The organism is Streptomyces sp. NPDC087845 (genome assembly GCF_044742755.1).
Taxonomy (GTDB): domain Bacteria; phylum Actinomycetota; class Actinomycetes; order Streptomycetales; family Streptomycetaceae; genus Streptomyces.
On the sequence record NZ_JBIUVC010000003.1, the window covers coordinates 321,530 to 379,200 of the forward strand.

The following is a 57,671-nucleotide window of genomic DNA, read 5'->3' on the forward strand; positions in this document are numbered from 1 at the left end:
GGCCCGGGATCAGACATGTGACGTGGCACCGGCCCGGGATCAGACATGTGACGTGGCACCGGCCCGGGATCAGACATGTGACGTGGCACCGGCCCGGGATCAGACATGTGACGTGGCACCGGCCCGGTCGGTACCGGTCCGGTCGCCTCGGGGCTCCGGCCGGCTAGCAGGCAGGAGGCCCGAGGACGGGCGCGGAGAGCCGGAAGCTCATGCGGCCGAAGCTCACCTGGTCCCCCTCACGGACCGGGACCGTGCCGATGACCCGTTGTCCGTTGACACAGGTGCCGTTGGTCGAGCCGAGGTCGCGCAGCAGCCAGCTGCCGCCCTGCGCGGTGAGTTCCGCGTGGAGCCGGGAGACGGTCAAGTGGTTGAGCCGCAGTCCATTGCCCGGATCGCGGCCGATCCGCAGGGGGTACGGGCTCGGGGCGGGGAGCAGGAGCTTCGGAAGCCGTTCGGTCTGCCAGACCCTGCGTACCCGGCCGGGAAAGCCGGACACGCCGCTCACCACCCGCAGTACCCGCCGTGACCAGCGGCCCTCGTGCTCCAGGTCGGCAGTGAGCGCCGCCAGTTCCTCCGAGCGCCGGGCGGTGAGGGCCAGCTCCATGCGCCGCATGAAGGTGTCGTGGGACAGCTTGCCCTGTGCCGCGCCGTCTCTGAGCACGCCGAGAACACGGTCGCGCTGGGCGTCGGACAGCCGCGCGGGGTACGTGTGGAACTCGAAGGGGGACGTCACACGGCCAATTGTCGGCCCGACCGCCCCGGAGTGTCCAGAAGAACCCCGTGTTCCGCCCGCCTGACCTGCGTGGAACGCGCGCTCGGTAATTCCGCGGCGCCGTCGGGCGGACGTTGCTACTGTCTGCCGCCGCGGGCTCTCCGGCGACCGCCGGAAGGCTTCCGCGCACTCCAGGGAGATTGTGTGACCTCTGCACCACCGGAATTGACCCTCCGTCCGCTCGCCGGCGCGCAGGAGCTCGGGCTCTTCCGCCGGCTCTCGTACGTCCTCGATCACGAGCTCGTGGAGGACCTGGAGAGCGGGCGCCGCCGACCCGAATGGATGTGGGTGGCGTTGCGCGGCGAGCGGGTGGTGGCGCGGATCGCGTGGTGGAGCCGGGACGGTGACGCGCCGCAGTTCCTCGACATCTTCGACCTCGACGACAGCCTGCCCGAGCCCGGACGCGGCGAGGCGGGCCTGGCGCTGCTGGAGGCGGCGACGTCGGCGGTCGTGCCGGCCGGCGCCCCGCGGCCCGAGTACGGACGCTTCGTGCCGGCGGACTGGCGCGAGGACCCGGCGGCCCGCGATGCCGTCGAGGCCCGGATCCGGGTCATGGAGCGCTCCGGCGCGCGGATGCTGGTCGAGCGGCTGCGCCTGGAGTGGCGCGCCGGTACGCCCGTCCCCGCCGACAGCGGCCGACTGCGGTTCCGCCCGGTCGAGGGGCGGGAGGACCTCCTCGCGCTGATGACACCGGTGATGGAGGGCACCCTCGACGCCCACGGCCGGTCCGACCTGGAGTCCGGTCTCAGCGCCCGGGAAGCGGCCGAGAAGCACTACGACGAGGAGCTGGCGGGATACACGACACCGCGGGAGTGGTGGCGTGTCGCCGAACTCCCGGACGGTCGGCCGGTCGGGTTCGTGATCCCTGCGCGCAACGACTACAACCCCGTCATCGCGTACATCGGCGTGCTGCCCGACCGGCGCGGCCACGGGTACATCGACGACATCCTCGCCGCAGGCACCAGGGTGCTGGCCGCGCAGGACGGTGTGGAACGGATCCGGGCCGCGACCGATCTCGGCAACGTCCCGATGGCGAAGTCCTTCGAACGCCTCGGGTATGTGAACTTCGAGCGCGCCTTCGACATGGTCTGGGACAGCGGCTCCTGACTCCCCGTCGTTGCCACGTCGAACCCATGTCGAAGACCTGCGGCGGCGATCACTCCCGCACCGGGTCGACGAGTCCCGGCCGCTCCGCCAGCCAGTCCAGGCGGAGCCGCTGCTCGGCGGGGATCGTCGCGTCCTCGCCGCGCGGTCCCACGTTGAGCAGCAGATTGCCGCCCGCGGCCGCCGTCTCGCGCACCAGTGCGTCCAGCGCGACCCGGCCCAGGAACGCCTCGGGCGGGGAGTTGCGGTTGTAGCCGAAGCTGTGGTCGATGCCGCGGGTGATCTCGTACGGGTCGGGGCCGCTGTACCGGGCGAATTCGGGGGTGCGGAAGTCGTAGTACGGCGGTTTGCGCGGGACGAAGCCCTCGCCCCGGGCGATGGTGCGGCGCTCCCACCGGTCGTACAGGGCCTTGGCTCCGGGCAGTTGCAGTGCGCGCCACATCGGGGCGTACGGGAACAGCCGGTCGTTCACGACGCCGTGCGGGACGGTGAAGCGGTAGTACTCGACGAGCCGCTGGACGTCGGTGCGCGAGGCGGGCCAGGCTATGTCGTTCCAGAGGATGTCGGGGCGGTGGCGGCGGATCAGTTCGCGCACCTGGGCGTTCGCGTACGCGGGGTAGCTGCCGCGCGGGACCGCGGAGACGGTGTCCGCGCCGGTTCCGATGGGGCGGTCGTCGAAGGTCCAGTCGAGTCCGCCGGAGTAGTAGACGCCGAAGCGCAGCCCCTCGGCCCGTACGGCTTCGGCGAATTCACCGACGACATCGCGTGTGGTGTGCCAGCCGGAGCGGTGCGGGTTTTGGACCTCGGAGGGCCAGAGGCAGAAGCCGTCGTGGTGCTTGGCGACGAGGACGGCGTAGCGGGCACCCGCGGCGCGGAAGCCGCGGGCCCAGGCAGCCGGGTCCCAGGTGTCCAGGGCGTCGTTGAAGTCGCCCCCGAAGGCGGTGTACGGGCGGGTGCCGTACACCGCGCGGTGGTGGGCGGAGACGGGGCTGTCGGGGAAGCGGAGCGCGTTCTCGTACCACTCGGCGTACGACGTCCAGCCGAGCGGTGCCCGGCGGCCCGCCAGGGGCAGTTCGTCCGCGGGCAGGTACGGCGGGGCCCACCCCGGTACGGAGGCGGGCGTCCAGTGCACAAAGATCCCCAGTCGGGCCCGGGACCACCATGAAGCAACCATGGCGCGAAGTATTGATCACGCGGGGGGACGCCCGTAAGGTCCGGACACCTCCGGGGCACCGTGCCCGGTCGCGAGGGCCTTCTGCGTACGGATCAGGTCCCTGTACCAGGCGTACGAGTCCTTGGGGGTCCGGCGCAGAGTCTCGTAGTCGATGTGGACCAGACCGAACCGCTTGCTGGCGCCCTCGATCCATTCGACGTTGTCGGTGAGCGACCAGGTGAAGTAGCCGCGGACGTCGACTCCCGCGTCGATGGCCGTGTGCAAGGCCCTCAGGTGCCCTTCGAGGTACGCGATCCGGCTGGTGTCCCGGGCGGGTTCGTCGACGGCGCAGCCGTTCTCCGTGATGTAGAGCGGCGGGAGCCGGTCGCCGTAGCGGCCGCGGAGCTGGACGAGGGTTTCGCGCAGGCCGTCGGGGACGACGGGCCAGCCGAAGTCGGTCCTCTCGTAACCCTCTATCTCGCGGATGCCGAAGGGGAGTTCGGCGGGCATCCCGAAGCCGGAGAAGGAGTCCAGGGCCTGGGGATCGGGAGCGCCCACCAGGGTGGGGTTGTAGTAGTTGACCCCGTACCAGTCGACCGGGGTGGAGATGATTCTGAGGTCGTCCTCGACCGGGCCGGGCATCAGCGCGGCGAAGTTCTCGTCGGGGTAGCGGCCGGCGAGGACCGGGTCGGCGAACAGCCAGTTGGTGACCGTGTCGTACAGCTCCGCTCCCAGGCGGTCCTCGTCGCGGTCCCCGGCAGTCCAGACGGGGGTGTGCGAGACGGCGATGCCGATGTTGTCCGCGCCCGCGCCGCGCAGGGCGCGGACGGCCAGGCCGTGGGCGAGAAGCTGGTGGTGGGCGGCGGGCAGGGCGTCGAAGAGGAGGGTGCGGCCCGGTGCGTGCTCACCGAGGGCGTAGCCGAGCATCGTGACTTCGGCCGGTTCGTTGATGGTGATCCACATCGGTACGCGGTCGGCGAGGCGCTCGGCGACGATGCCCGCGTACTCGGCGAAGCGGTAGGCGGTGTCGCGGTTGAGCCAGCCGCCCTCCTCGTCCAGCGGCAGCGGGGTGTCCCAGTGGTAGAGGGTGGGGGCCGGGGCGATGCTGTGGGAGCAGAGCTCGTCGACGAGCCGGTCGTAGAAGTCGAGCCCCTGCGGATTGACCGGTCCGCTGCCACCGGGCACCACGCGCGGCCAGCTGATGGAGAACCGGAAGGCGTCGGCGCCGAGGCCGGCCAGGAGGGCGACGTCCTCGCGGTAGTGCTCGTGGAAGCCGGTTCCGCGTGTGGTGTCGGTGCCGTCCTTGATCCGTCCGGGCTGTGCGGCGAAGGCGTCCCATCCGGAGGGGCCCTTGCCGTCGGTGTCGGACGCGCCTTCGGTCTGGAAGGCGGAGGCGGAGGCTCCCCAGAGGAACCCGGGCGGGAACGACGGCACGTTCGACGGCGGCACATTCGACGGCGGCACATTCATCTCGGCCTCCACAGCCGTAAGAGGGAGTGCGTATTGAGCAGAACCTGACGGGGCAATGATCAGAACCAGACCTTAATCGCCAGTAACGGGCTCGATCCAGTGTCGTGAGTCAGCCGTCGCGGCTACTGCCGACCATGGAGCACGGGGGCGAGGAGACGAGGAGCGTTGCATGCTGTTCGAGGTATGGGCACCGGATGCGGACTCGGTCGAACTGCGACTGGCGGGTGCGCCGCGCGCGATGGGGCGTGATCCCCTGCGGGACGGCTGGTGGACGGTCGACGCGGAGGCGTCGGACGGGGACCGCTACGGCTTCGTGCTGAACGGGGGCGGCGACGGCGGAGACGGGGACGGCGGGGCCGAGGGCGGCAGTGCCGGGGACGGAAGGGCCGCGGGCGGCGGGAGTGTGCTGCCCGATCCGCGCTCGCGCCGCCAGCCGGACGGGCCGGACGGCGAGAGCGCCGTCGTCGACCACTCGGCGTACGCCTGGCGCAACGACTGGGCGGGCCGGGAGCTCCCGGGAGCCGTCCTCTACGAGCTGCACATCGGTACGTACACCGGCGAGGGCACCTTCGACGCCGCGGCGGCCCGGCTCGGCCATCTCGCCGGACTCGGCATCACCCACGTGTCACTGATGCCGGTCTGCCCCTTCCCCGGTACCCACGGATGGGGGTACGAGGGGGTGTCGCTCTGGGCCGTGCACGAACCGTACGGCGGCCCGGAGGGGCTCAAGCGCTTTGTCGACATGGCGCACGGCCTCGGGCTCGCGGTCGTCCTGGACGTGGTCCACAACCATCTCGGCCCGTCCGGCAATCACCTCCCCGCCTTCGGCCCGTACTTCACCGAGACCCACCACACGCCGTGGGGTGCGGCGGTCAACCTCGACGCGCCGGGTTCGGACGAGGTGCGGGCGTATCTGCTGGGCAGCGCACTCGCCTGGCTGCGCGACTACCGGCTCGACGGGCTGCGGCTGGACGCCGTACACGCCCTGGCCGACGACCGGGCGCTGACCTTCCTGGAGGAGCTGTCCGCGGCGACCGACGCGCTCGCCGCCGAACTCGGCCGTCCGCTCTCGCTGATCGCCGAGTCCGACCGCTGCGACCCGCGGACGACGACACCGCGCGACTCGGGCGGCATCGGGCTGCACGCCCAGTGGAACGACGACTTCCACCACGCCCTGCACACCGCGCTGACCGGCGAGTCCCAGGGCTACTACGCCGACTTCGCCGTGGCCCCGCTGGCCGCCGTCGCCAAGACCGTGACGAGCGCGTTCTTCCACAACGGTACGTACTCCAGCTTCCGCGGCCGTACCCACGGCCGCCCCGTCGACATCGCCCGCACCCCGGCCCACCGTTTCGTCGGCTACGCCCAGACCCATGACCAGATCGGCAACCGTGCCCAGGGCGACCGGCTCTCCGCCACCCTCTCCCCCGGTCTGCTGGCCTGCGCCGCGGCCCTCGTACTGACCGGTCCGTTCACCCCGATGCTGTTCATGGGCGAGGAGTGGGGCGCGCGTACGCCCTGGCAGTTCTTCACCGACCACACCGACCCGGCGCTCGCCGAGGCAGTCCGCAACGGCAGGCGGCGGGAGTTCGCGGCGCACGGCTGGGCGGCGGACGACGTTCCCGACCCGCAGGACCCGGCCACCCGCGACCGTTCCTGCCTGGACTGGAGCGAACCCGCACAGGAACCGCACGCCCGTCTGCACGCCTGGTACCGCGAGCTGATCGCCCTGCGCCGCACCCTGCCCGACCTCTCCGACCCGGACCTGGCGTCGGTGCGCACCGCCCACGACGAACAGGCGCGCTGGCTGGCGTACCGGAGAGGGGAACTGCGGATCGCCGTCAACCTCGGCGGGAAACCGGCCGCGATCCCGCTGGGCGGCGGCCGCCGCCGGGGCGGCGCGGGCAGGGTCGTGGCCGCGTGGGAGCCGGTGGAGACGCCGAGCGGCAACGGACTGCTGCATCTCCCGCCCGAGTCGTGCGTGGTCCTGGCCGACGACTGATCCACGGCCCCCGCGTCCGGCTACTCGACGATCGCCAGTTCGCGCGCGGTGCTGTTGAGGTGCCGGCCGCCGTCCTCGGTCACGGTCACGATGTCCTCGATCCGGACCCCGAACCGGCCCGGCAGGTAGATGCCCGGCTCCACGGAGAAACACATTCCGGGCACCAGCGGCTGCTCCTCGCCCTCGATCATGTAGGGCGGTTCGTGAGTGGTGACACCGATGCCGTGGCCCGTGCGGTGGATGAAGCGCTCGCCGTAGCCGAACTCGGTGATGACGGCGCGGGCCGCCCGGTCGATCTCCTGGCAGGCGACGCCGGGCCGCACCGCGTTGCAGCCCGCCTCCTGCGCCTCACGCACGATGTCGTGGACCCGCTGCTCCTCGGCGGTGGGCTCGCCGACATGGACCGTGCGGGAGGTGTCGGAGCCGTAACCGTGCTTGAGGCCACCGAAGTCGAGGACGACCATGTCGCCCCGCTCGATGGTGCGGTCGCCCGCCTCATGGTGCGGATTGGCACCGTTCGGTCCGGAGCCGACGACGGTGAAGTCGACCTGGGAGTGCCCGAACTGCTTCAGCAGGTCGGCCAGATCGGCGGCGATGTCGGTCTCCTTGCGCCCGGCGAAACGGGCCTTGATGATCTCGCCGTACGTGGCGTCCGCGGCGGCCCCGGCTGCCGCGATCCGCTCCAGCTCATGGGCGTCCTTCACCGCGCGCAGCATCGGCAGCGCCTCGGTGAGGGAGACGTACGAGGTGCCCGGGAGCGTCCGCTGCAGCCCGAGCAGATGCATCGCCCAGGCGTTGTCGCTGATCCCGAACCGGCCCCGGCCGTCGAGCAGCGGGGCGGTGACGGCGTACGGGTCCTTGCCGTCGGTCCAGTCCCGCAGGGTGAGGGCCGGAGCGCCGACGGCCTTCTCGGCGTCCGGGGCCTCCAGGGTCGGGACGACGAGCACCGGGTCCTGTCCGGCGGTGAGGACGAGGACGGTGAGGCGTTCGGTGCTCACGGGCTGGTAGCCGGTGAGGTACACCAGATCTGGACCGGGGGCGACCAGCACTCCCGCGAGCCCGGCCTCGGCGGCGGTCTCGGCGGCGCGCGCCATCCGGGCCCGGTAGTCCTCGGCGGTGAACGGTACGGGCTGGTTCGGGCTGGACATGCGGGACCTCCTGGCTACGCGACACGGCATACAGCATCCTGCCCGCGTGCTCCGGTCCGCGCGAGCGGGAATCGCGAGCGGGAATCGCGAGCGGGAATCAGGCTTCGCGGTGCGGCCGCACGACGAGGTCGGCCCGGGAGCGGCCCCGCTCGACCAGGCGTGCGTTGGGCTCGTCGGACTCGGCCACCCAGCGCTCGGCGTACGCCCGCGGCTTTCCGAACCGCACGTGCCGGTCGACGAGCCGGCGCACCCGCAGGGCCGGTTCGGCTTCCAGGAACCACGCCTCGTCCAGCAGCCCGCGCACGGACGCCCAGGCCGCTTCGTCGTGCAGGAGGTAGTTGCCCTCGGTGACGACCAGCGGAACGTCCGGGGGCACGGGGACGGCCCCGGCGACCGGCTCCTCCAGGGCGCGCTCGAAGACGGGGGCGTACACGGTGGTTCCCGGTTCCGGGTGGCGCAGGCGCCGCAGCAGGGCCACGTACCCGGCGGCGTCGAAGGTGTCGGGGGCACCCTTGCGCCCGGCGCGGCCGAGGCGTTCCAACTCCGCCTGGGCGAGGTGGAAGCCGTCCATGGGCACGAGGACGGCGAGACCGTCGAGAGCGTCCACGAGCTGTGCGGCCAGGGTGGACTTTCCGGCTCCGGGCGGTCCCGCGATGCCGAGGATGCGGCGATGGCCGGGCACGGCGAGGCGCAGGGCGCGGGCTGTCGGCCCGCTGAGGTCCGCGGGATCGCCGAGGTTACTGAGGTCGCTAGGGTCGCTGAGGTTACTGAGGTTGTTGAGGCTACTGAGGTCGCCAAGGTCGCCGAGGTTGCTGAGGTCCATGCGGGGCATTGTTCCGGTGCGTTTCACCGGGGGGGCCGACGGACGGGACGGCTTCGCGACGGCGGCGCCCCCGCCCCGGTAGCGCGGCCGGCCCGCCCCGGTCGCCGGGGCCGGGCCGGCGGCCCCGCACATCGGCGACGTCCACACGTATCCGCCCGATCGCGGAGCCATGCCGTTCAGACCTCCTTCAGCAGCGTGTCGGTGGTGGTGACGACCGCGCACTTTCCGGCCGCCCAGCGCAGCGCCATCTCGTGGTCCTCACGCGAGAAATCGGCGACGGCGACGGCGACGACGAAGGCCTGGATGTCCTGCATCCAGGCATCGCACGCGGTCATCAGCACCCCGATGTGCGCGTATACGCCGACGACGGATCTGCGAGGCCGGCTCGCGGAAGTCGAAGCCGCCATGGGTGTCCGGGACGATGTAGGCGACCGCCTCGGTGAACGCGCAGAGGGAGCGGATCTCCGAGGCGCGGTGCGCGGGAAGGGCGAATACGGGCAGCGCGCCGATCCGGAACAGCGCGGAGATCACCCCGAAGAACTCGGCGGCATTGGGCAGTTGGACGACGACCCGGTCGCCGGCCCGCCAGCCCGGCCGCCAGCCGGTCCGCCCACAGAGCAAGGGCTGCCTGCCGCAGGCCGCCACACGCGACCCACTGGCGGAGACCGGGCTGCTCGGAGTCAACTCCGGTGCCGCGCTTGGGCGTGGTCGCGGGGCTCACCCGCTTCGGCGTGGAATCGCCGCACACCGTGCTGCTCTACGCACGCGTCGGAGGCATGGCCGCCTTGCCTGGTCGTTCTGCTGCTCGCCGCGTCGGGGCGGGCCGCCGGCGCTCCGCTGCGACCGGTTCCCGCCGGCTCCGGTCTCCGTGCCGGGAAACGCCCAGGGCGAGGGGTCGGGGCAGCCGCAGCGGTCCGCGGCAGTTCGCGGCGGTCCGCGCCCGTGCGTACAGCGGGGCCGGCAAACGTCAGCGTGTGCCCTTGCCCTCCAGATACGCCAGCACCGCGAGCACCCGCCGGTGCACGGCGCCGTCGTCCGGTTCGAGGCCGAGCTTGGCGAAGATCGAGCCGATGTGCTTGCTCACGGCCCGTTCCGTCACCACCAGTTCGGCGGCGATGGTGCCGTTCGCCTTGCCCTGTGCCATCAGCTCCAGGACTTCGCGCTCGCGCGGAGTGAGGCTCTGCAGGGGTTCGGCCGACGACCTGCGGGTCAGCAGCTGGGTCACGACCTCGGGGTCGAGTGCCGTGCCGCCGCCCGCCACCCGGTCGAGCGCCTGGAGGAACTGGTCGACCCGTCCCACCCGGTCCTTCAGCAGGTAGCCGATGCCCTGGGCACCCTGGGCGAGCAGCTCGGCGGCGTACGTCTCCTCGACGTACTGCGAGAGGACCAGGATCGGCAGGTCGGGCATCTCCGCGCGGGCGGCGAGGGCGGCGCGCAGCCCCTCGTCGCGGAAGGTGGGCGGCAGCCGTACGTCGAGCACGGCAGCGTCCGGACGGTGCTCCAGAAGGGCGGGCAGCACCTCGGGGCCGGTCGCCGCGTCGGCCACCACCTCGTGGCCCGAGCTGGTGAGCAGCAGGATCAGCCCCTCCCGCAAAAGCGCGTTGTCCTCGGCGATCACGATCCGCACGGCAGCTCCACTTCGATTTCCGTCGGCCCCCCGATGGGGCTGTTGATGCGGGTGGTGCCGTCGAGGGCGGCGATCCGTCGCCTGATTCCGACCAGCCCGCTGCCGGCGCGTTCGTCCGCGCCGCCGTGACCATCGTCGCCGATGGTCACTCGCAGGGTGCCGGGGGGCCGCTCGATCCGTACCGTCGCGGCTGTCGCGCCGCTGTGTTTGCTGATGTTGGTGAGGGCCTCGGCGATCACGAAATAGGCGGCGGCCTCGATCGCGGCCGGCAGCCGCCGCCCGTCCTCCACCCCGTCGAGCCCGGCGGTGACGGGCACACTGACATCGGCGGCCAACGCCCGTACCGCTCCCGCCAGTCCGCGGTCCGTCAGGACGGGCGGATGAATGCCGCGCACCACGTGCCGCAGCTCCGCGAGGGCCTCCTCCGCGCCGTCCTGTGCCTCGTCGAGGCGGATGTGCGCGGCGGCCGGGTCGCGGTCGAGGAGCTGCTTGGCGAGGCCGATGCGCATCGACAGTGCGACGATCCTGGCCTGGGCACCGTCGTGCAGATCCCGTTCGATCCGCCGCAGTTCGGCACCGTGTGCCTCGACCGCCCCGGCCCGGCTCTCGGTCAGCTGGGCGACCCGCTCGGCGAGTGCGGTGGACGGCGAGGAGGTGAGCAGGGAACGGGTCCAGCTCGCCGACAGATCGGCGAGTACGGGATGCCAGCGCAGCACCAGTCCTTGCCGCACGGACGGAGGCGTCCCGTACTCGTCGGTGGCACGCCGGTCCAGCAGGTGCACGACGGACAGGAAGACCCCGTCGACGAGGAGCCCGACCGGCCACAGCACCATCGTCAGGTAGCCGATGACGTTGCCCATGAGCGCCTGGATGGGCAGCCAGAGCGCGTCGCGCCAGACCGTCGGGTCGGTGAGGACCCGCCGCACCCGCTCGGAGAGTTCACCGCTGTCCAGCGGCGGATACGGCGTCGGCGTGAAGGGAACACCGAGCCTCGCGGCCGCCCTGCGCCGCTCGAACTCCGCGAACCGGCGCAGCACTTTGGCGGCCTCGGGCAGCGCGGGCAGCCCGACGATCACGGCGGCGAAGATCAGGGCCGCCACCACCAGGAACGTGCCCACGTACGAGGTCAGCGCGATCGCGATGCCGATGAACAGATAGCGCGAGGCATCCCAGGAACGCCGGATGGCAGCCGTCAGCGGGGCGGGAGTGGTGCTCATGACGCCTCACGTTACGGGGGTTCACCCGCCGCAGGAGTGGGGGCCTCTCCCCAGCCCTGGTGGAGCCGGCTACACCCCGGTCGGGGAGCGCGCACTCTCGCCCGACCGCTCCCTCCCTCATAGCGTTTACCCAGGTCAGAGGGGGCGAGGTCGAGCATGAAGCGAGAAGGAACGGTGAAGTCGACGGTGGACACGATCACGGCGGTGCGGGCGGCCGCGCTGAGTCTGGAGTCGGTGAGCCGACGTTACGGGGGCCGCGGCGATCGTGGGGCGGTCGCGCTCGACGCGGTGAGCTGTGCGGTCCCGGCCGGGAGCTTCACCGCGGTGGTGGGTCCTTCGGGATCGGGGAAGAGCACGTTCCTGCAGTGTGCGGCGGGCCTGGACCGCCCGACGTCGGGGACGGTACGGATCGCGGGCACCGATCTCGGTGCGCTGTCCGAGGCCGCGCTGACCCGGCTGCGCCGGGACCGGATCGGTTTCGTCTTCCAGTCGCACGCCCTGAATCTGGTGCCTTCGCTGAACATCGAGGAGAACGTCGTGCTGCCGCTGGTGCTGGCGGGCGCCGATCCGGCGGACGAGCAAGTGCTGACCCGCGGCCGGGATCTGCTGGCCCGGGTCGGCCTGGCGGATCGCGGGGCGCAGGGCCCCGCGACGCTCTCGGGCGGCCAGCAGCAACGGGTCGCGGTGGCGCGGGCGCTGGTGACCGAGCCCGATGTGATCTTCGCGGACGAGCCGACGGCGTCGCTGGACCCGGAGTCGGCGACGCTGGTTCTCGGTCTGCTGCGGGACGCGGTACGGATCGACGGCCGGACAGTCGTCATGGTCACCCATGACCCGGTCGCGGCGAGCTGGGCGGACACCGTGCTGACGATGGACGGCGGTCGGCTGCGATGAGCACGAAGACGCACACGGACACCCGCACGGGCCCGGATGCGGACACGCGAAGGCCGCACGCCGGCGTGCGGCACGGGATGCGGCGGGCGTCGGCGTTCCTCGCCCGGCGTTCGCTGAGGACCCATCGCCGGGCGTGGGCCGCGGTGTTCGCGGCGACGACGGCCGCGGCCGCGCTGGTCGGCGCGTTCGCCTTCGTCCTGGGTTCGCTGCTGCTGGCCCAGCCGCCGGTGGAACGTCATGCCGGGGCCGACGCCGTGGTGGTGGCCGACCAGCAGGTGACGTACACGGCGAAGCCGTGGGGCAGCAAACCGCGGACCGTCACGGCGTATCTGCCGGAACGGGTCCGCCTCGACCGCTCGGTGGTGAAGAAGGCCGCCGCCGCCGACGGGGTCGCGAAGGCGGTCGCGGACGACTCGGTCCCGGTGGCCGTGGGCGGTGGGAGCGCCGGTACCGGGGCAGGTGAGGCTTCGGCTGTCGGCCGGTCCTGGGAGTCCGCCGTGCTCACTCCGTACCGGCTGACGGAGGGGCGGGCGCCGAGGTCGTCCACCGAGGTGGTCGTCGACAGCGCGCTGGCGGCCGCCGCCGGAGGCAGGACCGGCGACCGGGTGACCTTGCAGATCGACGGTCCGCCCCGCCCCTTCACCATCAGCGGCGTCGCCGACACCGCGCACCGGGGTGCCGCCCCCGCCGTCTTCTTCACCGAGCGGCAGCTGACCGCCCTGACCGGGCACCCCGGCACGGTCGACGCCATCGGTATCGTCGCCGAGAAGGGCGTCCCGGCCGACGCGCTGCGGGCGTCGCTGGACTCCGCACTGCCCGACCGCGCACACGGCGACCGCGATATCCGGGTCCTCACCGGCCCGGAGCGCGGTCAGGCCGAGTACGTCCAGGCGCTCGGCGAACGCGCTGATCTCCTCCCGATGCTCGCCTCCATCGCCGCAACCGTCCTCATGGTGGCGCTCCTGGTGATCGCGACCACCCTCTCCCAGGCGGTGCACCAGCGCTCCGGCGAGCTGGCGCTGCTGCGCGCGGTCGGGGCGACTCCCCGCCAGCTCAGGTCGGCCGTCGGACGCGAGGCGGGCCGGGTGACCGGCGCCGCGGCGGTGCTGGGCGGAATCGGTGCCGTACCGCTGGGGCTGCTGATGCGGTCGTTGCTGGCCACGGACCCGTTGCCACTGCCCGTGCCGGTGTGGCTGCCGTTCGCCGCGGGTGCCGCGGCCGCGCTGCTCGTCACGCTCGCGGCGCGTCCGGTGTCGATGCTCGCCGCCAGGTCCATCACCCGGCTGAGCCCCGCCGCGGCGCTGGGCGCGGCCCGTGCACCCGAGCCGAACGAGCCCGGCCGGCTGCGTACCGTCGCCGGAGTGGTGCTGGCGGTCGCGGGCGTCGGTTCGGCCGGTGCGGCGACGGCGCAGGGTGGGCAGGCCGCCGCGGTGGCCGCCTCGGGGGCGGCGACCTCGCTGATCATCGCGGTGGCGCTGCTCGGTCCGTGGATCGCCCGGGTGGCGATGCGGGTGCTGGGGACGCCGGTACGGCGTGCGGGCGGGGTCTCCGGGTTCCTGGCCGCCAGGTCCGCCGCCGCGCACAATCGGCGGCTCGGTGCGGCGATCACCCCGATCGTGCTGGTCGTCGCGTTCGTCTGCGTACAACTGACGGCCGGTTCGACGATGGAGCGGGCCGCCGACCGGCAGGCCGCTGCCGCGCTCCGGGCGGACCTGGTGGCGACGGGTCCGGCCGCAGGACTGCCGGCCGATGCGGCGCGGGCGGTGCGCGAGGCCCCGGGGGTGACGGCGGCGACGGGTGTGCTGCGCTCCGGCGTCGTCCTCGCCCACCACGACATGGGAGACCCGGCACTGGACCGGTTCCCCGTGCTGGGTGTGACGGCGGGCCAGCTGTCCGGCACGCTGGATCCGCAGGTCACGGCCGGTGACCTGGCGGACCTCACCGGCAGGGGCACGGTCGCGGTCGGCAAGGACCGGGCCGCCGACCTCGGCCTCGGTACCGGGGACACGGTGGAGCTCCGCCTCGGTGACGGTACGGAGGTACGGCTCCGAGTGGTGGCGATCTACGAACGGGCCCTGGGACTGGGCGAGTTCATGCTGCCGCGCGAAGCCCTGGCCGGGCATGTCTCGGCGCCGCGCGATCAGCTGATCCTGATCCGCTCGGCGGACGGCGGGGCGGCTTCGGCCGAGGCGGTACGGCACGCCCTCGCCCCGTACACGGGTGCGCGGGTCCGCACCGCTACGGCGGACGACGTACGGATCGCCCCGCCGGTGTCGGACCAGGACAACGCGATGGTCGTCATCGGTGTCGGGGTGATCGGCGGCTTCGCGCTGCTCGCGGTGGTCAGCACCCTGTCCTTGATCACGGTGGGCCGCCGCCCCGAGTTCCGTCTGCTGCGGATGGTCGGCGCGGGCCGTCGCCAGGTGAGGCGGATGCTGGTCCTGGAGACGGGCCTGGTGGTGGCGGCGGGCCTGGCCATCGGCACGCTGGTCGCGGCGGTCCCCCTGGTGGCGTTCGCGGTGTCGGTGACCGGCTCGGTGCCGTATCTGCCGCCGGTGCGGTACGGGGTGCTGGCGCTGGCCGTGACCGTGGCGGCGGGCGCGGGGACGCTGTGGCCGGGCTCGTCCGGCGGCCGCTTCGCCTTCGGGCGCCGGCGGTGAGCCCGTGACGCACCGCGGCCCGTGCCCGTTCCCCCGCGGCAACGGCTGCTGACGGTTCATGCGGCCCCGTGACGACAGGGCCCAGTGGCGGGCATCCGTCGGCCGAGGACGGTCGATGGATGCCGACTCCCGGCAGCCAGTCGAATCGGCGAAAGGGCCTTCCCGCCGAAGGGCACCCGTCACGGGAGCCGGACACCCCCGCCGCAGGGCATCCGTCGTGGGAGCCGGACACCCCGCCCCGGACCCACGTCACGGCGACGCCGGCAGCGGCAGTGCCCCTTCCCGTGCCGCGGCCCCGGCCAGCGCGTCGAGGACCGGCGCGATCAGCGGATGGCCCTCCGCGCCGTGCCGCACCGCGGCGAAGACCCGGCGGGTCGGTGCACTGCCTTCCACCGGCCGGACCACCACCCCCGTGAGATCCATTCCCCGCAGCGCCGACCGCGGCACCAGCGCCACCCCGGCGTCCGCCCCGGCCAGCGCGACCACCGCGCGGAAGTCGTCCGAGGAGTGCTCCAGCCTCGGCTGGAACCCGGCGAACTCGCAGGACAGGACCACCACGTCGTGGCACGGGTTACCGGGATACGGGCCGATCCACGGGTCCTTCTCCAGGTCGGCGATCGCCACCTGCTCCCGGTCGGCCAGCCGATGGCCGACCGGCAGCACCGCGTCGAACGGTTCCGAGTACAGCGGCACCCGGGTCAGCCGCCGGTCGTCCTCGTCCGGCGCGCCCCGGTACTCCACGGCGACCGCGACATCGACCTGCCGGTCCAGCACCATCGGCACACTCGCATCGCCCTCGGCGTCCTGGACCCGTACCCGGATGCCCGGCGCGGTGCGCGTCAGTTCGGCGATCGCGGGGGCGAGAACCAGGCCGATGCCGGTGGCGAACGCGGCGACCGTGACCGTACCGGCATCCCCCGCGCTGTACGCGGCGAGCTCCGCCTCGGCCCGTTCCAGCTGGGCCAGCACCGCGTTGGTGTGGGTCAGCAGGATGTCCCCGGCGGGGGTGAGCCGGGCGCCGCGCGCGCCCCGTTCGACCAGCCGGTGCCCGGTCTCCTGCTCCAGTGCGGCGAGCTGCTGGGAGACTGCGGAGGGCGTGAGATACAGTGCGGCGGCCGCGGCGGTCACCGTGCGGTGGTCCGCCACCGCACGGAGAATGCGCAGCCGCCGTGCATCGATCATGTGACCCATTGTCCCAGGTCACGGCGGGAACCCCGGCGCCCGGGTGGGGCAGGTGCTACTCCCCCAGCGCGGCCCGCGCGTCGACGAACGCGTCCACGGCCCGGTTCACGTCCGCCGTGGAGTGCGCGGCGGAGAGCTGGACGCGGATACGGGCCGCGCCCTGCGGGACGACCGGGTACGAGAACCCGATCACGTACACACCGCGCTCCAGGAGCAGCTCCGCCATCCGGCCTGCCTTCGCCGCGTCCCCGATCATCACGGGGGCGATGGCGTGGTCGCCGGGCAGGATGTCGAAGCCTTCCTCGGTCATCCGGGTTCGGAAGAGCTCGGTGTTGTCGTCGAGCCGCTCGCGCAGGTCACCGGCCGCCTCCAGCAGGTCCAGGACCTTGAGCGAGGCAGCCGCGATGACCGGGGCGAGGGTGTTGGAGAAGAGGTACGGGCGGGAGCGCTGGCGCAGCAGTGCGACGATCTCGGCGCGGGCCGCGACGTAGCCGCCGGACGCACCGCCGAGCGCCTTGCCGAGGGTGCCGGTGATGATGTCGACGCGGTCCATCACGTCGTGCAGTTCGGGTGTGCCCCGGCCGCCGGGGCCGACGAAGCCGACGGCGTGCGAGTCGTCGACCATGACCATGGCGTCGTAGCGCTCGGCCAGGTCGCAGATCTCGCGCAGCGGGGCGACGTATCCGTCCATGGAGAAGACGCCGTCGGTGACGACGAGGCGGCGCCGGGCCCCGGACGCCTCCTTGAGCTGCGTCTCCAGGTCGGCCATGTCGCGGTTGGCGTAGCGGAAGCGCTTGGCCTTGGAGAGGCGGATGCCGTCGATGATGGAGGCGTGGTTGAGGGCGTCGGAGATGACCGCGTCCTCCGGGCCGAGGACGGTCTCGAAGACCCCGCCGTTGGCGTCGAAGCAGGAGGAGTAGAGGATCGTGTCCTCCTGGCCGAGGAACGAGGAGAGCCGCTGCTCCAGTTCCTTGTGGACCTCCTGGGTGCCGCAGATGAAGCGGACCGAGGCCATGCCGTAGCCCCAGCGGTCGAGCGCCTCGTGGGCGGCGGCGATCACCTCGGGGTGGTCGGCGAGGCCCAGGTAGTTGTTGGCGCAGAAGTTGAGCACCTCACCGGGGCGGCCGCCGGCGGTGACGGCGACGGTCGCGGACTGCGGGGTGCCGATCACCCGCTCGGGCTTGTGCAGTCCGGCGGCCCGGATCTCGTCGAGGGTGGTGCGCATGTCGTCGCGTACGGAGTCGAACATGAGGGGTGTCTCCCAGCTGTCTACGGAGGCGTCGCTGTCTAAGAGGACATCGGGTCGGCGCTGTCCACAAGGGCGTCGGGTCAGGAGGTCCAGTCGAGGATGACCTTGCCGCCGCGGCCGCTCGCCGCGTCGTCGAAGGCCGCTTCGAAGTCGCGGTAGCCGTACCGGCCGGTGATCACGGGGGCGAGGTCGAGGCCGCCCTCCAGCAGTACGGACATGGCGTACCAGGTCTCGTACATCTCACGGCCGTAGATGCCCTTGATGGTGATCATCGAGGTGACGACGCGGGACCAGTCGACGGGGAACTCCTCGGACGGGAGTCCGAGCATGGCGATCCGGCCGCCGTGGGTCATGTTCGCGATCATGTCGCGCATCGCCTCGGGCCGGCCGGACATCTCCAGACCGATGTCGAAGCCCTCGCGGAGTCCGAGGCGCTTCTGGCCCTCGGCGATGGTCTCCTCGCCGACGTTCAGGGCGAGGCTGACGCCGACCTTCCTGGCCAGTTCCAGCCGGGCCTCGCTGACGTCGGTGATGACGACGTGACGGGCGCCGGCGTGCCGGGCGACGGCGGCGGCCATGATGCCGATCGGTCCGGCACCGGTGATCAGTACGTCCTCGCCGACCAGCGGGAACGACAGCGCGGTGTGCACGGCGTTGCCGAACGGGTCGAAGATCGCGGCGATGTCGAGGTCGACGGGGGTCCGGTGCACCCAGACGTTGGACGCGGGCAGGGCGACGTACTCGGCGAACGCCCCGTCCCGGCCGACGCCGAGCCCGAGCGTGGAGCGGCACAGGTGGCGGCGTCCGGCCAGGCAGTTGCGGCACTTCCCGCAGACCAGGTGGCCCTCACCGCTGACCAGGTCGCCGACGTTGATGTCGACGACGTCGGCACCGGTCTCCGCGACCTCACCGACGAACTCGTGTCCGAGGACGAGCGGGGTGCGTACGGCCTGCTGGGCCCAGCCGTCGTAGTTCCGGATGTGCAGATCGGTGCCGCAGATGCCGGTGCGGAGCACCTTGATCAGTACGTCCGAGGGGCCGATCTGCGGCTCGGGCACGTCCATCAGCCAGAGTCCCGGCTCGGCCTTCTGCTTCACGAGTGCCTTCACGGCTGTGGCTCCCTGCGCTGTACGGCGTTGAGTACCCCGGGCCGGGGGCAGCCTTGGGGAAGCCTGCGGCCCGGGGAGGAATGAGAGGGACGGCATGGCAGCGCGCGTCGATCGGCTGCCGCGCACCATCCTCTGCCGTCACGGAGAAATCTGCCGCACCCCGCGCCACAGGTCCATCGAGGTTTTCTTAAGCGCGCCCGCAGCTCCGCTTCATGCCCCGCACCGCCCGGCCCGCCGGCCGGGCGCCCCCTGAACAGGCCGGACAGGCGGCCGGCCGCCGCGAACGCGCCCGTGATCAGTCGCCGGGCTCCTGCGACGGGTCGTCGCGGCCCGGTGCCTCATGGGGTGCCAGGACGCGCCCGTCACGGGGGTACGGCTTGGTCCATCCGGTGGACGCGCACCGCACCCCCACAAAGCAACTTAGGTTACCCTAAGTTGCATTACGGTGGTTGATTCTTCGTCTCTGGAGGCGGTGTGGCCAGGCGCTTCTCGCTCACGTCCGCGCGTGGGTACGCGGATCTCGGACGGCAGTACCGGGATTTCTACGCGGCGATCGGGAGCTGTCGCGCGGGCGGTACGGAGGGGACCCGGGTGTATGACCTGCATGCGGGGACCGGGTCCGGGAGCATCACCGTTCATGAGCTGCTTCATGGCGTCACCCTCACGCTGTACGACCTGACGTTCCACGACGAGCTGGTCCTCTACTTCGATCTCACCAGCGACTACTTCGAGTTGGAGTACTGCCTCGACGGGCTGATGCGTCTGGAGGAGCGGACGACCGGGGCGACGGTCTTCGGGGCCAACGAACTGTCGATCTCGCATTCGCGGGCTTCTGCGGGGCGGCTCGTCCGTCCGGCGGGCCAGCGCTACCGGGGGGTGTCGATCGCGGCCCGGCGGGAGGCCACCACCGTGTTCTTCGGGAGCCTGGGGGCGGCGGCATGGGAGGAGAGCGTCGAGGAGATGTCGGCCGAACTGCGCGACGCGCACTATCTCGGGAGGCAGGCACCGCCCGAACTCGCCGCCGCCTTCGCCGACTTGTTCACCTGTGCGCTGCCGGCCCGGTTCCGGGTGCTGTATCTCGAATCGAAGGTCATGGAGATCCTCGCCCGGATCGTCGCGGGCGCGGATTCCCCACGCGGCCCGGCTCAACCGCCCATGGCGGAGTACGAGATCGAGCGGATCCGACGGGTTCCGCAGATGCTGATGGAGAACCTCCACGAGCAGCACACGGGGGAATCACTCGCGCGCGCCCTCGGCCTGTCTCCCAAGCGGCTCAACCACGGATTCAAACAGCTCTACGGCGACACCGTCTTCAGCCATCACCGCAACGAATGTCTGCGCCGCGCCTCGATGCTGCTGGTGGAGACCGATCTCAGCGTCGCCGCCGTCGCGCTCCGCAGCGGCTACTCCAGTCCGAGCAACTTCTGCTACGCGTTCAAGAAGCGCTACGGGCAGACGCCCCGGCGGTACCGGGCCGCACGGACTCCGGCCGGAGTCCGGGGGGCCCACTCCTGATCCCCGGGAGAGCGTTCGCTCCACATTTCCCGGCAACGCTCTCCGTACATGTTCCGCGACGTTCCTTCCGAGGATGGCCGGGTGGCCCGAACGCCACGCCTTCCCCGAAAGGACATCGTGAACGTCTCCCCGCCCCCGGCCCACCCGACGCTCCGGATACCCCGGATGCCCCGGAATCGGATGCGCACCCGCGCGGCCCTCGCCACCGGCGCGGTGCTCCTGCTCGCCGGCTGTACGCATGCCGCGCGCACCGCTGCCGTGCACGGACCGGCAGATCGTCCGGCGCGCGCTGCACCGGGTGCACATGGGCGAGTACGCGGAACGGAGCTTCCGCAGCCTGTCCGGAGGTGAGAAGCAACGCGTGGTGCTCGCGCGGGCTCTGGCCCAGGAACCCTCCTTTCTCATCCTGGACGAGCCCACCAACCACCTCGACATCAAATACCAGTTGCAGATCTTCTCGATCGTCAAGGAACTCGGCATCGGCGTGCTCGCCGCGCTGCACGACCTGTCGATGGCGGCCGGCTACTGCGACGAGTTGTACATGCTCAAGGAAGGCGCCGTGGTGACCCATGGGCCGCCCCACGAGGTTCTCACGCGCGAACTCGTCCGCGAGGTGTACGAGGTCGAGTGCGAGACCTACCGGAACCCGGTGACGGGCCGGCTCGCCATCGCCTATCTCGACGAATACAACCGGCGTCTCGACGAACACGACCAGCCGCTCGGGACGCCTGCCCGCCTCGCGTGACGCACGGCCGCCCGCCCCATGTGACATACCACCGCCCGCCTCACGTGACGCACGGCCGCTCGCCTCATGTGACGCACGGCCGCTCGCCTCATGTGACATATGACCGCCCACCTCGTGCGACATACGACCGCCCGCCCACCTCATGTGACATACCACCACCCGCCTCGCGTGACGTACAACCACTCGCCTCATGTGACATATCACTGCCCGCCTCGCGTGATGTCGCTTCGGCACGGGTGATGTCGCCTCCCCCGACCGGCCGCCCGAAGGAATGGGTCCGTGAAATTCCGCAACTTCGCTCCTCTGCTCGTCGCCTGCATCGCCACCTTTCTTCTCCTCGCGTACGCCACCGTCGTGACCGTCGCCATTCCCGCGATCGCCACCGATCTGCACACCGATTTCGCAGCCCTGCAGTGGGTGGTCGACCTCTACACACTCGCGCTCGCGGCGCTCCTCATCGCCTGCGGCGCCGTGGGCGACGCCGTCGGCCGGCGCAAGGTCTTCCTGGCCGGCTTCACCCTGTTCACGCTCTCCTCCCTGGCCTGCGGGCTCGCGCCCGGCGTGCGGGAACTCATCGCCTTCCGGGGTGCGCAGGGCATCGGCGGCGCGGCCATGTTCGCAACCACACTGCCGCTCATCAGGGCGTCCTACAGCGGCCGGGAACAGCACAGGGCCTTTGCCGCCTGGGGCGCCGTGGCCGGGCTGGCCGCGGCCGTCGGCAATGTCTGCGGCGGGCTGCTCGCCGAAGCGCTGGGCTGGCGCTGGATCTTTCTGCTCGCCGTTCCGGCAGGGGCGGCCGGTCTGGTGCTCGCGGTCGTGTTCCTGCCCCGTGATCCGGAGCGCGGGGTCCGCCGCATGGACGTCGCGGGTTCGTTCCTGTTGAGCGTGGGCATCGCCGCCCTGGTCGTCGCCTCGCTCCTCTTCGGTGAGCACGGCGCAGGGGCCGGGCCGGCCGCCGCCGCGGTCGTCGCGGTGGCAGGGATCCTCGCCTGCGTCGTACGTGAGCGCCGGACCCCGGACCCCGTCATCGACCCGGCACTGTTCCGGCACCCCAGGTTCCTGGCCGTGGTCGCGGTGGCGTTCGGCTACTACTTCGCCGCGTTCGGGCCGCTCACGGTGATGTCGTCGTGGTTCCAGGACGGCGCGGGCCTCGACGCGGTCGACACCTCGCTGCTGCTGGCGCTCCAGCCCGCGGTCTTCTTCGTCGTCTCCGCCGCGTGCGGGGCCGTGCTCCAGCGCGTACCGCTGTGGGTACCGCTGGGTGTCGGCACCGCGCTCTGCGCCGCGGGTTGCGCGGGTCTCGCCCTGCTCGGCGCCGTCTACGAACCGTCGGCGCTCGTACCGTCGCTGGTACTGACCGGGATCGGTGCGGGAATGGTGTCGCCCGTGCTTCCGTCCGCGGCGATGCGGGACGCCTACCCGGCCCAGGCGGGTGCGGCGGCGGCCGTGGCCAACACCGCCCGCCAGGTGGGTCTGGCGCTGGGTACGGCGGTGTGCGGTGGACTGTTCATCAGCCTCTCCGCGCCCACGCGGCGGGAGTACACGGCGGCGATCGGCGAGGTCGGTGCCGTCGGGGCACTGGTCGCGCTCGCCGCGGCGGCGCCGGCGATCGTCCTGCTGCGGCGCGCGGAGGGGCGTACGCGGACCCGTGGCTCCCGCCCGCCGGCGGTGGAGTCGGGGACACCGGGGACGGGTTCCGCCGATACGGGGGCTTCCCGGCGCGACGCCGGCCGGTAATCCCGGGACCGGACCGGCTGCCGAGAGCGGGCGTCGACCTGGACCTGACAAATCGACACGGTCCGGGAATTGGATCACTGTTAACCCCCGCGTGACCTGCTGATTCCCGTACGACATGGACGCAACCGATCGAATAGGTCTGGACCAGTTGCCGACGTGTCGACCCGACGTCTCGTTTAACACTCCCTTGACGAATGGTCTATACCTTTGACGGTAGAGTGGGTCACCTGATGCCGCCACATGCACAGCTATGGGGGTCTTATGACGACGCATCACTTACCTCAGCCTCCGTCCGACCACGAGCTCTACTGGTACTTCGGACCCCAGCGCCGCTGGGTACTGATCAGCAGCTCGCTCGCCTTCGTCTTCACGGCGGCGACCATGCTCACCTTCGCCCTGCGCACCCCGGCCCTGTGGGCCTTCCTCGCGGTGCTCGCACTGAACCTCGTGGCCCTCACGCTCTCCTCGGTCAACAGCCTGCGCCAGCGCAGGCTGACCAGGCGTTCGCACGAGGTACTCATCCACGCCTGGAACCCCGGCGAACTCCCCACCGTCGACCTGTACTTGCCGACCTGCGGTGAGCCGCTCACCGTTCTGGACAACGCCTACCGAGCGGTCTCGGCAGTCGACTGGCCGGGCGACGCGCTGTCCGTGTGGGTGCTGGACGACGCCGATCGCGCCGAGGTCGCCGAGCTGGCGGCGGCGTACGGCTACCGGTACGTCGTCCGGCCCGACCGGGGACACCTCAAGAAGGCGGGCAACCTCAACCACGCGCTCACCCTGAGCAGCGCGGAGTACATCGCCATCCTGGACGCCGACTTCGCGCCCAGGCCGGACTTCCTGCGCCATCTGGTGCCGTATCTCGCGGATCCGGGCGTCGGCATCGTGCAGAGTCCCCAGTGCTTCGACACCGACGAGACGATGAGCTGGATCCAGCGCGCCGCCGGATCGGCCCAGGAGTGGTTCTTCCGCTGGATCCAGCCGTCGCGGGACGCGAGCGACGCCGCGATCTGCTGTGGCAGCAACGCGGTCTACCGGCGCAGTGCCATCGACCTGGCCGGCGGCTTCGCCAGGCTCGACCACAGCGAGGACCTGTACACCGGACTCGCGCTCCACGAGCAGGGCTTCCGCACCCTCTACGTCCCGGTTCTGGTGGCCAAGGGCACCTCGCCGGACAACCTGGCCTCCTTCGTCAACCAGCAGTACCGCTGGGCGATGGGCAATCTGCATCTGCTGGGGACACCCGTCCTCAAGCGCATGGGAGCGCCCTGGCGGATGCGGCTGTGCTTCTACGAGGGCATCGTCGGCTACCTGACAACGGTGGTGAACACGTTCGCCGCGCCGCTGCCGCCGCTGGTGATGATGTTCTGGTTCCCGGACGACGTCCGCCCCTGGCACGTACTGCCGCTGCTCGCCCCACTCTGGCTCTGGCACGTCCTGCTGCCACGGGTGAGCCGGACCCGCTGGCGGGTCGAGGTGATCCGGGCCAACGTCCTGACGAGCGTCGCCGCCGGGGCCGCCTTCCTGCACACCTTGCGCGGCCGCAGTGCGGCCTGGGTGCCGACCGGAGCCGAGAACGGGGGCGGGGCCGGTTCCGGAGCCCGATCGGGAGCCGGAGCCGGAGCCGCACGAGGGGCCGCGGGAGGAATGGCCCGCCGGGTCGTGTTCGTCTCCCTCGCCTGGCTCTGCTGCTCCACCGGTGCGGCGGCCGCCGGGCTCGCCCTGGCCGTGGTCCGCAACGGCTGGGAGCCCAACTGGGGTCTGGGTCTCTATCTGCTGGTGCAGTTCCAGATCAACGTGCCGCTGATACGTGACCTGTTGGCCGAACTGCGCCCCGCCGGAGCGACAACCCGCAGGCCCGCGCGGGCCCCGCGGCCGACCGGACGCTCCATGCTGCCCAGGCGCTGGCCCGAAGCGCTGGCCGCCACGACCACCCTCCTGCTCACCGCTCTCCTCGCGTCCGGCTGGGTCAACCCGATGCTGCCCTGGCTGAGCTGAAAGGCCGTCACACCGATGTCCACCACCGTGGCTCCCGGCCTCCGCCGCAGGAGCACCGCACCCCCCGGACCACCGTCCGACGGCTCCGGGCCCCCGGGCCCGCACAGGCCCGACCGCAGTACGTCCGGGCCCGGTTCGCGCCGGGCCGGATTCCGCCCCGACATCGAGGGACTGCGCGCGGTCGCGGTCCTCGGGGTACTCGCCTTCCACGCGGCCGTACCCGGCCTCACCGGCGGATTCGTCGGAGTGGATGCCTTCTTCGTCATCTCCGGCTATCTGATCACCGGACTCCTGGTGCGTGAAGCCGTCACCACCGGGCGCATCCGGCTGGGCGAGTTCTTCTCCCGCCGGGCCCGGCGGCTGCTGCCCTCAGCCGCCGTGGTCCTCGGTGCGGTCGCGCTGGCCGGGGCCTGGCTCACCGTCCCACTGCGCCGCACGGATCTGGAGTACGACGTGGTGGCGGCCGCGCTGTCCACCGCCAACTGGCGTTTCGTGCAGCAGCAGACCGACTACCTGGCCGCCGGGCACGACCAGAGCCCCCTGCTGCACTTCTGGTCCCTGGCGGTGGAGGAGCAGTTCTATCTGTTCTGGGCCCCGCTGCTGGCCCTCTTCGCGTTCGCCGCCGCCGGGTCGGTACGCCGGGGCCTCGCCGTGCGGTCCGCGGTGACCGCCGTCACCGTGCTGCTGACGCTCGGCACCTTCGCCCTGTCGCTGCGCTGGACGAGTGACTCCGTGTCGCTGGCCTACCTCGGAACGCCCTCGCGGATATGGCAGTTCGGCATCGGAGCACTGCTGGCGCTGCTCCCCTGGCACCTGCTGCGCGGGCCCCGCCCGCTGCGCCTGCTGTGCGGGTGGTCCGCGGCGGCGGCCCTTCTGTGGTGCATGACATGGTACGACGCGTCGACCCCGTACCCCGGATGGGCGGCACTCGTTCCGACCCTGGCCACGGCAGCGGTCATCCTGGCCGGGATACCCGACCGGTCCAGGGGGGCCGGGGCGGCGGTCCCGGACGCGTACGGAGTCGGCCGGCTGCTGGCGGGCCGGGGCCCACGGGCGCTCGGACGGCTCTCCTACACCCTGTACCTGTGGCACTGGCCCGTACTCGTACTCGCCGAGGCGCGTCTGGGAACCCTCGGCTGGCCGGCGAAGGCGGCGCTGACGCTGGCGGCCGTACTGCCCGCGCTGGCCACCATGCGCTGGGTCGAACAGCCGCTGCGCCACAGCAGAACCGTCTCCGAGCTGCCCCGGCGCGGCCTGTCCGTGGGCGTCTCGGCCGTCGTCATCCCCGTCGTCCTGGCTCTGGTGATGGGCACCACGGCCCTGCAACTGCTGGGCGCATCCACACCGGTTGACGTGAAGGGCCTGCCGCCGGGCGCGGCCGAAGGCCCGTCGCTGCTGACACGGAACGGTACGCCGCTCAAGGGCGGCCCCGTGGTGCCCGGTCCCGCGCAGGCGCGCAAGGACTTCCCGCCGGACGGCGCGTGCGAGGTGGCGCCGCAGGCCACCAGCAGCCCGCCCTGCCTGTTCGGGGCGGCCGACAGCCCGGACCGGATCGTTCTGCTCGGCGACTCGCACGCCGGACAGTGGTTCTCCCCGATGCTCGCCCTGGCGGCCGAACGCGGCTGGGCTTTGCAGGAGTTGGTGAAGCAGGGCTGTCCCCTGCCGGAACTGCGCGTCACCAACCCGCAGTTGGGCCGCACCTATCACGAGTGCGACACCTGGCGGGCGGATGCTCTGGCCCGGCTGCGGGAGGGGCCCAAGCCCCGCCTGATCGTGATCGCCTCCCTCAACCGCTACACCGATGACCAGCAACTCCTCCTCCGGGGCTGGGAGAAGACACTGAAGGCGCTGCGTGCGCCGGGGGTTCCGATCGTGTACCTGGAGGACACCCCGGTGCCGGGGACCGACATCCCGGCCTGCGTCTCCGGTCACACCGAGGACCCGGGAGCCTGCGCCTTCGACCGCGACTCGGCCCGGTGGCCCGATCCGCTCGCGCGCCGCATCGCCGCCGGACAGGTGCCGGGAGTACACGCCGTCTCGGTGAACTCGGTCCTGTGCCCGGCGAAGGGTACGACCTGCCCGGCGGTGCTGGACCGGATCCTGCTGTACCGGGACGACGCCCATCTCACGAACGTCGCGGCCGTGGTCCTGACGCCCCGGCTGGAACGCCTCCTCTCGGACACCGGGGCACTGTCCGGCCGCACCACCCAGGAGGGGGCGGGCGGCTGGACCCGGGTCATGCACGACGACTTCGACGGCCCGGCGGGCAGCCGCCCGTCCGCCGCACGCTGGAAGTACGACATCGGCACCTGCTATCCGGGCTGCCCGGCGCCACAGTGGGGCACCGGGGAGATCGAGACCATGACGGACTCGACCGACAACGTACGGCTGGACGGGAAGGGTTCACTGGAGATCGTCCCCACGCTCAGGAACGGGACGTGGTACTCGGGCCGGATCGAGTCCCGGCGGGCGGACTTCGCCCCGCCTCCCGGAGGGGTGATGCGGATCGAGGCGTCGATCGCGCTGCCGGATGTCACCGGCCCTGCGGCGGCGGGCTATTGGCCGGCTTTCTGGACCCTGGGCGGAAAGCTGCGCGACGGATACACGGGGTGGCCGTCCGTCGGTGAACTCGATGTGATGGAGTCCGTCAACGGACGGGACACCTTCTTCGGCAGCATGCACTGCGGCATCCTCGGGGGCGGGCCCTGCGAAGAGCCCGTGGGCCTCACCTCGGGACCGCAGCGGTGCTCCGGCTGCCGTACCGCGTTCCACTCCTACGCGGTCGAGGTCGACCTCAAGGCCGGTGCCGAGGAAGTGCGGTGGTATCTGGACGGGCGTGAGTACCACCGGGTGAAGGCCGCGCAGATGGATGCCCGGACCTGGGACCGGGCGGTGCACCACGGGCTGTTCCTGATCCTGAACGTGGCCATGGGCGGCATGCTCCCGACCGCCGACGGCGCCACCGCCGGCCCCGCCACGGAGCCCGGCCACCCGATGCGCGTCCAGCACGTCACCGTCTCGACCCGGGAGGCCACCACCCACTCGTGACCGGTGGCGGTTACCGACCGGCCCGCTCGTGACCGGTGGCGCTCCCCCGACCGGCCCGCTTCTTCCGGGGCGGTCGGGGGATCTCGTGGACGGGACCGGCATCGGTCCGGATCAGCTGGACGTACCCGTCGTTCCGGGGCCTAAGGGCTGTCCCCGCCCCTGTCCCTGTCCCTGTCCCCGTCCCCGTCCCTGTCCCCGAACGCCTCCCACCGGCCTCGTACCGTTCCGTCGGGGTCCGGCACCACGGCACACCGATCTGCCATCACCGAGTCCCTGAGCATGAGGGAGAAACCCTCGTCGGTCACTTCGGCGAGATCATCGGCGCCCCCGGGAAAAGTCCGGTGGGCCAGCTCCCCGGGTACCAACGGCGAGGTGAAGGCCGTGAAGTCGTCATCCAGCAGACCGGGGTCGAGCCGCAGGTCCGGATCGACAGCGACGCACAGGAGGGACCGGGGCCGGACGGTACCGGCGATGTCCGCCGCGTTCTCCGAAGTCACCCAGAACCATCGGCAACCATGGGACCCGTACGCCCAACGCTCGCACAACAGGGTCATCTCTCCGTCGGACTGCCGCACCGCTGCCCAGAATTCGTCGTCCGCGGCTGCCTCGACGATGGCCTGCTCGTCCGCGGGTTCCGGTGCCACCACGCGCCGTTCGAGCACGGCGGCACCGGTCCCGAGATCTGTCAGGCCGCCGGCCGCCCCGGGCGGCACGTAGAGGTGTACGGACCCGTCCCATCCCGACTCGATACGGAGCCGTCCCGCACCGGTGAGCCGGCAGTAGGGCCCGCGCCCGGCCGCCATCCCCACGACAAGGTCCACGGCCTCCGCCCGGTTCACCTCCGACCCGTTGCGCAGCCCCACGTACCTTTCGGGCAGCGGCCGGCTCACCAGCAGTTCGCCGACTTCCAGGCCGTCGACGCCGGTTGCGGCCATCACCGCGCCGAGCACACGCCGCAGGTCGGTGGCGTAGGCGCTCCAGCCCTCCGCATCGTCGAGATCGACTCGTACGCCTTCGTCACGAGGACTCACAATGAGCTCGTTGATCATTTCGCTACCCGTTTGAGGCCGATGATGTCTCCGCTCGGTGAGACATCCAGATCATAGGTTCCGTCCCGGGCCGAGTCCTTGGTCGACTGGAAGGGATCACGGAAGCCGGCCCCCTTGAAGATTCCTCCCTTGTGCCCATTTCTGTCCCAGGTGATGTAACGGGGCTGCCCCGCCGCTGCCTTCTTGTTCTCCCAGATGGGGGCACCACCGGCGGACTTCTTGTTGGTCTTCGTGTAACCCAGGTACCGGGCGATGTCGTCGGACTGCGCGCGTGTGATCGGGTTGCAGTTGGCGTTGTCGACGCGAGCCGGTACGACCCCCGTCGACATGGAGGAGGCAGGCACGCTCCGGCCGCGGTGGTCGCCTGCGGCGGGGCCCGGGACGGTGACGGAGGCAGGGAGCACCTCCCCCTGCGGACGGTCGGAGGCGTTGTCCGACGCGCCGGACCGAGCAACGAGGTCCGTCAGCCCGACCGGGTGGCGGCTGTCGGAGAGCTGGGCGGAGGGCTGAGCGCCGGAGCTCTGACCGGTCGAGCATTTTCCGCGGCGCTCCTGCCGCACGTCTTCGGTGAGCCGGTCCGCCTCGCCCACGGCGAGGGCCGTGGCATCGATGAGGGTGCTGGCCCGCGAGTAGAAGCGGACCGTCACCCGCCCGCCGGAGGCCCTGGCCTGCCGTTCGGCTCGGGCCTTGTACTCCGCGTCGACCTGGGCGAAGACGGGGCCGGCCTCCGGGGCGGAACAGGACAGGGCACCGGACAGGGTGCTGCCGCTGAAGGGAATGTTGTCGCGTCGGCTGGTGCACCGGCCGGCGTACTGCCCGTCTATGGTGACGGTCGCGCTCAGCATCGCGGTGACGTTGCCGCCGGTGATGCGGGTCCTGGCCTCGGTGCTCAGCTTGCCGGTGAACTTCTGACGTACGGAGCAGCCGCTGTTCCCGCACTTCAGATCGCCGGATCCGTCGAGGGTGAAGTCGACGCCGTCGTCCACGGCGGCGTCCAGCCGCTCGGTGTAGCCCTCCAGGGTGTCGTACATCGCCTCCGCCTGATCCCTGGAGACCGGGGACAGGCTCATCCCCTCGGAGTCGCCGTCCTTCAACGGGCCCCTGGTCACCTGCGGCGGCACGGACGGCTCCGCGCCCTTCTGCAGCTGCTTGAGCTGATCCTTGATCCGGCCGGACAGGTCGTAGGGCTCCAGGCGCAGGACGCGGTAGGGCTTGTTCCTGGCGACGACGAGGCTGCCTGCCGAGGTGTCGGCCCGTAGGGCGGGTACGCCGTCCACGGTCAGCGGCCGCAGATCCGGGTCGTCCGGATCGGGCAGGGTCTTCAGTTCGTCGAGTGCGTCCCAGAGCTTGAACGCCAACTCCGTCGGAGGCAGGAACTGGGCCAGAACCGGGTCGAGGACGTACGACTCGCCCGGGGTCCCGATGGTCCACCGGCCCGGGGCGTCCGGGTCCTTCCGCTTTCCTTCCGGTGTCTCGTAGTCCCGGGCCTTCTTCCAGCGGGAATAGGTCTTGCCGCCGATCCTGAGCACATCCTGGTCCAAGTCCTTCACGCCGTCGCCCGTGGCCCCGAACAGCGCGCCGGACCGGGTGACCGTGATCTCCCGTTGGGTGATGCCGGCCATCGCGGTGTCCTTGTAGCGCAGCCCCCGGGCCTCCGCCAGGCTGCGCAGCGCCTGGGTGAAGGGCTCCCGGTTCTGTTCCGCGCCCGGCTCGTCGGAATCCCAGACGCCCAGCAGGCTCAGCGCCCCTGCCAGCACCGCCAGGATCACGACAACGGCAAGCACTGCCTTCTTCCAGTGGCGGCGTAAGACTCCCGGCGCGACCCCCGCGCTTCCCGACCCGCTCATGGCTCCCCCTTCGCAAGCGTCTTCACACTTGACGACGCCATGCCAATGCGTATGGTTCCTCGCTCGGCACGACACCGCGCCGCGCACCGGATCAAGTCCGTTGCGCGGCGCGGCGGGTGTCAGCGGTCAGGCGTCAGGTACCAGGCTCAGGGACCAGGAGTCAGGACAGCGCCAGCTCGGTGACGTTGGTGGCCTCCAGGACCCACGTCGCGCTCAGGCCGCCCTCCTTGACCCGGGCGTCGCCGTCGCCCTTGAGGACGCCGATGCGCTTGCCCGACAGGGCGATCTGGATGGCGTGCTCGTACTCGTGCACCCACGAGGTGCTGAGACCGCCCTCCTTCACGTACGCGTCCCCGTGGTCCGTGAGGACGCCGATGCGGTTGCCCGAGAGTTCGAGCTGGATGACGTTGTCGTGCTCCTTGACCCAGGTGGCGCTGAGGCCGCCCTCCTTCACCCAGGCGACGCCGTCGCCCGTGAGAACGCCGATGCGGTTGCCCGCCAGGTCGATGCCGATGACGTCGCCGGACTCCTTGACCCAGGTGGCGCTGAGACCGCCCTCCTTCACGTACGCGTCACCGTTGCCCGTGACGACACCGATGCGCTTGCCCGACAGCTCAAGCTCCTTGACCTTGTCGTGCTCCTTGACCCAGGTGGCACTGAGGCCGCCCTCCTTCACGAACGCGTCACCGTTGTCCTTCAGGACGCCGATGCGGTTGCCGGAGAGCGCGATCTGCTTGACGTCGTCGGACTCACGAACCCAGGTCGCACTGAGACCGCCCTCCTTCACCCAGGCGGTGCCGTCACCCGTGAGGACGCCGATGCGGTTGCCGGAGAGGACGACCTGCTTGACGTTGTCGTGCTCCTTGACCCAGGTGGCGCTGAGGCCGCCCTCCTTCACGAACGCCTCACCGTTGGCGCGCAGCGTGCCGATGCGGTTGCCGCCGTCGCCGGAGACCGTACTGGGCACCGCGTTGGCCGTGGAGGCACCGGCGAGACCGGCGAGGGCCAGGACGGCAGCGACCGCGGAGAGAGTCTTGAGATTCATCCGAGTAACTCCTCTACGCAGAGCGACCCTTGGGCCCGGATTGCAGCGCCCATGGGGGATTCATCAATCCGAAGACGCTCAACGACCGAATGGGCCAGTGGTGCTTAGGCCATTGGAGTGATGGGGGCGCGCCGGGCCCCAGCACCCTTCCCGCACTCCGGGCGGGGCGCCGCCGGGCGGGGTGAGGCAGGGCAGACCAATGACCGGCACCCCGGTGGACGTCGATGCGGCGTCCTGCGTCGGCAGGGGCCGGCTCGATGCCTCAATTCCGACGGCTCCGGGCGTACAGGCCCTGCGTACCGCCCTGTTGGGCCGAGCGCCTGGGCCGCGGTTGCACAAGTGACCTTGCGGCAGGGTGCGTGCGGGGGTGGCGTGCCTTGATAGCGTCGCTCCCGCGATTGCGGACCGCTCCCCGCCGGGGTCGTCGCTGCGCCCGGACGGCCTGCCCTCGACGGACGGCCGTCGGAGCGAGCGTGCTGACCGTACGGGGACGTTCGCGGCAAGGACGAAGAGGGCCTACGCATGAGCCTCGCGCAGTTGCACTACACCTCTGCCTCTGCGGGCGACGACGGGGGCGGGGACGGGAACGAAGGCGGGGGCGGGGGCGGGGGCGGGAACGGCGACGGGTCCGGCGCACAGTTCACGGCAGTCAGCGCCGGTATACCCACGCCGGTGCTGGCCGAGGCCGAGCAACTCCTCGGATACGAGCCGCCGGCCGGGGCCCCGTACCATCCCACCAGCACCGAACTCCGGTCATTTCCCGAGGCGTTCAGTTTCAGCGCGCTGTCCGACGGCAGTCATCTGCTGAGCCGTACGGTGGCGCTCGGCGGGCCCGGCGCGGGCCGCTTCCACGCGCACGCGGTGCATCTCCCGGCCGGTGAACGGCTGCCGGGCGACGCATTGCCGATCACGGCCTGGCGGTCGCCGAACTGGGCGTCCACCCCACCGGACGGCGGCGTGCCCGGCCGACTGGCCTCCCTGCCCGCCTCCGCCGCCTCCGGGCCGGAGGCGCTCAACGACTTCGCGGTGTCCCGGAGCCCCTGGCTGGCGGCGGTCTTCGCCGACCTGCACCGGGTGAGCGAGGAACCGTCGTCGGCGCGTGTCGTGCTCGTGGAGCGGCAGGGTGCCGATGTGGCCCGATGGATCGCCCTGGCCGGAGCCGTGCTCCCGCCGGAGAACGCGCAACGGCTGACCTTCACGACGTACACCCGCCGTCCGGAGCGGTCCCCGCACCAGGTCGTCGGGGTGCTGCCGGACGATGCGCCCGGCCCGGCCGGCCCCGACAGCGGGCTGCGGGTGCACAACTGCACCGGGCCGCGCCCGGAGGGGCCGGTGGGCGACGTCTGGGCCGAGACCTGCGCCCGGATCTGGCGGGGCCGGTCCCCGGAGTTGTTCCGGACGGCGACGGAGCTGCCCGGCGAACCCTTCGCCGCCGGACCGCTCGCGGTCACGGCACTGTGCGCCGGCATCACGCTCGGTCCCGACGAGCGTGCGGCGGCTGCCGACTGGGCCGCCCAGCGGCCGTACGCGCTGGACGAGGAGCGGACGCGGCTGCTGACCGACGCGCTGACCGCTCCCGGCATCGACCGCACGACCGCTGAACTCTCCTCTGTAGCAAGACTGTTGACTGCCCTGGAGGGACGCTCCCCAGCCGCGGCGACCGCGTCGCTCGCGGCTCTGCTGGTGACGGAGGCGGTACGCGGTGGCGATGTCACGCTCGAACCGCCCGCGCGCTCGGCCTTCGCCGGACCGGACGGGGAACGTGCCGCCGCCGCGCTCGTCACGGCCCTGGGCGACGACCTGCGTACCGAACTCGCCACCGGTGGGTCCGCCACGTCCGTCGCGTCGGCCGCGTCCGGGGCCTCCGCCGCGCCCGGCCGTGGTGTGGCGCGCGCCGTGCAATTGCTCCGGATCGCGCGGCTGCTCGATGTGGACTGCACGGACCTGCTCCCCGATGTCGTACGCCGGATGGCCCGGTCGCTGCTGGACGAAGGGGCGGCCGACTGCGCGCCGGTGCTGCTCGACCTCCTGGACGAGCAGTTCGATGTCCGTACCGCGCTGCTGGGCGAGCTGGACCGGATCGCCCCGCACGATCCGGCGGGCACGGAGCGGCTGCTGACCGGCGTCGCCCTGCCGTTCACCGGAGCGCAGGCGCTGCCGCATCTGCGCATGTGTGCGGCAGCGCCGGACGCCAGGGCGGGCGGCGGCGACCGGGTGAGCGTGCTGAACACGGTGCTCCGCGCCGGTGGTATGTCACCTTTCACCGAACCACTGGTGCTGCGGACCGGGCTGGGGCTGATCTGGGGCGAGGACACGCCCACCGCGGGCGAGGCCCGGCTGCTGCTGAGCGGGACCACCTCGGACGCGCACCGCACGGCCGGTACCTGGTCCGCTCTCCTCGCGGCGGCGCTCGGCGCCCCCGCGGACGACGAGGACGCCCCCGAACTCGCCCATGACCTGCTGCGCGGCTTCCCGCAGGAGATCGGCGCGCGGGCGCGCGGCGCGCTTCTGCTCCTGGAGTTCGCGCGGGAGCTGCGGTCGGGGGCGGCGGAACCCGGCTGGGCGGAACGGGCCCGGAAGCTGTGCGCCGGGGCGGAACCGGTGGAGCCTGGCATACGCGACCAGGCGTTCGGCGTCCTGGCCGGGCGGCTGCTCGCCCCGGACCGGCCCGAGGCGGAGCTGTACGCGTTCGTCCACAGCGACGACGCGGACCTGATCACGGCCTACGGCAGGGCCGCGCGCCACGAGGCCGTCCTGACCCGGCTGCGGGCCGAACCCGCCTATGCGGCCGACTGCTTCACCGTCTGGACGTCGCACCCGCACGCGGGCCCGGCGTGGAGCGAGACGCGGACGGCGCTGCTGGAAGAGGTGTTGCGGCCGGTGGTGCGCGGCCTGTCCACCGGCGAGGCTGCGGCGGTGGAGGAGGCCGCCGCGCGGGCCGGCAGCAGCCGCACGGCGGAGGCATTCCGGGCGTGGAGCCGGCCGGGCGGCTTCGGCCGGCGGCTCGGCAGCAGACTGACGGCCCGGGTGCGACGGTCGTAGGGACGCCCTCCGGGGTCGCGGGCGGCCAGGGACGCCGTGGCCGGGAGTCGTGGCCGGGAGTCGTGGCCGGGTGTCGTGGCTTGCCCGGGGTGACCGGTACCGTGTGACATATCGATCTCGTGTGCTCCCGGCGGGCTGCGTGACACCCCCAGGAGGAACAGATGACGACGAACCGCGGACGCAAGGACGTCATCCGGGACCGGATGGCCGCGACCGGCGAGTCGTACAACGTCGCCGCCCGCAATCTGAAGGCGATGAAGGACATGGGCGCCACGCGTGAGGCCGTACTCACCCAGCGCTGGCATCCCGCCGACTCATTCGACGTGCCGTGCCCCTGTGGTGGTACGTGCGAGCCCGGCGAACGGTGCGAGCGGTGCCACGCGCTCCACCGGCACGTGGCGCGCTACCCCGGGAGTGTCACGGACGTGGAGACCTGGGCGGACCGCTACGACTGCGTGGGCTGCTCGTCCTCGTACATCCTGACCGTGGTCCTGCCCGGCCGGCCGTGGGGCGTCGCCGAGACGGTCGTCCAGGGCGGGTCCGCGGAGCCGGTCGTACGGGCCCGGGTCTTCCCGGGCGTCGCCCACCCGATGCTGCGGCCGGAGAGCGCCGAGGACGGGGAAGCGGACGGGAGCGAGGGCTGACGCCCGTGTGCCGGCGCTCCGCGCGGGCGCGCCGCAAGGCGGTCATCTGCGGACGCGGGGATGTTCGACACGGATGCGCACCGGCCCCAGGAGGTCGTTCAAGTAGTCGCGGCCCGCAGGGGTGTTGAGCTCCAGCGGGTCCTCCGTCGACGGCTTGAGCAGGTCGTGGACGCCCTCGTTCGCGTACAGAACACAGACATCGGCCGGTCCGGGGCCGAGGTCCTGGCGGGACGGCCAGCGGAAGCCCACGGCCCAGGGTGCCTGGCTGCGGATCCAGGAACCCCAGCGGCGTGTACGCGGATAGGCCGGAGCCGAGGACTGGACGAGCCAGTTGTCCTGATGGACCGCCGCCAGTTTGGGGTTGTCCGTCAGGTCGACCAGCGGCAGGTCGACGGCCGCGACGACCTTGGACAGCAGCGTGTCGCGCACCCGCGGCTGGGTGATCCGCCGCCGCCCGTCGGACGACACGCGCAGATCACGGGCGAGCGTCTCGCACACCGCGGTGAGCGGTGACAGAGCGGCGTACAGGTAGGGGACCGGAGCGGCACTCAGCCCGTCCCGGATGTCGCAGAACCGTCCGCCGCCCCAGTGCAGGTCCGCCGGTACGGCCTTGAACTCGGTGCCGCCCCATCGCGCGGCATGCACACGCCACAGTTCGGTGCCGGCCGGCAGGACGTGCCGGTGCGGTTTCGCCCGGACCGTGGGGGCGGGAATCATCTGGTCAGGCACGTGCTCACCAATCCGGGATCTCGGCCCGTGCGGCGGACAACAGGGCGCCGTCCGCTCCGGTGCCCAGCAGTCTCGCGGGGGCGGCGTCGAGCCATACGTTGGATCCCAGCCACCAGTCGGCCGCACCCCAGGGATCCGCGTCGGCCGACAGCAGCCGGTTGATCTCGACGACGACCGGGTAAGGCACCCCGGAATCCAGATCGATCTGAAACGCGGGGATCCACTCCACCTCGTGCTCGTCGGTCAGCAGGATGAGATCGCGGGCCCGGTCCGCGGCGAGGTCCACGGACACGGCGGGAACGGCGGGCTCGGCCAGCAGCCAGGCGTCGTCGGCGTCCGGGCGGTACGGGGCGGCGTCCTCTTCGGCGTCCGGTGCTGCGGGGCGGGGAGAGGCGTCCGGCCCCGTCGTGCCCGGGTCGGCGTCCGGTCGGTAGGGGGCGGCATCCTCCTCGGCGTCCGGTGCCGTCTCGCCGGGGCCGGCGTCCGCCGGCGCCTCGCCGGGGTCGGTGTCCGGTGCCGCCTCCGTACCCAGACCCAGCGACTGGGATTCCGTGCGTAACGTCCGTAGCAGCGCGAGCAGTTGGGCGGAATCGGAGGGCGCTACCGCCGAGGGCTGGAAGCGCACCCCGGACGGAGTCAGCGCTTCCCGCGCGGGGTGACCGGGCGGAGTGAACGGTTTGACCAGCTCGCGGATGTCGCGGGCGGCGGCCGTGGGGTCGGCCTCGGCGTCCGCCAGGATCTCCATGAGTTCTTCGCGGGCGGGCCGGTCCAGCAGAGCGGACAGTTCCGGCCAGTACCGATGGATCGCCCCGACGGCCGATACCAAGAACGACAAACCGGCACCCCCTCTCCGGAGGTCAAGGTAACAGCCCAGCGTCCAGGGTGAGTTGGTATCGCGTCGAGATGGCCGGATCAGGGGCCCGGGTGCACGCGGTGTGAGGCATCATGGACTCCTGGCATCGCCCGAGGGAGTCGGTGCACGACGTCGGGCGCCCGCCGGCCGGGCATACCGGTCAGGCCCGTTCCGGCGGCGCGTCCGCTCCCCCGCGGTTCAACTGCGGCCCTGGGGGAGGGTCATTGAGCAACACCACCGCATACCGTTGGTCCTACGTGGACGTGGAGGCCGAGAGGCTCCGGCAGCTGCGCGCCCAACTGGCGCAGGAGACCACACGCTCACGTGATCTGCGCGGACAGGCCAAGGCACTGCGCCGGGTCCACCGCACGGCCCGCATCGACGTGTCCGTCGTCACCGTGCCGTCCCGGGCCGACGCCGCGGAACTCGCCGAGGCCCTGGAGTCGGCACGCCGGATCAACGAGCGGGCCGAGTCCGAACTGAGCCGTGCCGCCGCCGGTGTCTGGTCCGTGCCGCCCGGGAGAAGCGATCCGCCGGCGGCGCCCCGAGCCGCTGTCCGAGACACCGTCCGGGTCGAGGAGCCGGCCCGCGAGGACCGTTCCGCACGGGTCAGGGCGGCAGCACTGGTGGAGGCCGAGGCTCTCCTCAATCGCGACGGGCCCGCCTGCGAGCCTGCCGACCTCCCCGTGTTCGCGCACCGTCTGGAGGCTCTGCGGCGGGCGGAGAGCCCCGAGGCGGCCCGGACACTCCTCGCCGACCTTGGTGTCCTGGTGCACCGCTCGGTGTCGCGGGAGCGGGCCGCCGCCCGGACCGCCGCGCTGCGGGCCGGGCTGCTCGACCGCCTGGAGGACGCCGAGCCGGAGGACCGGCAGCGGCTGGCTGCGGCCGTGGCCGAGGCGCCCGACCCGTCCGTTCTTCAGCGGGAGGTCGAGCGGGCCGTCGGCCGGGCGGACGCCTCCCGGCACCGGTCGGTGGTGGCGGTCCGGCTGATGGAGGTGCTGCGGGAGCGGGACTACGCGGTGGGCGACGGCTTCGCCGACCTGCTCGCCGGGGAAGGCAGCGTCGTGGTGCCCTTCGGCGCGGCGGCCGAGGCGTCGGCGGAGGCCGCTGTCCCGGACGGCTACGGGCTGCGGATCACCCTGGCCGCAGACCGGCCCGGCCTGTCCGCAACGATGGTGCGGGCACCGGAAGCGGGCGCGGACGACGGCATCGACGACGGCACGGAGGACGGCAGGACCTCCGGCCCGGGTGAGGACAGGACCGCCGGCCCGGGTGAGGAGGAGACGGACAGCCGGGTCCAGCGCTGGTTCTGCGACGGCCAGCTGCCCGAGATCGAGAACGCGATCCGCGAGCAGGGCGTGGACCTGGACCGCACCTCGGTGCTGCCGCCCGGCGTCGTGCCCACGGCAGTGGCGCCCGACGCCCCGTGGCCCGAGACCGGACGCGCCCACGACGACCGTCCGCAGCCCCGGCGCCGCCGGAAGAACAGCAGTCCCGCGAGGCCCGCCGCGTACGGACAGGAGCGGCAGCGTGAGCGCTGACACCGGCGGTGTGTGCGCTGACCCGGACGGTGTGTTCCGCAAGACCGGCACGCCTCGGCCGGAACCCGCGCCGCCCCCGGTCCCCGCCTGGATCCGTGAGCTGGACATGGCGCTCGCGGTGTACCCGCAGATCCTGCTGACCGGCAACGTACGCGACCAGTTCCTGTTGCCCGAGGACGGCGACGGCGGAGTGGCGGCGCCGGAACCGGGCGGCGCCGTGCTGCCCTACAGCCTGGAGGACGTCATCGAATCGGTCTGCCGCGTGCGGGGCTACGGCGCGCTGGCCCGGCAGGACGGGGTGATCGACCGGGTGGTCGCCTGGCGGCTGACCGCCGACCTGTTCGCCTTCCCGCCCGCCCTGCGCCGCATGGCCGAGGAGGACGCCCGGATCGAGCGGGAGCGGGCCGAGCGGGAGCGCGCCGGGCAGGAGAACGACGGGCCGGACGCCGACCGCGAGGCGGACGAGGACGACGACGTGGAAGCGGGCGTCGCCAGGCTGCGCGACATCATGATCGGCACGGTCCGGCACACGGGCCCGGCGATCGGCCTGATCGTGCCCTACACCAACCGCCTGGGGTCGTCGCGCGGACCCGTCGCGGGACAGGCGGCCCGGCTGCTGGCGACCGTCGAGGAACTGGGGCACACCGCGCGCCCGGTCGCCGGCGACGGGGGCGTGACGCCGTACAACACGATCTTCTGGGTGGTCGAGAAGCAGGAGGACCTGCCCCTCGAATTCGCCCTCGGCAGCCATGCGTTGCGCGTGATCAGCGTTCCCGAGCCGCCGCACGACCAACGCCGCGCCGCCAGCCGGTTCGTCGTCGAACGGCTCGCCGCGCGCCAGGGGCGCGAGGACGGCGAACCGGCGACGGACACCGAGCAGGGGCAGGCCACCGAGGCGCTGGCCCGCTCCTCGTACGGCATGGGGGTCAGGGAGATCCTGGCGGTCGGCCGGATGGCCGCGGACCGGCGGCTGCCGCTGAGCCGACTGGACGAGGCGGCCCGGCTGTACCGGGTGGGCGTACTCGACAATCCCTGGGCCACCCAGGGCGTGCGCGAGAACATCCTCAACGGCGAGGCGTATCTCAACGCCCAGGTCATCGGCCAGCCGCACGCCGTACGGCGCACGATCGAGATCTTCATGCGGTCGGCGGCCGGGCTGACCGGCGCCCAGTCGTCCAGCTCGCCCAGCCGGCCACGCGGCACACTCTTCCTCTCCGGGCCCACGGGCGTCGGCAAGACCGAACTGGCCAAGGGCGTCGCGAAGATGATCCTCGGCGAGGACGCCCGGCCGATCCGCTTCGACATGAGCGAGTTCGCCGAGGAGCATGCCCGGGACCGGCTCATCGGGGCACCACCCGGCTTCGTCGGGCACAGCGCGGGCGGCGAGCTGACCAACGCGGTGCGCGCGCACCCGATGAGCGTGCTCCTGTTCGACGAGATCGACAAGGCGCACCCGAGGCTGTTCGACCTGTTCCTGCAGATCCTGGAGGACGGACGGCTCACCGACGGACAGGGTGCCACGGTCCACTTCACCGAGTGCGTCCTGATCTTCACCTCCAACCTGGGCGTGTCCGCTCAGGTGATCCGGTCCACCGCCCGGCGCCGGGCGGACGGTGACGAGACCGGCGAGGAAGGCGACGAGGAGACGCGGGAGGGCAGGCAGCAGCCGCGGCTCACCCGGCACGACAAGCCCGAGACGGTGCGCGAGGCGCTGCGCTCGGCGTTCGACACGTTCTTCAACGATCACATCGGGCGGCCCGAGTTGCGCAACCGGTTCGGCGACAGCTTCGTCCCGATGGACTTCATCCAGCCCGCGTCGGTTCCGCTGATCCTCGACAAGGCACTGAAGTCCGTGACCGACCGCGTCCGCGAGGTGCACGGCGCCGAACTGGAGGTCGCCCAGGAGTCCTGGGAGGTCCTGCGCATCGAGGCCTCCCGCCGCCTGGACCACGGCGGACGGGGCGTGGTGACCGCCGTGGAGTCGGCCCTCGTCAACCCGCTGTCCCGGGAGCTGTTCCACCAGCCGGCCCGGCACGGGGAACACCTTGAGATCGAGGCCGTGGAGGGCGACGGCGACGCGTACGTGTTGAAGGTACGGCGGTGGATGTGACCGGATCGAAGGTACGGCGGTGGAGGTGACCGCACAGACGCTGCGGGTGTCCGATGTCCTGGCGCCCGTCACCACGCTCGGGCCGGGCCGCCGTCTCGGCGTCTGGGTGCAGGGCTGTCCCCTCGCGTGCGCGGGCTGCATGTCCCGGCACACCTGGGATCCGCGCGGCGGGCGGGACGTAGGCGTCGAGCGGCTGGCCGCGCTGTGGCGCCACGGGCTGGCCGACGGCTACGACGGGCTGACGGTCAGCGGCGGCGAGCCGCTGGAACAGCCGCAGGCCCTGGCCGCGCTGCTGGACGCGGTCGACCGGGTACGCCACGAAGCGGGCCGTACGGACGCGGACGTCCTGGTGTACACGGGCTGGGAGGACGCCGAGATCGCCGCCTCTCCCCGGGCCGCGGCCGCCCTCGCCCTCGCGGACGCCGTGATCACCGGGCGGTACCGCGCGGGCGAACCGACCCGGCTGGTCTGGCGCGGCTCGGCCAACCAGCGGCTGATCCCCCGCACCCCGCTCGGCCACCGCCGCTACGGTCCCCATCTGCGGCGGCTCACCGACCGGCCCGAGCTGCAGATTCGGGTGACCGACACCGCCGTGCACATCATCGGTGTTCCCAGAACCGGTGATCTCAGCGCGCTGGAAAGGGACTTGGCCACCCGCGGTGTGACCTTCCAGGAGAACTCATGGCGACCGTGACCCCCCGCTACCGCTGCCCCGTGACACCGGACGAGTGCCCCTCGTCGCCCCGGCGCGGCTACTGCCAGATACACGATTTCGAGCCGCTCGTACCCGTCCGTGACTTCCTGACGGCGGAGCCGGAGGACGAGACCGCCGGGCCGGCGGAGGGGAACGACGACCGGGTGTCCCGCCGGAACGCGGCCCGCGGGAGCGGCGGGAACGACGGTGGCGACGGGGCCGCCGACGGCGGCTCCGGCGCCGCGGCAGGCGGCCGCGCACAGGTCGGCCGGTCCGTCGGCGCCGACCGCGCCGCCCGTCCCTCCGGCCCAGCCGCCCCGCCTCGCGTCCCCGATCGCCGTCCCCGTCCCGCACCGACGCCTGCACCCATGCCTGCGTCTGCACCGGCGCCAGCACCTGCACCGGCGCCGATCCGGCTGGCCCTGGTCCTCGCCGGGGCGCTCGTACCGCTGCGCAGCGAGGGCGAGAGGCCCACCCCGGTCGGTCGCGACGCCCCGGAGTGCGCGCATGTGCCGGGTCTGGCCGGGCTCGACCAGATCTCCCGCAGGCATGCCGAGTTGTACTGGCGCTCGGGGCACCTCTACATCAGGGACACAGAGTCCGCCAACGGCACGTATGTCGACGGCGAGAGAATCACCGGCCCCACCCAGCTGTGGCCCGGACGCCACCGGCTCCGGCTGGCCGAGGACATCGAGGTGACCGTCGTCGAACTCGACGAGTTCGGCGCACCCCGCTGACCGGGCCCGACAACCGTCAGCTCAACGACCGTCATCCGCGCGCACCGGGTGGTGCGCCGGGGAACGAGGACCCTCATGGCCGACAAATCGACCGATGACCCGGCAGGCAACGCCGAACCACCGCGCGAGCGCGAGAGCCCGCCGACCCGCAAACAGAACTCCGGCTCGGCGCAGGCGAAGCCGCCCGGCCCACCCACCCGCACCCAGCACTCGGGCTCCGTACCACCACAACCGCCCAGCCCACCCACCCGCAAACAGAACCCCGACTCCATACCGGCGAAGCCGCCCGGCCCACCCACCCGCGAGCAGAAGCCCGACTCCGTACCACCGCAGCCGCCCGGCCCGTCCACGCCCGGCCGACACCCCGATCCGGTACCGCCCGGCGCACCCACCCGTCCCCGGCCCCCTCGTGCCGATCCGCCCACCCGTCGCGAGGCCCGCAACACCGCGCGGGGAGAGTTCCCTCAAGGACTGCTCGACCGCTACGAGCCCCACGGCGTCGCGGGTACCGGAAGCGAGGGAACCGTCTGGCACGTGCGGCGGCTCGCCGACGGCACCGACGCGGCGGTGAAGGTCGCCCACCCGGGTCAGGCGATGGACATGGACACCCTCGAACACCTCGCGACACCCGAGTTCACGCGCCACGTTCCCCGGATCCACGAGTTCGGAAAGATCGCTGTCGGGCCCACCGTCTGCGGCTGGGTGGCGATGGAGTACCTGCCCACGACGCTCGACGACCACCTCACCGAGGGCCTGCGCGACGGCAGGCGGCGCAACGACCGGACGCGGGCCGAGGAGACCGTCCGCGAACTCGCGGGTCTGCTGGATTTCTGGCAGACGCGCATCGACCGCAACCCGCTGGATCTGAAGCCCGCCAACATTCTGGTCAGGTCCCGGCCCGGCGGCCGGAGCGAGTTCGTCGTGGCGGACTTCGGCGGCATCGCGAGGTTCTCCGCGAGCCAGAGCTACCACGACTTCCAGATCACGGCTCTGTACATGGCGCCCGAACAGATCGTCAAACAGAACCTCAGAGCCACCCCGTGGTGGACCCTCGGCCTGGTGCTGTACCAGGTGTTCACCGGCCGCCCGCTCTACATCCTCGGCGACGACGCCCAGATCACCGACGAGGCCTGGACCAGGGGGCTGATCCTCAACAACGAGGTCGACCTGAGCGCGGTCACCGACGCCCGGCAGAACCTGCTGCTCCAGGGCCTGCTCACCAAGGACCCCGACGACCGCTGGACCGCGGCCGAGGTCCAGCGGTGGCTGAAGGGAGAGGCCCCGGCCGTCGTCCGGCCCGCCGCTCCCGACGAGGCACCGAGCGCCGCGCGCCACGCCAACCGGCCCATCACCTTCCGCGGCGAGGCCCACCACGAGGCGGAGAGCCTCGCCGCCGCGATGGCCCAGGAGTCCGAGGCGGCCGCGAAGTGGCTCGCCGGAGAGGGCGGCCCGCGACTGGCGGCCTGGCTCCGCGACGAGCTGGACGACACCTCGTACGACAGCGGACAACTGCTCACGCTCGAACGCGGCCAGGACCGGCCGGTCCGCGCGGCCGTCGCCGCGCTCGCGTTCGTCGCCGTGTTCGCCCCCACGGCGACGCCTCAGTACCGGGGCCGGCGCGTGGACGCGGAGGGCATCGCACGGATCGCCCAGGGTGGCGGTGCGGTGGCGTTCATCGACGAGCTCCTGGCCGCCTCCGTGCCCACCGTCGCCGCCGGGTTCGTCTGCCACCACGACCGGTGCGAAGGCGGAAGCTGCCAGGTGCTGCTCACCCTCGCGGACGAACTGCCCCGCACGGTGGCCGAGGTCCGCGTTCGGGCCCGCACGCTCGGACGTCGCGACAACAGCAGCGGCGATCTCAACACGTACGAGACGAACGCCGCGTACAGCCTGGCCGCCGCCCTGATCGTGCACCCCGAGAACCGCAAACAGGCCCTGGTCCCGCTCGCCGGGCTGCCGGGCACGCTCGCCCCGCTCGCCGCCGGGGCGCCGGTGGTCCTGCTCGCCGTCCTGGCCCACCTGGGCGCACTGCGCCATCGGGTGACTGCCGTACTGCGCCGCCGCAAGGAGGACGCCGGATTTCTCCGCCACTGGGCGGACCTGCACCGCCGGGCGTCGGGCGGTGACACGCAGACGGTGCGGGGGCGCGCGGCGCTGGTCGCCGCCACCGTCCTGCTGCCCCGGGTGCTCCGCGCCGACGCGATCGGGCAGGACCACGAGGTCACCCTTGCCGAATGGTGGACTGCGGTCCGGCCTCCCCTGCTACGACGGCTCGGCGCGGCGGCCACGATGTTCGCGGTGTTCTGGCTGCTGATCTGGTCCGGCGCGATGTTCCGGGTCGTCCATGACAGCGGACTCGACGAGAAGGCCCTGAATCCGGCCGACGCGATCACCGCCCCGCTCGGCCGTGCCGCCGACGCCGCGGCCGCGACCCAGACCGGGCTGTTCGCGGTGGCGCTGGCCGGGGCCCTGGCCCTTGCGGCGGCCCCCACCCGGGTGCCCGGCCGCCTGCTGCTGGCCGGGGCGGGCATCGCGTCCTACATCGGCTACGCGCGCCCGGACCTTCCCCCGCTCGACCTGCTGCACGCCCCGGAGTGGCTGGCGGAGCGCCTGCGCCACTTCGAGGGCGGCTGGCAGAGCTGGAACGGAGTCATGGCTCTGATCTGCTTCCCCGTGGCGTGCCTGCTGCTCATGGGGCTCGCCCGGCGGCTGCTGCGCGTGGCACGCGGCGAGGAGCAGGAGCAGACCCGGTTGCGGCGCGAGCGGGCAGAGCGGCGCCGCGCCCGCGCGGGGCTCCCGGAGCGCCCCTACCAGAACCCCGGCAGGTGGCGTACCGGGGTGGACGGCACCCGGGACCGCGTGCTGTTCGCCATCGCCTCGCTGCTCACTCTGGTCACGGTGCTGTGGGCGGCCGTCGAGATGCGGGTCGCGCTCAGCGGGGAACACCGCACGCTCGCCTCGTGGGGAACCGGTCAGCAGGGCGCCTCCTACCAGTCGCAGTACATGCTGGCCTGTGCCGCGGTCTGTGCGGTGGCAGCGCTGTGCCGGCCGGCGATCGCCCGCCGGATGTTCTGGTGGGCCGTCGCCGTGGTGGCCGTGTTCGGCCTGCTGCCGCCGCCGGTCGAGCCGGCCGAGGCGGCGAGCCTGCCCGTGCTGCGCGGCCTCTTCGCCGAAACCGCCGCGACCTGGGGGCACGCGGCCTTCTGGGCGGCGCTGCTGTTAGCCCTGCCGTTGAGCGCGTACGCGGGTGGCTTCGCCGTGCGCCGCACCCGGGGCGCCGCGCGATGACGGCGGCGACGGCCATGCCCGCCCCGCCGGAACCCGTGCCCGGCGCCGGACCGCTCGAACTGCTCGATCTCGCCGAGCAGTTGCTCGAACACCATGACGAGCAGGAGCGGCCCGAGGACGCGGCCCGGTCGTGGAACCGCTGCCGCGCGGTACTGCTGCGCGCCCGCGACGCGCTGGAGCGACAGGGCGCGGTGGCCGATCCGTACGCGCTGGCCCGCGCCCGGTTCCTGCTGGGCCTCACCCTGTCGGTGGGGTACTGGCAGGCCGCCACCGGCCAGGCGGAGCCGTACGGCATCGACGCCCCCTACGCACTGCGGCAGGCGGCGGCGCCGCTGCTCGCGCTGAGCCGGGCCACCCTCCCCGACGACGATCCCATGTACGCCACCGCCTGCGTACGACATGGGCTGCTGCTGCACGACCGGCACGAGAACCCGGACCCCGACGACGCACCGGCTCCGAGCGCGTCCGCAACCCCGGCCCCGGCTCCCGCTCCCGGCGCGCCCGCAACCCCGGACCCGGCCCCGGACAGCACACCGGACCCCGACGGCACACCCTCCCCGGACACACTCGCAGCCCCGGACCCCGGCAGCACACCGCTCCCCAAGACGCACGACGACCTCGACGAGGCACTCGCCGCCTTCCAGGAGGGGCTGCGGCTCCTGGGCGGGGAAGCCCACCCGGGCCTGCTCGTCACGTACGCCTGCGCGCTCGGCGACCGCTATGTGCGCGACCGCGACGCCGACGATCTGCGGGACTCGGCGGGCGCACTGGAGGAGTTGCTCGCCGAGATTCGTCCGCCCGGCTGGGCACCGGCGGCGGACGGCACCGGTTCCTGGGCGGACGAGGCCGACCAGCTGGAGCTGGAGACCCGGGTGCAGCTGGTACGGCTCCTCCAGGAGTCCCCGGAGGCCGCCGACGCCGAACGGGCCGTTCACCACCTGGAGTTGCTGGCCGCGACCGCTCCGGACGAGCATCCCGCCCGGGTGTTCGCGAGCGGCCACCTCGTCGACGTCTACCGGGAGCGGGGCGGCGGACGCGCCCTGCCCGAGGACCGCCCGGCGTATCTCGCGCGGTTGCGCGACCTGCACCGCCTGATCGACCACGACGACCCGGACCACGCCCGGGTGGCGGCGATCCTGGGGGCGGCACTCGCGGAGCGGACCGGCCCGGCCGACCCGGCCGGCCCGGTCCCGAGCCCGCAGCAGGCGGAGGCGATCGGCCTGTTGCGCGAGGCGCTCGCCGGGCTGTCCGACGAGGACGACCGGCGTCCGCCCAGCCATGCGCTCCTCGGCTCCCTGCTCAACGCCCTGCACGACCGCGAGCCCGAGCGCTACGACGTCAGGGAGGCCGCGTTCCACCTGGAACGCGCGGTGGAACTGCACCCCGCCGACGACCCGTTGCGCAGCGATCTGCTCAACCAGCTCGCGCACGCCGGCCTCGCGGACGACGGCCCGGGAGCGGACCTGGAGGGCATCGACCGCACCATCGCCCTGCTGAACGAGTCGATGCTGAAGCCGTCCGACTCGCCCGGCTTCGGCTCCGAGGTGCACGGCACGTACGCCTCGGCGCTCAGCCGGCGCCATGCCCTGTCCCACTCCTCCGACGACCTCGACGCGTCGATCCGTCACCTCACGGCGGCGTTCCGGCAGACGCCGGCCGACAACGTGAACCGGATCGTCTATCTGCAGAACCTGTCGCTCGCCCTCTACCAGCGCTATCTCGCGGGCGGAGACCTCCAGGACCTTCAGACGGCACACCGCTACCTGCACGAGGTCAACACGGCTCTGGACAACGGCGCCTCCGTGGCGTCCGCCGACCTCCGGGTGGTCGAGCGGGACCGCCCCGCGCTCGAACAGGGCCTCGCGCAGCTCCAGTTCATGGTCGCCCTCACCTTCCGGAACAAGGAGGGGATGGCAGCGGCCGTCGCCGCCATGCGCAGGCTGCGGGACTCCCTCGCGCCGGACGACCCGCTGCGTCTGCCGGTCGAAGCGGATTACGGTCTGCTGCTGCTGATCCACTCCTACAACGGCGGCACCCCGCAGGACCGCGTGGACGGGCTCCTCCTCATGATCGAAACGGTCGAGGCCCTGCCGGAGGAGCACCAGGAACGCCCCAGGCTGCTGCTGCGGACGGCGGGCGCGCTGCTCATGACCTCGTACGTGCCGTACAACCCCAGCGGCATCGAAGGGGCGGAGAGGATGCTGCGGGAGGCACTGGCCCTGGTTTCGCCGGACAGCCAGGAGGGGCTCCGGTCGAACGCGATGTACGCGACCCTGCTCCTCGTCCGTTTCCGGCATGCCGGGGTTCCGGCCGACGCCGACCTCGCCGTCGACGTGGCGCGGGCGGCGCGCGAGCGGATCCGTGACCGGGCCCCGTCCCCGGTGAGCACCCTGCTCGGCAATGTGCTCGCGGACGCCCTGCGCGCCCGCTCGGCACCCGGCGACGGCGCGGCCGCGCGGCGGGCAGGCATCGCCGCGTTGCGCGAGGCGGCCACCGTCGTCCTGCTCCAGGCAGCCGCCGAGTCGGCGCTCCAGATGGCCCGCACGGCGGCCGACCGGGCGTTGCAGATCGCCCGGTGGTGTCTGGCGGACGGCGACCTGGGCGGTGCCGTGGAGGCCCTTGAGCTGGGGCGCGGACAGGTGTTGCACGCCTCCACGACCACCTCCGACGTGGCCGCCCTGCTGCGTGAGGCCGGCCGGGCGGACCTCGCCGAGGAGTGGGAGGGCGGGGCGGGTGGCCGTGCGGCACCGGCGGTGACCGGCTTCGGGACACCGCTGGACGGTCCGGGCTCGCCGGACGGTCCGGGCTCGCTGCTCGGGACGCTCGGTCCGGGCGTCGAACCACCGCTCCCCGACGACCTGCGGCAGCGCGCGCTCACGGCCCTGGCCCGGTCGGACGCGGGCACCGCGCTGACGACCGCGCCCACCCCGGACGGGATCGCCGCCACGCTGCGGGCGGCCGGCGCCCACGCGCTCGTCTACCTCCTGCCGCCGGGCGGTGCGGAACTCCTGCCGGCCGGCGTGGGCAACAGCGGCAGCGCGGTCGTCGTCACCCGGGACGGGCGGGTCGGCACGGTCGGTTTCGGCCTCCTGCGGCGCCAGAGCCTCGACGTCCTGGAGACGTACCGGGCCGCGCACCGCCACCGCCAGGCCGCACTGGACCTGCTGCCCGCCGAGAACCCCGAGCACCTGGACGCGCACGTGCGCTGGCGTACCGCGCTGGAGGAACTGTGCGACTGGGCCGGGCCGGTGGTGATGGGACCGCTCTCCCGCTCACCGCTGATCAGCGAGGCGGGCCCCGCGCCCCATCTCGTCCTGGTGCCGTTCGGCGATCTCGGCGGCATACCCTGGCACGCCGCCCTGCTCAGCAGCGGCCTGCGGGACGGCGGTCGGCCGGTCCACGCCGTCGAGCGCCTCACGCTCTCCTACGCGGCCTCCGCCCGCCAGTTCCAGGAGGCGCACAACCGTCCCCGGCCGGCGCTGGACGCCCATCCGGTGATCGTCGGCAACCCGGACGACACCCTGCCCGGCGCCGCCGCCGAGGCCCGGCAGATCCATACCGCCCTCTACCCGCGGGGCCTCCTGCTGGGCAAGGTGCGCCGTGCGAACGGCCCCGGCTCGCCCGCCGAGGTCCTGGCCGCCCTGCCCGGCCGCGAACGGGCCGGGGCGTCCGTCCTCCACCTGGCCTGCCACGCCCGCCCCTCCAGTGCCTCGCCCCTGGACGCCCATCTCCTGCTGGCCGCCCCCGACGGCGGAAGCGGCCGGGAGGACGCCGGCCATCTGTCGATCCGCGAGATCCTGCGCCAGGCCAGGGGCCGCCCGCCCGGCGCCCCGGGCGGCCTCGTGGTCCTCGACGCCTGTGTGAGCGACCACGCGGGCGACGACCTGGACGAGGCCCTGACGCTGTCGACGGCCTTCCTCGCCGCCGGTGCCACCGGCGTCGTCGGCTCGCGCTGGGAGGTTCCGGACGGACCGACGGGCCTCGTGATGTACGTCTTCCACGACCGCCTCCGCAGGGGCGCCACGCCGGTACGGGCGCTGCGCGAGGCCCAGCTGTGGCTGCTGGACCCGGACCGCGAGGTCCCCGAGGACATGCCTCGCGCGGTGGCCGACATCCTGTACGACGTCGATCCGGCCGCCCTGGAACTGTGGGCGGCGTTCGCCTGTCAGGGACGCTGAGGGGCCTGACGCCCACGGACGCGGAACCGCCCGCGTCACGCCCGGTGCCGCGGCCGGCGGAGACGGCCTCTCCGCCGCGCGGGACCGGATCGACGAAGCCCGCCGGGTGCTGTCCGGGATGCGCGCGACCATGCGGGCGGACCTGAGGGTGACGGGCGCCTCCCACGGGTGACCGCCCGTGCGGGCTGCCTGCCGCGGTGACGGCGCACGCCTCCCGCTCCCGCTGTTGCCGTCCGGCGCGGGAGGCGGTCTCAGCCCTCGTCGGGAGTGAGCCGCAGCGAGATCGAGTTGATGCAGTACCGCTGGTCCGTCGGGGTCGGGTACCCCTCGCCCTCGAAGACGTGGCCGAGGTGCGATCCGCAGCGGGCGCAGCGGACCTCGGTGCGGACCATGCCGTGGCTGCGGTCCTGGATCAGTTCGACCGCGTCCGTGTCCTTCGGGTCGTAGAAGGAAGGCCAGCCGCAGTGCGACTCGAATTTGGTGTCGGAGCGGAACAGCTCCGCGCCGCAGGCACGGCAGGAGTAGACGCCCGTGGTCCTGGTGTCGGTGTATTCGCCGACGAAGGCGGGTTCCGTGCCGGCCTGCCGCAGGACCGCGTACTCGGCGGGGGTCAGCTCCGACCGCCACTGCTCGTCCGGCTTCTCGATGTCGTAGGACACGTCGCTCCCTCAGCTCGACAGGTGGTCCAGGATCTGCGGGCCGAGGTCCGTGACGTCGCCCGCCCCCATGGTGAGAACGAGGTCGCCGGGCTTCGCCATTCCCGCGACGGCCGCGGGAACCGCCGCCTTGTCGTGGACGGCGGTGACATCGGCACCCGCCGCCCTCGCCGCGTCGATGATCAGGGCGCTGGTGACACCGGGGACCGGGTCCTCGCGGGCCGGGTAGATGTCCAGGACCACGGAGGTGTCGGCCAGCGCGAGGGCCTGGCCCATCTCGGTGCCGAGCTCCTGGGTGCGGGAGAAGAGGTGGGGCTGGAAGACGACCAGGAGGCGGGCGTCGGACGCGGCGCCGCGCATCGCTTCGAGGTCCGCGGCCATCTCGGTCGGGTGGTGCGCGTACGAGTCGATGACCTGCACGCCCGCCGCCTCGCCCTTGAGCTGGAGGCGGCGCTTGACCCCGGTGTACGTGCCGAGGGCCGAGGCGAGGTTGTGGGCCGGGATGCCGAGGGCGACACCGGCGGCGAGGGCGGCGACCGCGTTGTGGGCGTAGTGGCGGCCGGGCACGGAGACGGTGAACGTGAGGAACCTGCCGTTCAGGACCACCGTGACCTCGCTGGTCAGACCGCGCGGGGTGACCTTGTGGACCCGTACGTCGGCGGTCTCGGACTCGCCGTAGGTGACGACCTTCACCGACGAGAGCGCGCGCACCCGCTCGGTCAGCTCGACGGCGCCGGGCTGGTCGGCGGCGATCACCAGGGTGCCGCCGGGGACGATCTTGCCCGCGAACTTCTCGAAGGATTCGTAGATCTCGTCCATCGAGGCGTAGTTCGCGTGGTGGTCCAGCTCGACGTTGAGGACGATCGCGACCTCGGGGTCGTACTTCTGGAAGCTGCGGTCGCTCTCGTCCGCCTCGGCGACGAAGATCGCGCCCTCGCCGTGCGCGGCGTTGGTGCCGGGGCCGGCGAGGTCGCCGCCGATGGCGTACGAGGGGTCGAGGTTCAGTCCGGACAGGGCGACGGCCAGCATCGATGTGGTGGTCGTCTTGCCGTGCGTACCGGCCACCGCGATCGCGCGCGCGCCCTCCATCAGGGAGGCGAGCGCGTCGGAGCGGTGGACGACCGGGATCGACAGCTCGGCGGCGCGCACCAGCTCCGGGTTGTCCGGGCGGATGGCGCTGGAGACGACCACGCACGAGGCGTCGTCCGCCAGATGTGCGGCGGCGTGCCCGATGTGGACGGTCGCTCCCAGCGCCCGCAGCGCCTCGGCCGTACCCGATTCCTTGGCATCACTGCCCGCGACCTTCGCACCGCGCTGGGTGAGGATCTTCGCGATGCCCGACATTCCGGCGCCGCCGATGCCGATGAAGTGCGGCCGTTCCATGGCGGCAGGAATACCGGGTGCCATGCGTGTGTCTCCCAACAGTCGAGGTGAGTCGCACACAGCCTATTCGCTGTGCGCGAAGAGCTTGAGCACCGGTACGCCGACCTTGTGACGGGCTCTCGATGCCCAGTCCCGGTGGAAGAACTCCTCCACGTAGTGCGGCGCGGTCAGCACGATGACCTCGTCCGCCGCCGCTTCGTCGACCACGGTCTTCAGCTTGTCCAGCGGGTGCTCCTCGATCACCTGTCCGACTGCTTCGGAGCCTGCCTGCCGCAGCGCTTCGAGCGACACTTCGAGCGCCAGTTCGGCGGACTGCCGGGCATCCCCGCCCTCCGGCTCCTCGGCCTCGCGGGCGGCTTCCTTCAGTTCGCCCATCGCCAGGTCGTCGATGGCCCGCAACAGCACATCGGCCTGGTCACCGCGCGGCTGCATGAGCACGACGAAGGAGGTCGGTTCCTCCCCGTGCAGGGTGGTGACGAACTCGACGTCCTCGGAAGTGAGGGCCTTCTCGATCATCAAAACGCTGGTGAACACCACTGGCGCCCTTCTGCTTCAGTGACCGTCGCCGGTCTCTGCTGAAACCATCCTTCCCCGTGCTCGCACGGGGTCTGCGAGAGTAATTGTGCCCACCGGAAGTTAACCGGAACGATAAATTCCGCTGATTGTCAGATCCGACGGTATCGGGTGAAGAGGAACCCGGCCTCTTCCAGCACCGAGGCCAGGGCGAATCGTTCCGGCACGGCCACCGCGGGGCCTCCGGCGATCCGCTGCGCGTCTCCGGCGGTCAGCATCGGAGAGAGGGTCAGACAGAGCTCGTCCAGCACGTCGGCCGCCACGAACTGACCCAGCATCCTGGGGCCGCCCTCGGTCAGCAACCGCGTGAGTCCGCGGTCCGCCAGCTCCCGTACGGCCCGGTCGGGGTCCACCCGGGAGCCCTCCCCCGCGATCACCACCTCGGCGCCCGCCCGCCGTGCCGTCTCGATCCGGTCCGCAGGAGCCCCGGCGCCGGTCAGCAGGAGGGTCGGAACGAGCGGCGAGACGAAGAGCGGCAGCGAGAAGTCCAGGTCCAGGCTGCCGCTCACCACGGCGATCGCCGGCGCGGCCCCCTGTCCGGCCGCAGCCCGGCGGGCGGCGAATGCCTCGCGCGCCCTGGCGGGCCGGTAGCCCTCCAGCCGTACCGTCTCCGCCCCCACCACGACCGCGTCGGCCAGCCCGCGCAGGGTGCCGAAGATCCGCATGTCGCTCGCGCAGGAGATCGGCTGCGAGCGTCCGTCGTGCTGGGCGGCTCCGTCGAGCGTCGACACCATGTTGGCGCGCAGCCAGGGGCCGTCCTGCTCGGGGTACGCGTAGGCCGCGGCCAGATCGTCCAGGCTCCACTCCCCCTCGTCGTCAGCGGGTGTCGGGTCCGTCACAGGGAACAGGCGTCGCATGCTGTGCAGTCTGGCACGGCGCTTAAGCTAGAGAGTTGTGTCGTCCTCCACCGCCGTGCCGGGGCAGAGCCCCATAGCCGAAACGGCCCCGCTGTCCCTGTGCGCCCTTGAGCCGCACGTTCCCGCCGACCGCCTGGTCGCCGAGATGGTGCCACCGCCGCGCTTCGACTCCGTACGCTTCGATACGTATGTCCCGGACCCCAACCAGCCGAGCCAGGTCGAGGCGGTCAAGGTCCTGAGCGGGTTCGCGGCCGGGCTCGGCGGGGCGCACGCCAGTGGCTCGGGCAGGAGCAGAAAAGCGCGCGGCGCGTCCTCGGAGGGGTGGTGGCGGTTCGGCAACAAGAGGCCTTCAGCCCCTGCGGCCCCCCTCGGGGTCTACCTCGACGGCGGTTACGGCGTCGGCAAGACGCACCTGCTGGCCTCCCTCTGGCACGCCACGCCCGCCGAACCCTCGCTGAAGGCGTTCGGCACCTTCGTCGAGCTGACGAACCTGGTCGGCGCGCTGGGCTTCCAGCAGACCGTCCGGACGCTGAGCGGACACCGGCTCCTGTGCATCGACGAGTTCGAACTGGACGACCCGGGCGACACGGTGCTGGTGTCGTCGCTGCTCAGCCGGCTGGTCGAGGCCGGGGTCGCGCTCGCCGCCACCTCCAACACGCTGCCCGGCAAGCTCGGTGAGGGCCGGTTCGCCGCCGCAGACTTCCTGCGGGAGATCCAAGGGCTCTCCGCGCACTTCCGTCCGCTGCGGATCGACGGCGAGGACTACCGCCACCGCGGGCTGCCCGAGGCCCCCGCGCCGTACTCCGACGAGCAGGTCACCAAGGCCGCGTACGCCACCGGGGGCGCCAGCCTGGACGACTTCCCCTCGCTCCTCGACCACCTCGCCCGAGTCCACCCGAGCCGCTACGGCGCGCTGACGGACGGTCTGCGGGCGGTCTGCCTCACCGATGTCCAGCCGGTGCCGGACCAGTCGACCGCGCTGCGGCTCGTCGTCCTCGCCGACCGGCTGTACGACCGGGAGGTCCCGGTGCTCGCCTCCGGGGTGCCGTTCGACAGGCTGTTCAGCGACGACATGCTGAACGGCGGGTACCGGAAGAAGTATTTCCGGGCGATCTCCCGGCTGACGGCGCTGGCGCGCGACGCAAAGGGCCTGGTGGCGCAGTAGGTTCGGGAGCGTACCGTCCGAAGCGGGTTCGGGCAGTACCGGCCGAGGCCCCCCGGGCGCCTCGGATCTCCCGTATTCAACCGCGCACACCGTCCGAAGGGATCCAGCATGGCTACCACGCGTCAGGCGCACACGGTCTGGGAAGGCAACCTGATCGAGGGCAAGGGCGTCGTCACCTTCGACTCCTCCGGCATCGGCGACTACGAGGTCTCCTGGCCGTCGCGCGCGGAGAAGGCGAACGGCAGGACGAGCCCCGAGGAGCTCATCGCGGCGGCCCACTCCAGCTGCTTCTCGATGGCGCTGTCCAACGGCCTGGCCACGGCCGGCACCCCGCCGACCCGGCTGAACACCCGGGCCGAGGTCACCTTCCAGCCCGGTACCGGCATCACCGGCATCCACCTCACCGTCCAGGGCGAGGTGCCGGGTCTCGACGAGGCGGGCTTCATCAAGGCCGCCGAGGACGCCAAGGCGAACTGCCCGGTCAGCCAGGCACTCACGGGCACGACGATCACGCTCGCCGCTTCCCTGGCCTGATTCCACGGGCCCCTGCGGGCCCGTGACACGCAAGAGGCCCAGTGGCCCGCATGGTTCCCGCGCGCGGATACGCGTGGTACACACATGCGGGTCACTTCACCTGTCCGCCAGCAGGGAGTTGCCTCATGTCATCAGCTGTGTCACGACAACCCGCAACACGACGACAGGTCCTGGCCGGCAGCGGCGCGGCCGTTGCCTCGATCGCCTTCGCCGGGGCGTTCTCCGAGCTCTTCGCGGGTACCGCCGCCGCCCGGGGGCACAGCGGCTACGGCCCGCTGGTGCCCGACCCGGACGGTCTGCTCGACCTCCCGAAGGGCTTCCGCTACCGGGTCCTGTCCCGGGAGGGCGACCTGCTCCGCTCCGGCGAGGGCCGGGTCCCCAGCAACCACGACGGCATGGCCGCCTTCGCGGGCCGGCACGGACACGTCCGTCTTGTGCGCAACCACGAGAACCGCGTCACCGCCACCATCGCGGTCCCGGCCGTCGAGGGCCTGACCTACGACCCGATGGGCAAGGGCGGCTGCACGGCCCTGGAGCTGGACGGCCGCAACAACGTCCTCGGCGAACGCGTCGCCATCGCCGGTACGGCGGTGAACTGCGCGGGCGGCCGCACTCCTTGGAACACCTGGCTGACCTGCGAGGAGACCGAGGACAAGGCCGGCACCAACGGCTACACCAAGGACCACGGCTTCATCTTCGAGGTGGACGGCGCCGATCCGCACCGCACCGGGGCGGTGCCGCTCACCGCGATGGGCCGCTTCCAGCACGAGGCGATCGCGATCGATCCGAAGAGCGGGATCGTGTACGAGACGGAGGACGCCTTCGAGAAGCCGTTCGGGCTCTTCTACCGGTTCCTGCCGCGAAAGCCGCTCGGCGGGACCGGTTCGCTGCGGGCGGGCGGCCATCTGGAGGCCATGCGGGTGCCGGGCGTCCCCGACCTCTCCGTGGTCCAGGAGACCGGTGCGAGCTTCGAAGGCATTGAGTGGGTGCCCGTACCGGATCCGCTGGCCGCCGGGACCCCGATCCGGTTCCAGGACTTCGGCCCCGGGGGCATCACGCACGCGCAGAAGCTGGAGGGCTGCTACTGGGGCGGTTCCGCGGTCTACTTCGTCTCCAGTTTCGCGCGGAGCTCGCAGGGTTCGGCGGCCGACCACTACGGCCAGGTGTGGCGGTACGAGCCGAAGCGGCGCCGCCTCACGCTGGTGATCGTCTTCGGCCCCGGTACGGACATCCAGCTGCCCGGCGAGTCCCCCGACAACATCTGCCTGGCCTCCGACGGCGGGCTGATGGTGTGCGAGGACGGCGGCGGCGCGCAGCATGTGTTCGGCCTGACGCGGGGCGGCGAGGTGTACCCGATGGCGCGCGGCCGGCAGAACATCGGGACGGCCGAGGAGCCCGAGTGGGGCGAGTTCGCCGGGGTCACGTTCGCTCCGGACGGCGGGACGATGTTCGTCAACTGCTACACGCCGGGAACGACGTTCGCGGTGACGGGGCCGTGGCGCTGACGCGCTGACGTGCCGGGGGGGCGGGCGGTCGCCGTCCGCCCCCTTCTGCCGTCCGCCCTCCCTACTGCCGTCCGCCCTCCCTACTGCCGTCCGCCCCGGCACGAGGCGGCGACGTGGTCACGCATCCGGCCGCCGAGGAGTTCGCGCACCGGGACGCCGAGCCTCCTGCCGGGTCCTGGCACCGACTCGCCCAGGCCCGTGGACGCCCTCGCCGGTGTCGGCCGCGGCCGGCATCGTGCTGTCGCCGCGGTCGGGGAGAGCAGCCCTACGAGGCCGGTGATCTCCATGCCGCACTTCTATGAAAACGTTCCCACAGTTTCATGACGGCCATCGGGATCGCATCTCAGCAATGAGCGGGGCTCGATCCAACCCCCTTGCACACAGCGGATTCTCCGCAGCGAAGCGCTCTTGACACGTCTGGGGACGTTCGCAAGGATCCTCCACGTTCCGCAAGAAGCGAGAGGACAGTCGTGGCAGTCACCATCCGGGAAGTGGCGAGCGCCGCGGGCGTCTCGGTGTCGACGGTGTCCCGTGCGTTCACCGCGCCCGGCCAGGTCCAGCCGAAAACCCGGCAGCGCATCCTCGACGCCGCGGCCGGGCTCGGCTACTCCCCCAACCCGGCGGCGCGGAGTCTGCGCGGCGGCAGCACCGGAACCCTCGGGCTGATCGTCCCGGACATCACCAACCCGTTCTTCCCGCCGATCGTCAAGGCGATGCAGGCCCGCGCCCGGCGCCTGGACTACACGGTCCTGGTGGCCGACAGCGACGAGCGCGAGCAGGACGAGCTGGAGACGATCACGGCGTTCTCCCAGCGGGTCGACGGCCTGATCCTCTGGGCCTCCACGCTCGCCGAGGACCGGCTGCGCGAACTCGCCGCCCGGATGCCGGTGGTGATCGTGAACCGCCATGTACCGGGCATTCCCGAGGTACGGATCTCGCTGTCGGCCGGCATGTCCCAGGCCGTCGAGCATCTGGGTGCCTACGGCCACCGGCGCTGTGCGTTCATCAACGCCTCGCGGCCCGAGCTCAACCGCAGCAGGCCGATTCACGAGTCCTTCGAGGCGATGGGCCTCTCCCTCGTCGAACTCGGCCCGTACGAACCGCGGTTCGAGACCGGTGTGCACGCTGCGACGCTGGCCGCCTCGCACGGGGCCACGGCGGTCGTCGCCCACAACGACCTGGTCGCCCTCGGCGTGCTGCACCAGCTGGCGGGCCTCGGCGTCAGCGTGCCGGGGGACGTCAGCGTCGTCGGCATCGACGACACACTGCTGGCCTCCGTCTCCACACCCAGCCTGACCACGATCAGGATCGACCCCGAGGAGGTGGCCGGCCGGGCCGGCGACCTCCTGATCGAAACGATCAACAGCCGAACGAACGGCAGCCGGACGGCCGGCAACCGGACGACCGACGACGGGACCCCGTACGTGGAGATCGGCTCCCGCCTGATCCCGCGCGCCTCCACGGGGCCCGCTCCGGCATCCGCGCCCCCCGCGACCGGCCCCGATGGGAAGTGAACGATGAGGAACGAAACCGCACGGCACGACGTCACCGTCGTCGGCGGTGGCCTGGCCGGGGTCTGCGCGGCGATCGCCGCCGCCCGCCTCGGGCGCACCGTGGCCCTGATCAACAACAGGCCGGTGCTCGGCGGCAATTCCAGCAGCGAGGTCCGGGTCTGGGTCTGCGGCGCCACCGGGCACGGCAAGAACCATCAGGCCCGTGAGGGCGGCATCATGGGCGAACTGTTCGTCGAGAACCAGTTCCGCAACCCGGACGGGAACCCCTACTACT

The 57,671-nt window shown here is 72.2% G+C and carries 41 protein-coding genes and 3 pseudogenes (1 of these 44 cut by a window edge); 23 read left to right on the forward strand and 21 right to left on the reverse strand.

Annotated elements, in window-relative coordinates:
• Positions 1 to 163: 163 nt before the first annotated feature.
• Positions 164 to 733: a DUF1707 and FHA domain-containing protein gene (locus ACIOMQ_RS10630; protein ID WP_362197869.1), complete on the reverse strand. Its 570-nt coding sequence runs from the start codon at positions 731 to 733 to the stop codon at positions 164 to 166.
• Positions 734 to 916: 183 nt separating this feature from the next.
• Between ACIOMQ_RS10630 and ACIOMQ_RS10635 the strand changes: the two genes are divergently transcribed.
• Positions 917 to 1,879 carry a GNAT family N-acetyltransferase gene (locus ACIOMQ_RS10635; protein WP_362197871.1) on the forward strand — a complete coding sequence of 321 codons (963 nt, stop codon included), beginning with the start codon at positions 917 to 919 and terminating at the stop codon, positions 1,877 to 1,879.
• 49 nt (positions 1,880 to 1,928) lie between these two features.
• Here the strand turns inward: ACIOMQ_RS10635 and ACIOMQ_RS10640 are convergent, their stop codons facing one another.
• Positions 1,929 to 3,050, reverse strand: a complete 1,122-nt coding sequence (locus ACIOMQ_RS10640; RefSeq protein ID WP_402188599.1) for an alpha-L-fucosidase — start codon at positions 3,048 to 3,050, stop codon at positions 1,929 to 1,931.
• Positions 3,051 to 3,065: 15 nt separating this feature from the next.
• The gene (locus tag ACIOMQ_RS10645; protein WP_402188601.1) at positions 3,066 to 4,499 is read right to left on the reverse strand and encodes a GH1 family beta-glucosidase; all 1,434 of its coding nucleotides are present in this window, start codon (positions 4,497 to 4,499) and stop codon (positions 3,066 to 3,068) included.
• Between the two features lie 169 nt (positions 4,500 to 4,668).
• Here ACIOMQ_RS10645 and treZ point away from each other — a divergent pair, with 169 nt between their 5' ends.
• Positions 4,669 to 6,501: a malto-oligosyltrehalose trehalohydrolase gene (gene treZ / locus ACIOMQ_RS10650; RefSeq protein WP_402188603.1), complete on the forward strand. Its 1,833-nt coding sequence runs from the start codon at positions 4,669 to 4,671 to the stop codon at positions 6,499 to 6,501.
• A 20-nt stretch (positions 6,502 to 6,521) separates the two neighbouring features.
• On the opposite strand, the gene ACIOMQ_RS10655 is transcribed toward treZ, so the two are convergent.
• The 4 genes and pseudogenes from ACIOMQ_RS10655 to ACIOMQ_RS10670 form a co-directional block, all read right to left on the reverse strand.
• The gene (locus ACIOMQ_RS10655; RefSeq protein WP_401263668.1) at positions 6,522 to 7,649 is read right to left on the reverse strand and encodes an aminopeptidase P family protein; all 1,128 of its coding nucleotides are present in this window, start codon (positions 7,647 to 7,649) and stop codon (positions 6,522 to 6,524) included.
• Positions 7,650 to 7,746: 97 nt separating this feature from the next.
• A complete protein-coding gene (locus tag ACIOMQ_RS10660; protein ID WP_401263667.1) occupies positions 7,747 to 8,472 on the reverse strand; it encodes a nucleoside/nucleotide kinase family protein in 726 nt (241 codons plus the stop codon).
• Positions 8,473 to 8,648: 176 nt separating this feature from the next.
• Positions 8,649 to 8,840, reverse strand: a pseudogene (locus tag ACIOMQ_RS10665) (isochorismatase family protein); the annotation flags it as partial.
• Positions 8,839 to 9,082: pseudogene (locus ACIOMQ_RS10670) on the reverse strand (AMP-binding protein); the annotation flags it as partial. The pseudogenes ACIOMQ_RS10670 and ACIOMQ_RS10665, both read right to left, overlap by 2 nt.
• Positions 9,083 to 9,094: 12 nt before the next feature.
• Between ACIOMQ_RS10670 and ACIOMQ_RS10675 the strand changes: the two are divergent.
• A pseudogene (locus ACIOMQ_RS10675) lies at positions 9,095 to 9,345 on the forward strand (iron chelate uptake ABC transporter family permease subunit); the annotation flags it as partial.
• 94 nt (positions 9,346 to 9,439) lie between these two features.
• On the opposite strand, the gene ACIOMQ_RS10680 reads toward ACIOMQ_RS10675, so the two are convergent.
• Both ACIOMQ_RS10680 and ACIOMQ_RS10685 read right to left on the reverse strand, forming a co-directional pair.
• Positions 9,440 to 10,099: a response regulator transcription factor gene (locus ACIOMQ_RS10680; protein ID WP_362197889.1), complete on the reverse strand. Its 660-nt coding sequence runs from the start codon at positions 10,097 to 10,099 to the stop codon at positions 9,440 to 9,442.
• Positions 10,087 to 11,316, reverse strand: coding sequence for a sensor domain-containing protein (locus ACIOMQ_RS10685; RefSeq protein ID WP_401936370.1), 1,230 nt, complete (start codon positions 11,314 to 11,316; stop codon positions 10,087 to 10,089). Before ACIOMQ_RS10685 ends, ACIOMQ_RS10680 begins: the two co-directional genes overlap by 13 nt.
• A gap of 156 nt (positions 11,317 to 11,472) precedes the next feature.
• Here ACIOMQ_RS10685 and ACIOMQ_RS10690 point away from each other — a divergent pair, with 156 nt between their 5' ends.
• Together ACIOMQ_RS10690 and ACIOMQ_RS10695 are read left to right on the forward strand one after the other, a co-directional pair.
• Complete coding sequence (locus ACIOMQ_RS10690) at positions 11,473 to 12,210, forward strand: ABC transporter ATP-binding protein (protein ID WP_401986509.1); 738 nt, start codon at positions 11,473 to 11,475, stop codon at positions 12,208 to 12,210.
• Positions 12,207 to 14,870, forward strand: a complete 2,664-nt coding sequence (locus ACIOMQ_RS10695) for an ABC transporter permease (RefSeq protein WP_402188605.1) — start codon at positions 12,207 to 12,209, stop codon at positions 14,868 to 14,870. The genes ACIOMQ_RS10690 and ACIOMQ_RS10695 overlap by 4 nt, the downstream gene beginning before the upstream one ends.
• Positions 14,871 to 15,119: 249 nt before the next feature.
• Here the strand turns inward: ACIOMQ_RS10695 and ACIOMQ_RS10700 are convergent, their stop codons facing one another.
• The 3 genes from ACIOMQ_RS10700 to tdh form a co-directional block, all read right to left on the reverse strand.
• The gene (locus tag ACIOMQ_RS10700) at positions 15,120 to 16,052 is read right to left on the reverse strand and encodes a LysR family transcriptional regulator (RefSeq protein ID WP_362197898.1); all 933 of its coding nucleotides are present in this window, start codon (positions 16,050 to 16,052) and stop codon (positions 15,120 to 15,122) included.
• A gap of 55 nt (positions 16,053 to 16,107) precedes the next feature.
• Entirely contained in the window at positions 16,108 to 17,301 is a 1,194-nt protein-coding gene (locus ACIOMQ_RS10705) for a glycine C-acetyltransferase (RefSeq protein ID WP_362197901.1), read from the reverse strand.
• Between the two features lie 80 nt (positions 17,302 to 17,381).
• Positions 17,382 to 18,410, reverse strand: a complete 1,029-nt coding sequence (tdh, locus tag ACIOMQ_RS10710; RefSeq protein WP_362197904.1) for an L-threonine 3-dehydrogenase — start codon at positions 18,408 to 18,410, stop codon at positions 17,382 to 17,384.
• Positions 18,411 to 19,001: 591 nt separating this feature from the next.
• On the opposite strand from tdh, the gene ACIOMQ_RS10715 reads away from it, so the two are divergent.
• The 5 genes from ACIOMQ_RS10715 (at position 19,002) to ACIOMQ_RS10735 (ending at position 27,453) form a co-directional block, all read left to right on the forward strand.
• Complete coding sequence (locus tag ACIOMQ_RS10715; RefSeq protein ID WP_402188607.1) at positions 19,002 to 19,925, forward strand: helix-turn-helix transcriptional regulator; 924 nt, start codon at positions 19,002 to 19,004, stop codon at positions 19,923 to 19,925.
• A 238-nt stretch (positions 19,926 to 20,163) separates the two neighbouring features.
• Entirely contained in the window at positions 20,164 to 20,670 is a 507-nt protein-coding gene (locus ACIOMQ_RS10720; protein WP_402188609.1) for an ABC transporter ATP-binding protein, read from the forward strand.
• 279 nt (positions 20,671 to 20,949) lie between these two features.
• On the forward strand, positions 20,950 to 22,407 hold the full coding sequence (locus tag ACIOMQ_RS10725) for an MFS transporter (protein WP_402188611.1): 1,458 nt from the start codon (positions 20,950 to 20,952) through the stop codon (positions 22,405 to 22,407).
• A gap of 261 nt (positions 22,408 to 22,668) precedes the next feature.
• Positions 22,669 to 24,405: a glycosyltransferase family 2 protein gene (locus ACIOMQ_RS10730; RefSeq protein WP_402188613.1), complete on the forward strand. Its 1,737-nt coding sequence runs from the start codon at positions 22,669 to 22,671 to the stop codon at positions 24,403 to 24,405.
• A 15-nt stretch (positions 24,406 to 24,420) separates the two neighbouring features.
• Positions 24,421 to 27,453 (forward strand): SGNH hydrolase domain-containing protein, encoded by a 3,033-nt coding sequence (locus ACIOMQ_RS10735; RefSeq protein WP_402188615.1) that lies wholly within the window; start codon positions 24,421 to 24,423, stop codon positions 27,451 to 27,453.
• Positions 27,454 to 27,593: 140 nt separating this feature from the next.
• On the opposite strand, the gene ACIOMQ_RS10740 is transcribed toward ACIOMQ_RS10735, so the two are convergent.
• From ACIOMQ_RS10740 to ACIOMQ_RS10750, 3 genes are all read right to left on the reverse strand, one after another.
• Positions 27,594 to 28,484, reverse strand: a complete 891-nt coding sequence (locus ACIOMQ_RS10740; RefSeq protein ID WP_402188617.1) for a hypothetical protein — start codon at positions 28,482 to 28,484, stop codon at positions 27,594 to 27,596.
• Between the two features lie 14 nt (positions 28,485 to 28,498).
• Positions 28,499 to 30,349 (reverse strand): toxin C-terminal domain-containing protein, encoded by a 1,851-nt coding sequence (locus ACIOMQ_RS10745; RefSeq protein ID WP_402188619.1) that lies wholly within the window; start codon positions 30,347 to 30,349, stop codon positions 28,499 to 28,501.
• Between the two features lie 160 nt (positions 30,350 to 30,509).
• Complete coding sequence (locus ACIOMQ_RS10750; RefSeq protein ID WP_401263657.1) at positions 30,510 to 31,394, reverse strand: peptidase S1; 885 nt, start codon at positions 31,392 to 31,394, stop codon at positions 30,510 to 30,512.
• Between the two features lie 522 nt (positions 31,395 to 31,916).
• Between ACIOMQ_RS10750 and ACIOMQ_RS10755 the strand changes: the two genes are divergently transcribed.
• Both ACIOMQ_RS10755 and ACIOMQ_RS10760 read left to right on the forward strand, forming a co-directional pair.
• Positions 31,917 to 34,436 carry a GTPase-associated protein 1-related protein gene (locus tag ACIOMQ_RS10755; protein ID WP_402188621.1) on the forward strand — a complete coding sequence of 840 codons (2,520 nt, stop codon included), beginning with the start codon at positions 31,917 to 31,919 and terminating at the stop codon, positions 34,434 to 34,436.
• Positions 34,437 to 34,597: 161 nt separating this feature from the next.
• The gene (locus ACIOMQ_RS10760) at positions 34,598 to 35,080 is read left to right on the forward strand and encodes a hypothetical protein (RefSeq protein ID WP_362197933.1); all 483 of its coding nucleotides are present in this window, start codon (positions 34,598 to 34,600) and stop codon (positions 35,078 to 35,080) included.
• Positions 35,081 to 35,122: 42 nt separating this feature from the next.
• Here the strand turns inward: ACIOMQ_RS10760 and ACIOMQ_RS10765 are convergent, their stop codons facing one another.
• Together ACIOMQ_RS10765 and ACIOMQ_RS10770 are read right to left on the reverse strand one after the other, a co-directional pair.
• Complete coding sequence (locus ACIOMQ_RS10765; RefSeq protein ID WP_402188623.1) at positions 35,123 to 35,809, reverse strand: RES family NAD+ phosphorylase; 687 nt, start codon at positions 35,807 to 35,809, stop codon at positions 35,123 to 35,125.
• 4 nt (positions 35,810 to 35,813) lie between these two features.
• Positions 35,814 to 36,644, reverse strand: coding sequence for a hypothetical protein (locus tag ACIOMQ_RS10770; RefSeq protein WP_402188625.1), 831 nt, complete (start codon positions 36,642 to 36,644; stop codon positions 35,814 to 35,816).
• A gap of 242 nt (positions 36,645 to 36,886) precedes the next feature.
• Here ACIOMQ_RS10770 and ACIOMQ_RS10775 point away from each other — a divergent pair, with 242 nt between their 5' ends.
• From ACIOMQ_RS10775 to ACIOMQ_RS10800, 6 genes are all read left to right on the forward strand, one after another.
• Positions 36,887 to 38,203, forward strand: coding sequence for a hypothetical protein (locus ACIOMQ_RS10775; RefSeq protein ID WP_362197942.1), 1,317 nt, complete (start codon positions 36,887 to 36,889; stop codon positions 38,201 to 38,203).
• Complete coding sequence (locus tag ACIOMQ_RS10780; protein ID WP_362197945.1) at positions 38,193 to 40,313, forward strand: AAA family ATPase; 2,121 nt, start codon at positions 38,193 to 38,195, stop codon at positions 40,311 to 40,313. The genes ACIOMQ_RS10775 and ACIOMQ_RS10780 overlap by 11 nt, the downstream gene beginning before the upstream one ends.
• 25 nt (positions 40,314 to 40,338) lie before the next feature.
• Positions 40,339 to 41,007 carry a 4Fe-4S single cluster domain-containing protein gene (locus ACIOMQ_RS10785; protein ID WP_401986492.1) on the forward strand — a complete coding sequence of 223 codons (669 nt, stop codon included), beginning with the start codon at positions 40,339 to 40,341 and terminating at the stop codon, positions 41,005 to 41,007.
• Complete coding sequence (locus ACIOMQ_RS10790) at positions 40,995 to 41,744, forward strand: FHA domain-containing protein (RefSeq protein ID WP_402188627.1); 750 nt, start codon at positions 40,995 to 40,997, stop codon at positions 41,742 to 41,744. Before ACIOMQ_RS10785 ends, ACIOMQ_RS10790 begins: the two co-directional genes overlap by 13 nt.
• 75 nt (positions 41,745 to 41,819) lie before the next feature.
• The gene (locus ACIOMQ_RS10795) at positions 41,820 to 45,032 is read left to right on the forward strand and encodes a hypothetical protein (RefSeq protein ID WP_402188630.1); all 3,213 of its coding nucleotides are present in this window, start codon (positions 41,820 to 41,822) and stop codon (positions 45,030 to 45,032) included.
• Positions 45,029 to 49,210: a CHAT domain-containing protein gene (locus ACIOMQ_RS10800; protein ID WP_401755665.1), complete on the forward strand. Its 4,182-nt coding sequence runs from the start codon at positions 45,029 to 45,031 to the stop codon at positions 49,208 to 49,210. The genes ACIOMQ_RS10795 and ACIOMQ_RS10800 overlap by 4 nt, the downstream gene beginning before the upstream one ends.
• A 251-nt stretch (positions 49,211 to 49,461) precedes the next feature.
• Here the strand turns inward: ACIOMQ_RS10800 and msrB are convergent, their stop codons facing one another.
• The 4 genes from msrB to ACIOMQ_RS10820 form a co-directional block, all read right to left on the reverse strand.
• A complete protein-coding gene (gene msrB / locus ACIOMQ_RS10805; RefSeq protein ID WP_362197960.1) occupies positions 49,462 to 49,869 on the reverse strand; it encodes a peptide-methionine (R)-S-oxide reductase MsrB in 408 nt (135 codons plus the stop codon).
• A 9-nt stretch (positions 49,870 to 49,878) separates the two neighbouring features.
• Positions 49,879 to 51,273: a UDP-N-acetylmuramate--L-alanine ligase gene (murC, locus tag ACIOMQ_RS10810; RefSeq protein WP_362197963.1), complete on the reverse strand. Its 1,395-nt coding sequence runs from the start codon at positions 51,271 to 51,273 to the stop codon at positions 49,879 to 49,881.
• Between the two features lie 39 nt (positions 51,274 to 51,312).
• The gene (locus tag ACIOMQ_RS10815; RefSeq protein ID WP_362198085.1) at positions 51,313 to 51,765 is read right to left on the reverse strand and encodes an indole-3-glycerol phosphate synthase; all 453 of its coding nucleotides are present in this window, start codon (positions 51,763 to 51,765) and stop codon (positions 51,313 to 51,315) included.
• 149 nt (positions 51,766 to 51,914) lie between these two features.
• Positions 51,915 to 52,679, reverse strand: a complete 765-nt coding sequence (locus ACIOMQ_RS10820) for a pyrimidine reductase family protein (protein WP_362197966.1) — start codon at positions 52,677 to 52,679, stop codon at positions 51,915 to 51,917.
• Positions 52,680 to 52,716: 37 nt separating this feature from the next.
• On the opposite strand from ACIOMQ_RS10820, the gene zapE reads away from it, so the two are divergent.
• From zapE to ACIOMQ_RS10845, 5 genes are all read left to right on the forward strand, one after another.
• A complete protein-coding gene (zapE, locus tag ACIOMQ_RS10825) occupies positions 52,717 to 53,844 on the forward strand; it encodes a cell division protein ZapE (RefSeq protein ID WP_362197969.1) in 1,128 nt (375 codons plus the stop codon).
• 108 nt (positions 53,845 to 53,952) lie between these two features.
• Positions 53,953 to 54,378 (forward strand): OsmC family protein, encoded by a 426-nt coding sequence (locus ACIOMQ_RS10830; RefSeq protein WP_362197972.1) that lies wholly within the window; start codon positions 53,953 to 53,955, stop codon positions 54,376 to 54,378.
• Positions 54,379 to 54,503: 125 nt separating this feature from the next.
• Positions 54,504 to 55,883: an alkaline phosphatase PhoX gene (locus ACIOMQ_RS10835; RefSeq protein WP_402188633.1), complete on the forward strand. Its 1,380-nt coding sequence runs from the start codon at positions 54,504 to 54,506 to the stop codon at positions 55,881 to 55,883.
• A gap of 470 nt (positions 55,884 to 56,353) precedes the next feature.
• The gene (locus ACIOMQ_RS10840) at positions 56,354 to 57,397 is read left to right on the forward strand and encodes a LacI family DNA-binding transcriptional regulator (RefSeq protein WP_362197978.1); all 1,044 of its coding nucleotides are present in this window, start codon (positions 56,354 to 56,356) and stop codon (positions 57,395 to 57,397) included.
• A 3-nt stretch (positions 57,398 to 57,400) separates the two neighbouring features.
• A protein-coding gene (locus ACIOMQ_RS10845; protein ID WP_402188635.1) for an FAD-dependent oxidoreductase crosses the window boundary here: on the forward strand, positions 57,401 to 57,671 show its 5' end (the start). 1,952 nt of this gene lie beyond the right edge of the window; 271 of the gene's 2,223 nt are visible here — the first part of the coding sequence; it begins with the start codon at positions 57,401 to 57,403; the stop codon falls past the right edge of the window.

What these genes read in the sequence shown, in the direction of transcription:
- ACIOMQ_RS10640 (WP_402188599.1), bottom strand. Translation starts at nt 3,050, where the DNA reads ATGGTTGCTTCATGGTGGTCCCGGGCCCGACTGGGGATCTTTGTGCAC.
- ACIOMQ_RS10645 (WP_402188601.1), bottom strand. Translation starts at nt 4,499, where the DNA reads ATGAATGTGCCGCCGTCGAATGTGCCGCCGTCGAACGTGCCGTCGTTC.
- treZ (WP_402188603.1), top strand. Translation starts at nt 4,669, where the DNA reads ATGCTGTTCGAGGTATGGGCACCGGATGCGGACTCGGTCGAACTGCGA.
- ACIOMQ_RS10655 (WP_401263668.1), bottom strand. Translation starts at nt 7,649, where the DNA reads ATGTCCAGCCCGAACCAGCCCGTACCGTTCACCGCCGAGGACTACCGG.
- ACIOMQ_RS10660 (WP_401263667.1), bottom strand. Translation starts at nt 8,472, where the DNA reads ATGGACCTCAGCAACCTCGGCGACCTTGGCGACCTCAGTAGCCTCAAC.
- ACIOMQ_RS10685 (WP_401936370.1), bottom strand. Translation starts at nt 11,316, where the DNA reads ATGAGCACCACTCCCGCCCCGCTGACGGCTGCCATCCGGCGTTCCTGG.
- ACIOMQ_RS10690 (WP_401986509.1), top strand. Translation starts at nt 11,473, where the DNA reads ATGAAGCGAGAAGGAACGGTGAAGTCGACGGTGGACACGATCACGGCG.
- ACIOMQ_RS10695 (WP_402188605.1), top strand. Translation starts at nt 12,207, where the DNA reads ATGAGCACGAAGACGCACACGGACACCCGCACGGGCCCGGATGCGGAC.
- ACIOMQ_RS10700 (WP_362197898.1), bottom strand. Translation starts at nt 16,052, where the DNA reads ATGATCGATGCACGGCGGCTGCGCATTCTCCGTGCGGTGGCGGACCAC.
- ACIOMQ_RS10705 (WP_362197901.1), bottom strand. Translation starts at nt 17,301, where the DNA reads ATGTTCGACTCCGTACGCGACGACATGCGCACCACCCTCGACGAGATC.
- ACIOMQ_RS10720 (WP_402188609.1), top strand. Translation starts at nt 20,164, where the DNA reads ATGCCGCGCGCACCGCTGCCGTGCACGGACCGGCAGATCGTCCGGCGC.
- ACIOMQ_RS10730 (WP_402188613.1), top strand. Translation starts at nt 22,669, where the DNA reads ATGACGACGCATCACTTACCTCAGCCTCCGTCCGACCACGAGCTCTAC.
- ACIOMQ_RS10735 (WP_402188615.1), top strand. Translation starts at nt 24,421, where the DNA reads ATGTCCACCACCGTGGCTCCCGGCCTCCGCCGCAGGAGCACCGCACCC.
- ACIOMQ_RS10745 (WP_402188619.1), bottom strand. Translation starts at nt 30,349, where the DNA reads ATGAGCGGGTCGGGAAGCGCGGGGGTCGCGCCGGGAGTCTTACGCCGC.
- ACIOMQ_RS10750 (WP_401263657.1), bottom strand. Translation starts at nt 31,394, where the DNA reads ATGAATCTCAAGACTCTCTCCGCGGTCGCTGCCGTCCTGGCCCTCGCC.
- ACIOMQ_RS10755 (WP_402188621.1), top strand. Translation starts at nt 31,917, where the DNA reads ATGAGCCTCGCGCAGTTGCACTACACCTCTGCCTCTGCGGGCGACGAC.
- ACIOMQ_RS10760 (WP_362197933.1), top strand. Translation starts at nt 34,598, where the DNA reads ATGACGACGAACCGCGGACGCAAGGACGTCATCCGGGACCGGATGGCC.
- ACIOMQ_RS10790 (WP_402188627.1), top strand. Translation starts at nt 40,995, where the DNA reads ATGGCGACCGTGACCCCCCGCTACCGCTGCCCCGTGACACCGGACGAG.
- ACIOMQ_RS10795 (WP_402188630.1), top strand. Translation starts at nt 41,820, where the DNA reads ATGGCCGACAAATCGACCGATGACCCGGCAGGCAACGCCGAACCACCG.
- ACIOMQ_RS10800 (WP_401755665.1), top strand. Translation starts at nt 45,029, where the DNA reads ATGACGGCGGCGACGGCCATGCCCGCCCCGCCGGAACCCGTGCCCGGC.
- murC (WP_362197963.1), bottom strand. Translation starts at nt 51,273, where the DNA reads ATGGCACCCGGTATTCCTGCCGCCATGGAACGGCCGCACTTCATCGGC.
- ACIOMQ_RS10815 (WP_362198085.1), bottom strand. Translation starts at nt 51,765, where the DNA reads ATGATCGAGAAGGCCCTCACTTCCGAGGACGTCGAGTTCGTCACCACC.
- ACIOMQ_RS10820 (WP_362197966.1), bottom strand. Translation starts at nt 52,679, where the DNA reads ATGCGACGCCTGTTCCCTGTGACGGACCCGACACCCGCTGACGACGAG.
- ACIOMQ_RS10830 (WP_362197972.1), top strand. Translation starts at nt 53,953, where the DNA reads ATGGCTACCACGCGTCAGGCGCACACGGTCTGGGAAGGCAACCTGATC.
- ACIOMQ_RS10835 (WP_402188633.1), top strand. Translation starts at nt 54,504, where the DNA reads ATGTCATCAGCTGTGTCACGACAACCCGCAACACGACGACAGGTCCTG.